This window comes from Mycetocola sp. Y791, assembly GCF_059445325.1.
This window is the reverse complement of sequence record NZ_JCAIUC010000001.1, coordinates 909,932-965,687: the sequence shown is the minus strand read 5'-3', so window position 1 is coordinate 965,687 and position 55,756 is coordinate 909,932. Positions and strand designations below refer to the sequence as shown.

At 65.9% G+C, this 55,756-nt stretch carries 55 protein-coding genes (2 of these 55 cut by a window edge); 18 read left to right on the top strand and 37 right to left on the bottom strand.

Features of this window, described 5'->3' with window-relative positions; translation table 11 throughout:
• The 4 genes from AC1C2N_RS04470 to AC1C2N_RS04455 all read right to left on the bottom strand — a co-directional run.
• Positions 1-479: the 5' end (the start) of a ribonuclease J gene (locus AC1C2N_RS04470; protein ID WP_483405809.1), read on the bottom strand. It extends 1,198 nt beyond the left edge of the window; 479 of the gene's 1,677 nt are visible here — the first part of the coding sequence; its start codon is at positions 477-479; its stop codon lies off the left edge, out of view.
• 23 nt (positions 480-502) lie between these two features.
• Positions 503-1,480 carry a 4-hydroxy-tetrahydrodipicolinate synthase gene (gene dapA / locus AC1C2N_RS04465; protein WP_483405808.1) on the bottom strand — a complete coding sequence of 326 codons (978 nt, stop codon included), beginning with the start codon at positions 1,478-1,480 and terminating at the stop codon, positions 503-505.
• A gap of 116 nt (positions 1,481-1,596) precedes the next feature.
• Complete coding sequence (locus AC1C2N_RS04460) at positions 1,597-2,145, bottom strand: dihydrofolate reductase (protein ID WP_495433018.1); 549 nt, start codon at positions 2,143-2,145, stop codon at positions 1,597-1,599.
• Positions 2,142-2,951 carry a thymidylate synthase gene (locus AC1C2N_RS04455; RefSeq protein ID WP_495433017.1) on the bottom strand — a complete coding sequence of 270 codons (810 nt, stop codon included), beginning with the start codon at positions 2,949-2,951 and terminating at the stop codon, positions 2,142-2,144. The genes AC1C2N_RS04460 and AC1C2N_RS04455 overlap by 4 nt, the downstream gene beginning before the upstream one ends.
• Before the next feature lie 187 nt (positions 2,952-3,138).
• Here AC1C2N_RS04455 and AC1C2N_RS04450 point away from each other — a divergent pair, with 187 nt between their 5' ends.
• Both AC1C2N_RS04450 and AC1C2N_RS04445 read left to right on the top strand, forming a co-directional pair.
• The gene (locus AC1C2N_RS04450) at positions 3,139-3,564 is read left to right on the top strand and encodes an OsmC family peroxiredoxin (RefSeq protein WP_483405805.1); all 426 of its coding nucleotides are present in this window, start codon (positions 3,139-3,141) and stop codon (positions 3,562-3,564) included.
• A gap of 10 nt (positions 3,565-3,574) precedes the next feature.
• Entirely contained in the window at positions 3,575-4,468 is an 894-nt protein-coding gene (locus tag AC1C2N_RS04445; RefSeq protein ID WP_495433016.1) for a TIGR01777 family oxidoreductase, read from the top strand.
• An 888-nt stretch (positions 4,469-5,356) separates the two neighbouring features.
• Here AC1C2N_RS04445 and AC1C2N_RS04440 read toward each other — a convergent pair.
• Together AC1C2N_RS04440 and dapB are read right to left on the bottom strand one after the other, a co-directional pair.
• The gene (locus AC1C2N_RS04440) at positions 5,357-5,794 is read right to left on the bottom strand and encodes a tetratricopeptide repeat protein (RefSeq protein WP_483405802.1); all 438 of its coding nucleotides are present in this window, start codon (positions 5,792-5,794) and stop codon (positions 5,357-5,359) included.
• On the bottom strand, positions 5,791-6,531 hold the full coding sequence (gene dapB, locus AC1C2N_RS04435) for a 4-hydroxy-tetrahydrodipicolinate reductase (protein WP_495433015.1): 741 nt from the start codon (positions 6,529-6,531) through the stop codon (positions 5,791-5,793). The genes AC1C2N_RS04440 and dapB overlap by 4 nt, the downstream gene beginning before the upstream one ends.
• Positions 6,532-6,613: 82 nt before the next feature.
• On the opposite strand from dapB, the gene AC1C2N_RS04430 reads away from it, so the two are divergent.
• On the top strand, positions 6,614-7,072 hold the full coding sequence (locus AC1C2N_RS04430) for a GNAT family N-acetyltransferase (RefSeq protein WP_495433014.1): 459 nt from the start codon (positions 6,614-6,616) through the stop codon (positions 7,070-7,072).
• Positions 7,073-7,125: 53 nt separating this feature from the next.
• Here the strand turns inward: AC1C2N_RS04430 and AC1C2N_RS04425 are convergent, their stop codons facing one another.
• The 8 genes from AC1C2N_RS04425 to AC1C2N_RS04390 form a co-directional block, all read right to left on the bottom strand.
• Complete coding sequence (locus AC1C2N_RS04425; RefSeq protein WP_495433013.1) at positions 7,126-7,728, bottom strand: histidine phosphatase family protein; 603 nt, start codon at positions 7,726-7,728, stop codon at positions 7,126-7,128.
• On the bottom strand, positions 7,725-9,119 hold the full coding sequence (locus tag AC1C2N_RS04420; RefSeq protein WP_495433011.1) for a M16 family metallopeptidase: 1,395 nt from the start codon (positions 9,117-9,119) through the stop codon (positions 7,725-7,727). Before AC1C2N_RS04420 ends, AC1C2N_RS04425 begins: the two co-directional genes overlap by 4 nt.
• Before the next feature lie 57 nt (positions 9,120-9,176).
• Positions 9,177-10,304, bottom strand: a complete 1,128-nt coding sequence (locus AC1C2N_RS04415) for an aldo/keto reductase (RefSeq protein ID WP_495433010.1) — start codon at positions 10,302-10,304, stop codon at positions 9,177-9,179.
• 161 nt (positions 10,305-10,465) lie between these two features.
• Positions 10,466-11,284: an HpcH/HpaI aldolase/citrate lyase family protein gene (locus AC1C2N_RS04410; protein WP_495433009.1), complete on the bottom strand. Its 819-nt coding sequence runs from the start codon at positions 11,282-11,284 to the stop codon at positions 10,466-10,468.
• A complete protein-coding gene (locus AC1C2N_RS04405; RefSeq protein WP_495433008.1) occupies positions 11,281-11,799 on the bottom strand; it encodes a MaoC family dehydratase in 519 nt (172 codons plus the stop codon). Before AC1C2N_RS04405 ends, AC1C2N_RS04410 begins: the two co-directional genes overlap by 4 nt.
• An 8-nt stretch (positions 11,800-11,807) precedes the next feature.
• Entirely contained in the window at positions 11,808-12,974 is a 1,167-nt protein-coding gene (locus tag AC1C2N_RS04400) for an acyl-CoA dehydrogenase family protein (RefSeq protein ID WP_495433007.1), read from the bottom strand.
• Positions 12,971-15,058 (bottom strand): acetyl/propionyl/methylcrotonyl-CoA carboxylase subunit alpha, encoded by a 2,088-nt coding sequence (locus AC1C2N_RS04395; protein ID WP_495433082.1) that lies wholly within the window; start codon positions 15,056-15,058, stop codon positions 12,971-12,973. Before AC1C2N_RS04395 ends, AC1C2N_RS04400 begins: the two co-directional genes overlap by 4 nt.
• A 13-nt stretch (positions 15,059-15,071) precedes the next feature.
• Entirely contained in the window at positions 15,072-16,685 is a 1,614-nt protein-coding gene (locus tag AC1C2N_RS04390) for a carboxyl transferase domain-containing protein (protein WP_495433006.1), read from the bottom strand.
• A 131-nt stretch (positions 16,686-16,816) separates the two neighbouring features.
• On the opposite strand from AC1C2N_RS04390, the gene AC1C2N_RS04385 reads away from it, so the two are divergent.
• The 3 genes from AC1C2N_RS04385 (at position 16,817) to AC1C2N_RS04375 (ending at position 18,667) form a co-directional block, all read left to right on the top strand.
• Entirely contained in the window at positions 16,817-17,443 is a 627-nt protein-coding gene (locus AC1C2N_RS04385; protein WP_483405791.1) for an SACE_7040 family transcriptional regulator, read from the top strand.
• Between the two features lie 127 nt (positions 17,444-17,570).
• Positions 17,571-18,281, top strand: a complete 711-nt coding sequence (locus AC1C2N_RS04380) for a tetratricopeptide repeat protein (RefSeq protein ID WP_495433005.1) — start codon at positions 17,571-17,573, stop codon at positions 18,279-18,281.
• A 14-nt stretch (positions 18,282-18,295) separates the two neighbouring features.
• On the top strand, positions 18,296-18,667 hold the full coding sequence (locus AC1C2N_RS04375) for a hypothetical protein (protein WP_495433004.1): 372 nt from the start codon (positions 18,296-18,298) through the stop codon (positions 18,665-18,667).
• Between the two features lie 22 nt (positions 18,668-18,689).
• Here the strand turns inward: AC1C2N_RS04375 and AC1C2N_RS04370 are convergent, their stop codons facing one another.
• The 4 genes from AC1C2N_RS04370 to pdhA form a co-directional block, all read right to left on the bottom strand.
• Positions 18,690-20,336 carry an ABC-F family ATP-binding cassette domain-containing protein gene (locus tag AC1C2N_RS04370; protein WP_495433003.1) on the bottom strand — a complete coding sequence of 549 codons (1,647 nt, stop codon included), beginning with the start codon at positions 20,334-20,336 and terminating at the stop codon, positions 18,690-18,692.
• A 201-nt stretch (positions 20,337-20,537) separates the two neighbouring features.
• Positions 20,538-22,082: a dihydrolipoamide acetyltransferase family protein gene (locus AC1C2N_RS04365; RefSeq protein WP_495433002.1), complete on the bottom strand. Its 1,545-nt coding sequence runs from the start codon at positions 22,080-22,082 to the stop codon at positions 20,538-20,540.
• On the bottom strand, positions 22,079-23,092 hold the full coding sequence (locus AC1C2N_RS04360) for an alpha-ketoacid dehydrogenase subunit beta (protein ID WP_495433001.1): 1,014 nt from the start codon (positions 23,090-23,092) through the stop codon (positions 22,079-22,081). The genes AC1C2N_RS04365 and AC1C2N_RS04360 overlap by 4 nt, the downstream gene beginning before the upstream one ends.
• The gene (gene pdhA / locus AC1C2N_RS04355) at positions 23,089-24,252 is read right to left on the bottom strand and encodes a pyruvate dehydrogenase (acetyl-transferring) E1 component subunit alpha (RefSeq protein WP_495433081.1); all 1,164 of its coding nucleotides are present in this window, start codon (positions 24,250-24,252) and stop codon (positions 23,089-23,091) included. Before pdhA ends, AC1C2N_RS04360 begins: the two co-directional genes overlap by 4 nt.
• A 206-nt stretch (positions 24,253-24,458) precedes the next feature.
• Between pdhA and AC1C2N_RS04350 the strand changes: the two genes are divergently transcribed.
• The gene (locus AC1C2N_RS04350) at positions 24,459-24,929 is read left to right on the top strand and encodes an Lrp/AsnC family transcriptional regulator (protein ID WP_483405781.1); all 471 of its coding nucleotides are present in this window, start codon (positions 24,459-24,461) and stop codon (positions 24,927-24,929) included.
• An 80-nt stretch (positions 24,930-25,009) separates the two neighbouring features.
• On the opposite strand, the gene AC1C2N_RS04345 is transcribed toward AC1C2N_RS04350, so the two are convergent.
• On the bottom strand, positions 25,010-27,313 hold the full coding sequence (locus tag AC1C2N_RS04345) for a polyribonucleotide nucleotidyltransferase (RefSeq protein ID WP_483405780.1): 2,304 nt from the start codon (positions 27,311-27,313) through the stop codon (positions 25,010-25,012).
• Between the two features lie 436 nt (positions 27,314-27,749).
• On the opposite strand from AC1C2N_RS04345, the gene AC1C2N_RS04340 reads away from it, so the two are divergent.
• On the top strand, positions 27,750-31,460 hold the full coding sequence (locus tag AC1C2N_RS04340) for a DUF3376 domain-containing protein (protein WP_495433000.1): 3,711 nt from the start codon (positions 27,750-27,752) through the stop codon (positions 31,458-31,460).
• On the opposite strand, the gene AC1C2N_RS04335 is transcribed toward AC1C2N_RS04340, so the two are convergent.
• From AC1C2N_RS04335 to AC1C2N_RS04325, 3 genes are all read right to left on the bottom strand, one after another.
• A complete protein-coding gene (locus AC1C2N_RS04335; RefSeq protein ID WP_483405778.1) occupies positions 31,457-31,645 on the bottom strand; it encodes a hypothetical protein in 189 nt (62 codons plus the stop codon). The genes AC1C2N_RS04340 and AC1C2N_RS04335 overlap by 4 nt on opposite strands.
• A gap of 68 nt (positions 31,646-31,713) precedes the next feature.
• Positions 31,714-32,340, bottom strand: coding sequence for an FMN reductase (locus tag AC1C2N_RS04330; protein WP_483405777.1), 627 nt, complete (start codon positions 32,338-32,340; stop codon positions 31,714-31,716).
• Positions 32,340-33,452, bottom strand: coding sequence for an LLM class flavin-dependent oxidoreductase (locus AC1C2N_RS04325; protein WP_483405908.1), 1,113 nt, complete (start codon positions 33,450-33,452; stop codon positions 32,340-32,342). The genes AC1C2N_RS04330 and AC1C2N_RS04325 overlap by 1 nt, the downstream gene beginning before the upstream one ends.
• Before the next feature lie 138 nt (positions 33,453-33,590).
• Between AC1C2N_RS04325 and AC1C2N_RS04320 the strand changes: the two genes are divergently transcribed.
• On the top strand, positions 33,591-34,736 hold the full coding sequence (locus AC1C2N_RS04320) for an acyltransferase family protein (RefSeq protein ID WP_483405776.1): 1,146 nt from the start codon (positions 33,591-33,593) through the stop codon (positions 34,734-34,736).
• Positions 34,737-34,797: 61 nt separating this feature from the next.
• Here the strand turns inward: AC1C2N_RS04320 and AC1C2N_RS04315 are convergent, their stop codons facing one another.
• Both AC1C2N_RS04315 and AC1C2N_RS04310 read right to left on the bottom strand, forming a co-directional pair.
• Positions 34,798-35,280: a VanZ family protein gene (locus AC1C2N_RS04315; protein ID WP_483405775.1), complete on the bottom strand. Its 483-nt coding sequence runs from the start codon at positions 35,278-35,280 to the stop codon at positions 34,798-34,800.
• Between the two features lie 84 nt (positions 35,281-35,364).
• On the bottom strand, positions 35,365-36,858 hold the full coding sequence (locus AC1C2N_RS04310) for an amino acid permease (protein WP_483405774.1): 1,494 nt from the start codon (positions 36,856-36,858) through the stop codon (positions 35,365-35,367).
• Between the two features lie 89 nt (positions 36,859-36,947).
• Here AC1C2N_RS04310 and AC1C2N_RS04305 point away from each other — a divergent pair, with 89 nt between their 5' ends.
• Positions 36,948-38,690, top strand: a complete 1,743-nt coding sequence (locus AC1C2N_RS04305) for a glycoside hydrolase family 13 protein (protein WP_495432998.1) — start codon at positions 36,948-36,950, stop codon at positions 38,688-38,690.
• A gap of 124 nt (positions 38,691-38,814) precedes the next feature.
• On the opposite strand, the gene rpsO is transcribed toward AC1C2N_RS04305, so the two are convergent.
• The gene (rpsO, locus tag AC1C2N_RS04300) at positions 38,815-39,084 is read right to left on the bottom strand and encodes a 30S ribosomal protein S15 (RefSeq protein ID WP_108390576.1); all 270 of its coding nucleotides are present in this window, start codon (positions 39,082-39,084) and stop codon (positions 38,815-38,817) included.
• Between the two features lie 195 nt (positions 39,085-39,279).
• Here rpsO and AC1C2N_RS04295 point away from each other — a divergent pair, with 195 nt between their 5' ends.
• The 3 genes from AC1C2N_RS04295 (at position 39,280) to AC1C2N_RS04285 (ending at position 41,575) form a co-directional block, all read left to right on the top strand.
• Positions 39,280-39,936 carry a pyridoxine/pyridoxamine 5'-phosphate oxidase gene (locus AC1C2N_RS04295; protein WP_495432997.1) on the top strand — a complete coding sequence of 219 codons (657 nt, stop codon included), beginning with the start codon at positions 39,280-39,282 and terminating at the stop codon, positions 39,934-39,936.
• Between the two features lie 927 nt (positions 39,937-40,863).
• Positions 40,864-41,289: a VOC family protein gene (locus AC1C2N_RS04290; protein ID WP_495432996.1), complete on the top strand. Its 426-nt coding sequence runs from the start codon at positions 40,864-40,866 to the stop codon at positions 41,287-41,289.
• An 82-nt stretch (positions 41,290-41,371) separates the two neighbouring features.
• A complete protein-coding gene (locus AC1C2N_RS04285) occupies positions 41,372-41,575 on the top strand; it encodes a DUF5302 domain-containing protein (RefSeq protein ID WP_483405769.1) in 204 nt (67 codons plus the stop codon).
• Positions 41,576-41,626: 51 nt separating this feature from the next.
• On the opposite strand, the gene AC1C2N_RS04280 is transcribed toward AC1C2N_RS04285, so the two are convergent.
• Genes AC1C2N_RS04280 through AC1C2N_RS04270 form a run of 3 tightly spaced genes read right to left on the bottom strand, consistent with a single transcriptional unit; the run spans position 41,627 to position 43,566 of the window.
• Positions 41,627-42,190, bottom strand: coding sequence for a GNAT family N-acetyltransferase (locus tag AC1C2N_RS04280; protein ID WP_495433080.1), 564 nt, complete (start codon positions 42,188-42,190; stop codon positions 41,627-41,629).
• Between the two features lie 30 nt (positions 42,191-42,220).
• Complete coding sequence (locus AC1C2N_RS04275; protein WP_495432995.1) at positions 42,221-42,679, bottom strand: PaaI family thioesterase; 459 nt, start codon at positions 42,677-42,679, stop codon at positions 42,221-42,223.
• A complete protein-coding gene (locus tag AC1C2N_RS04270) occupies positions 42,676-43,566 on the bottom strand; it encodes an LLM class flavin-dependent oxidoreductase (RefSeq protein WP_495432994.1) in 891 nt (296 codons plus the stop codon). The genes AC1C2N_RS04275 and AC1C2N_RS04270 overlap by 4 nt, the downstream gene beginning before the upstream one ends.
• A gap of 132 nt (positions 43,567-43,698) precedes the next feature.
• On the opposite strand from AC1C2N_RS04270, the gene AC1C2N_RS04265 reads away from it, so the two are divergent.
• Positions 43,699-44,784, top strand: a complete 1,086-nt coding sequence (locus AC1C2N_RS04265; RefSeq protein ID WP_495432993.1) for a M4 family metallopeptidase — start codon at positions 43,699-43,701, stop codon at positions 44,782-44,784.
• Between the two features lie 19 nt (positions 44,785-44,803).
• The gene (locus AC1C2N_RS04260) at positions 44,804-45,145 is read left to right on the top strand and encodes a protealysin inhibitor emfourin (RefSeq protein WP_483405764.1); all 342 of its coding nucleotides are present in this window, start codon (positions 44,804-44,806) and stop codon (positions 45,143-45,145) included.
• A 1-nt stretch (position 45,146) separates the two neighbouring features.
• Here AC1C2N_RS04260 and AC1C2N_RS04255 read toward each other — a convergent pair whose 3' ends face one another.
• From AC1C2N_RS04255 to AC1C2N_RS04245, 3 genes are read right to left on the bottom strand one after another with little or no spacing between them, the layout of a single operon-like run.
• Entirely contained in the window at positions 45,147-46,589 is a 1,443-nt protein-coding gene (locus tag AC1C2N_RS04255; RefSeq protein WP_495432992.1) for an MFS transporter, read from the bottom strand.
• A 49-nt stretch (positions 46,590-46,638) separates the two neighbouring features.
• On the bottom strand, positions 46,639-47,679 hold the full coding sequence (locus AC1C2N_RS04250; protein WP_495432991.1) for an LLM class flavin-dependent oxidoreductase: 1,041 nt from the start codon (positions 47,677-47,679) through the stop codon (positions 46,639-46,641).
• A gap of 52 nt (positions 47,680-47,731) precedes the next feature.
• Complete coding sequence (locus AC1C2N_RS04245) at positions 47,732-48,211, bottom strand: Lrp/AsnC family transcriptional regulator (RefSeq protein ID WP_108390564.1); 480 nt, start codon at positions 48,209-48,211, stop codon at positions 47,732-47,734.
• Between the two features lie 181 nt (positions 48,212-48,392).
• On the opposite strand from AC1C2N_RS04245, the gene AC1C2N_RS04240 reads away from it, so the two are divergent.
• Complete coding sequence (locus AC1C2N_RS04240) at positions 48,393-48,788, top strand: DUF1304 domain-containing protein (RefSeq protein ID WP_483405761.1); 396 nt, start codon at positions 48,393-48,395, stop codon at positions 48,786-48,788.
• A 14-nt stretch (positions 48,789-48,802) separates the two neighbouring features.
• On the opposite strand, the gene AC1C2N_RS04235 is transcribed toward AC1C2N_RS04240, so the two are convergent.
• From AC1C2N_RS04235 to AC1C2N_RS04225, 3 genes are all read right to left on the bottom strand, one after another.
• Positions 48,803-49,330, bottom strand: a complete 528-nt coding sequence (locus AC1C2N_RS04235; RefSeq protein ID WP_483405760.1) for an adenine phosphoribosyltransferase — start codon at positions 49,328-49,330, stop codon at positions 48,803-48,805.
• A gap of 3 nt (positions 49,331-49,333) precedes the next feature.
• Entirely contained in the window at positions 49,334-49,708 is a 375-nt protein-coding gene (locus tag AC1C2N_RS04230; RefSeq protein ID WP_108390561.1) for an FKBP-type peptidyl-prolyl cis-trans isomerase, read from the bottom strand.
• Positions 49,709-49,915: 207 nt separating this feature from the next.
• Positions 49,916-51,205, bottom strand: a complete 1,290-nt coding sequence (locus AC1C2N_RS04225) for a PrsW family intramembrane metalloprotease (RefSeq protein WP_495432990.1) — start codon at positions 51,203-51,205, stop codon at positions 49,916-49,918.
• Between the two features lie 65 nt (positions 51,206-51,270).
• Here AC1C2N_RS04225 and AC1C2N_RS04220 point away from each other — a divergent pair, with 65 nt between their 5' ends.
• Together AC1C2N_RS04220 and AC1C2N_RS04215 are read left to right on the top strand one after the other, a co-directional pair.
• The gene (locus tag AC1C2N_RS04220) at positions 51,271-52,164 is read left to right on the top strand and encodes a fumarylacetoacetate hydrolase family protein (RefSeq protein ID WP_495432989.1); all 894 of its coding nucleotides are present in this window, start codon (positions 51,271-51,273) and stop codon (positions 52,162-52,164) included.
• A gap of 72 nt (positions 52,165-52,236) precedes the next feature.
• A complete protein-coding gene (locus tag AC1C2N_RS04215; protein ID WP_495432988.1) occupies positions 52,237-52,659 on the top strand; it encodes a cytidine deaminase family protein in 423 nt (140 codons plus the stop codon).
• 58 nt (positions 52,660-52,717) lie between these two features.
• Here the strand turns inward: AC1C2N_RS04215 and AC1C2N_RS04210 are convergent, their stop codons facing one another.
• The 3 genes from AC1C2N_RS04210 to AC1C2N_RS04200 form a co-directional block, all read right to left on the bottom strand.
• Positions 52,718-54,253 (bottom strand): aspartate ammonia-lyase, encoded by a 1,536-nt coding sequence (locus AC1C2N_RS04210; protein WP_495433079.1) that lies wholly within the window; start codon positions 54,251-54,253, stop codon positions 52,718-52,720.
• Between the two features lie 183 nt (positions 54,254-54,436).
• A complete protein-coding gene (locus tag AC1C2N_RS04205; RefSeq protein WP_495432987.1) occupies positions 54,437-55,330 on the bottom strand; it encodes a phosphodiesterase in 894 nt (297 codons plus the stop codon).
• 128 nt (positions 55,331-55,458) lie between these two features.
• Positions 55,459-55,756 carry the 3' portion of an NCS2 family permease gene (locus tag AC1C2N_RS04200; RefSeq protein WP_483405755.1) on the bottom strand. Its footprint extends 1,139 nt past the window's final position, so the window shows 298 of its 1,437 coding nt (coding positions 1,140-1,437); the start codon falls outside the window, past its right edge — the gene reads right to left on this strand; its stop codon occupies positions 55,459-55,461.

Sequence of the window (55,756 nt, the reverse complement as noted above, 5' to 3'; positions counted from 1 at the left end):
GTCTTGATCGCGACGGCAAGCGCGTCGGGAATCGAGTGGTTGACGGCGACGAACTCGAGGTCGAATGGACCGAGCTGCTCTTTCTGACCCTCCGAGACGGTGAGGCTGTACGGCTTGATGCGGTGTTCCTTGAGCTTCGCCTCGACGAGCGCGAGTGTCAGCCCTGAACCGATCAGCGGGATGTCGTTGCGCAGGCGGAGGAGATACGGCACTCCGCCGATGTGGTCCTCGTGCCCGTGCGTGAGCATGACGCCGACGACGTCATCGAGACGGTCCCTGATCGGGCCGAAGTCGGGCAGGATCAGGTCGACGCCCGGCTGGTGCTCTTCAGGGAAGAGGACGCCGCAGTCGACGATGAGGATCTTGCCGTTGATCTCGAAATAGGTCATGTTGCGACCGATTTCGCCGAGTCCTCCGATGGGGATAATCCGGAGAGTTCCCTTATCGAGGGCAGGGGGATCGTAAATAGTTGTGGGCATATGCCCTCCTTGGGATATTTGCGTCAGCGCGTGGTGCCGTGCACCTGTGGCAGTGCGCCACCGGCTGCCGCGTTGCGGTCTGGTCGGAAGTTGGAGAAGTCCACTCCCGGAATGTTGGTGACGAGGTCGATTTCGTCCTCGATCTGTGCTGCTTCCCACTCTTCCGGCCCGACGAGGGGCAGGCGGACGCGGGGGCTTCCGATACGGCCGAGGCCGTGGAGGATGTATTTCGCGGCGACGGTGCCGGGAACGTGGGTCATGACGGCGCGGACGAGCGGCTCGAGTTGCATGTGAGCTGCGGTCGCTGTCGCCAGGTCGCCGGCGTTGACGGCGTCGATCATCTGGCGGTACGGCGTCGCGGCGATGTTCGCCGTAACGCCGATGAGGCCGGCCGCACCGATGGACAGGTGCGGCAGAGCGTTGGCGTCGTCGCCGGAGAAGTAGAGCAGGTCGGTCTGGTTGAGCACGCGGCTGACCTCGGAGAAGTCACCCTTGGCGTCTTTGACGGCGAGGATGTTCGGGTGCTTCGCTGCCCGGAGGATCGTCTCGTACTTGATCGGGACGCCCGTGCGGCCGGGGATGTCATACAGGATGACCGGGAGGTCAGTGGCATCCGCAATCATCCGGAAGTGGGTGAGGATGCCCGCCTGCGTTGGCTTGTTGTAGTACGGCGTGACGATCATGACGCCGTCGGCGCCGGCCTTCTCGCTCTTGCGATAGAGGTCGATGGCGTGAGCGGTCTCGTTGGAGCCGCCACCGGTGATGATCTTCGCGCGGCCGGCGGAGACATTCTTGCCGACCTCGACGAGCCGGAGCTTCTCCGGGTCGGTGAGGGTCGAGGTCTCCCCCGTTGTTCCGGTGACGACGATGCCGTCTGCCCCAGCGGTGATGACGTCGTCGATGTGCTTCTCCACACCGGGCCAGTCCACCTCGCCGTCGGCGGTGAATGGGGTGACGAGCGCTACGAGGACCTGACCGAAAGGATTCACGACGTTAGACACAGGTTCAAGGCTACCGGGTCAAAGCCCGGAGCGGTCCCACCGATCCCGGCGCGTGATGCCTCGGGCTCTGTGGTCATGCGGATGCCGGCGCGGCGTACCGGGACGGGGCACGGATGCTACGACGCGGGCGTGTACCGAATGAACCGGTAGACGACGCCCGTGCGTGACGTGCGCCAGCCTTCGAGCGGATCGCGGTCGGCAACCCGCCAGGATTCCGGAATGGCCGGGGCGAAAGCATCCCCGGGAATCTCTGTGCGAATCTCGGTCACCTCGATCCGCTCGGCCATCGTGAGGGCAGCGTTGTAGATTTCTGCGCCACCGATCACCCAGACCCAGCGCGGTTCGGCACCGTCGGCTGCCTGGTCGTCGGACTGTGAGGACGCGTCGGCGAGTTCGAGCGCCTCCTCGAGTGAGTGGGCAACCTCCACGCCGTCGGCGTGCCAATCGGCCTGGCGGGTCACGACGATGTTGCGACGCCCCTCGAGCGGGCGGAACTGCTCAGGGAGAGAGTCCCAGGTCTTCCTGCCCATGATCACCGCGCTGCCGAGCGTTGTCGCCTTGAAGTGCGCGAGGTCTTCGGGGATGTGCCAGGGCATGACGCCGTCACGGCCGATGACACCGTTCTGTGCCTGGGCCCAGATCAGTCCGATGTGTGCGCTGGTCATACGGCGACAGCTCCCCGGATCGCCGGGTGGTGCACGTAGTTCTCGACGACGAGGTCCTCGTACTCGTAGTCGAAAATGCTGTCGCGATCCGCGGTGATCCTGAGCGTCGGCAGGGGGAACGGGTCGCGGCTGAGCTGCTCGGTGACCTGGTCGATGTGGTTCTCGTAGATGTGGCAGTCCCCGCCGGTCCAGACGAAGTCGCCGACTTCGAGACCGGTCTGAGCAGCGACGAGGTGTGTCAGGAGCGCATAGCTCGCGATGTTGAACGGCACGCCGAGGAACAGGTCGGCGCTTCGCTGGTAGAGCTGGCACGACAGCTTGCCGTCTGCGACGTAGAACTGGAACAGGGCGTGGCACGGGGCGAGCGCCATATTCGGGATGTCGGCGGGATTCCACGCGGACACGATCAGCCGCCGAGAATCGGGGTTGGTGCGGATCGCCTCGATGACCTCGGAGATCTGGTCAATGGTTTCGCCACCGGGAGTGGGCCACGATCGCCACTGCACTCCGTAGACAGGACCAAGTTCGCCGTTTTCGTCAGCCCACTCGTCCCAGATTGTGACACCGTTCTCACGCAGCCAGCTGACGTTGCTCTCGCCGCGAAGGAACCAGAGCAGTTCGTACGCGATCGATTTGAAGTGCACGCGCTTGGTCGTGATGAGCGGGAAGCCCTCGGAGAGGTCGAAGCGCAACTGGCGTCCGAACACACTCCTGGTGCCCGTGCCCGTTCGATCGCCCTTGCGTGTGCCGTTCTCGAGAGTGTCGCGGAGGAGGTCCTCGTACGGGGTGGGGAGAGTCGCTGCCATGACTCAACGGTAATGCACGCTGGGCGCTGAAACGCCTTGGCCCAGCCGTGGGGCGTGCACAGATTCCCGCCGGACGGGCGCGGTACATCGAGGCAGCGGGTGACGCAACGGGGGTGACCCGAATTAGGCAAACAGTTAGGCTCGGGACAGCGGCGACGTGCGTCGCACCGATCTCCTGGAGGACACCATGACTGTGACCAGCGAAGCAACGACTGTGTGGAACGGAACGCTTTTCGAGGGCTCGGGAACCGTGTCGCTCGACACCTCGACCGCGGCAAGCCTGCCCGTCAACTGGAAGGCGCGCTCGGAGGGATCCGACACCGTGACGACACCGGAAGAGCTCCTCGGTGCAGCGCACGCATCCTGTTTCACCATGCAGTTCTCCAACATGCTCACGGAGGCAGGATCCCCGCCAGAGAGCATCCAGACAACGGCAGCCGTCACGTTCCAGCCGGGAACGGGCATCACGGGCAGCCACCTTCTCGTCAGCGCGACCGTACCCGGCATCTCGGAGGATGACTTCGAGCGCATCGCCAACGAGGCGAAGGCAACGTGCCCGGTCTCCCAGGCGCTCGCCGGCATCCCGCTGACCATCGAAGCAAGCCTCGCCTGATCCTGGCGACATGCGCATCGTTATCGCGGGGGCATCTGGCCTCGTCGGGCAGGCCCTGACGGCCGAACTGAGCAAGCGCGGTCACCGGGTCGTGCGTCTCGTCCGCCGTCCGGCGCGGTCACCCGACGAGCTCACTTGGGATCCCGCATCACGGCGTCTTGACCCGCGGGCGATCAGCGGGGCGGATGCCGTGATCAATCTGTCCGGCGCATCCATCGGTCGGTTGCCCTGGACCCGGCAATACAAGCGCACGATCCTGTCGTCGCGAATCGACGCGACGTCCACGCTCGTCACCGCGATCCGCGGCGCTGAGGTGACGCCAAGGGCGTTCCTCAGCGCCTCGGCTGCGGGGTATTACGGGTCGCGGCCCGGCGAGGTTCTCACCGAGGACAGCCCGCGCGGAACGGGGTTCCTCAGTGACGTTGCGGAGCAATGGGAGACCGCTGCCCTGCGCGTGAGTGACATCACCCGCGTGGTGACGTTGCGCAGTGGCATCGTTCTCGCCGTCGACGGTGTGCTCAAGCCGCTGTTGCGCCTCACCCGGCTCGGTGTGTCCGGGCCCCTCGGCGGCGGCACGCAGTACTGGCCGTGGGTGAGCCTCGACGACGAGGTCGCGGCTATCGTGCACCTGCTCGACTCCGACCTCGCTGGTCCCGTGAACATCACGGGCCCGACCCCCGCAACGGCGACGGCCCTCATGGAATATCTGGCCAAGCGGATGCGACGACCGTTCTGGCTGCCCGCGCCCGCTTTCGCACTTCGGATGCTGCTCAGGGATGCGGCCAAAGATCTGCTGCTGGTCGACCAGAGGACGAAGCCGGAGCGCCTGTTCAACGACGGGTTCGTCTTCCGGCACGGCATTATGGAGCAGGCCGTGGATGCGGCGCTGGAGCGCGGCCGCTGAATTACGCCGCTGACCTTCGCGCCGCTGAGTCGCTGCCCCAGTCTCGGTCGCAGACGCGGCGTGAGGCGCAGGCATCCGCCCACGCGGGCGCCTTGCGCAGCCGCAAATGGCCATTCGCACGCCGCTCAGCCAGAAATGGCTGCGCCCCGCAGGTTTCAGCAACCCTTTTCGTCGGAGCACGAGTGTGAGCAACCCTTTTCGTCCGAGCAGGGGCGGGAGCGACCCTTTTCGTCCGTGCAGGGGAGCGACCCTTCTCGACCAAGCAGGGTTGTGCGCGACCCTTTTCGTCCACGCGATCGACCTGTCCCCGCAGGGACGCGCCACGCGCACACGCATCCGTCCCACTCGCGCCGTGCTCGGCCACAAACGGTCGTTCGCGTACTGCTCGGCCAGAAACGGCTGCGCCCCGCAGGTTCCGGCAACCCTTTTCGTCCGAGCAGGGGCGGGAGCGACCCTTTTCGTCCGAGCAAGGAACCGGTTGCTGCAGGGACGCGCCGGGCGCAAGCCGCCCCACGTGGGCCGTGCTCGGCCACAAATGGTCGTTCGCACGCCGCTCAGCCAGAAACGGCTGCGCCCCGGAGGTTTCAGCGACCCTTTTCGACCGAGCAAGGGTTGGAGCACGGGTGAGCAACCCTTTTCGCCCGCGCGAGGGACCGGTTGCTGCAGGGACGCGCCAGGCGCGAGCATCCGCCCCATGCGGGCCGTGCTCGGCCACAAACGGTCGTTCACGCTTTGCCCGGCCAGAAACGGCTGCTCCCCGGGAGATTCAGCGACCCTTTTCGCCCGAGCAAGGGTTAGACCAACCCTTTCCGTCCGAGCAGCGCGGGAGCGACCCTTTTCGTCCGAGCACGGGTTAGAGCAACTTTTTTCGTCCGAGCGGGCGACCGCTCAGCTCGAGTAAAGGTGGATGGCCTCGCGGATCGCCGATCGCGCGCGACGCCGGTCGCCAGCGCCGTCGTACGCCAGACCCAGCCGGTACCACGCCTTCCAGTCGGTCGGGGCGGCCTCAACCGCAGCCTGGTACCGGGGGAACACCTCGTCGGCGGCGTCACGCTCGATCCGGCCGCTCGGCCGCACGGGCAGTTCGTCATCGGGGAGTTCGCCGTTCGACTCCAGCAGACGCCCGAGTCGCTCCGCACGCACGCCGAACAGAATCTCCCGCGTCAAAGCCCACACCCCGACCACCGGGAGCACGAGAAGCGCAACACCGATAGCGACAGCGACGGGTTCACCGGTCGCGATAAAGAGCACGGCGCGCTGGCCAACGAGCACGAGGTACAGCGCGAGCAGCGCTGCCATGACGACGACGCCGATTCGGGTGGTCACGAGCGCGTGATCCCGAGGTCCATGATGCTCTCGAGTCCGACGGTCAGTCCTTGAGCCGTTCGGGCAGCCCCGAGCGCGAGGAGGATCCCCTGCTCGTACGAGGTCGGGTCAATGGTGCTGTGCGAGATCGTGAGGGTCTCCCCCGCCCCGCCGAAGACGACTTCCTGGCGGGCGATGAGCCCGTTGAGCCGGAGGCTGTGGATCGGGATGCTCGACACCTGCTGGCCACGCGCACGCTGGTCAACGTGCGGGGCAACGACAGGACCGAGACCGATCCGGGCTTCGCCGATGAGCTCAGCGGTGCGCACGGCGGTGCCACTCGGCGAGTCGACCTTGGTGGCACGGTGGGCCTCGACGATCTCGATCGAGTCGAAGAACCGGCTGGCGATCGTCGCAAGGGTCGTTCCGAGCACGGAGCCGAGCGAGAAGTTCGGGATGACGAGGACACCCGTCTCGGTGTCGGCCAGCTGTGTGCTGAGCGCCGCGAGACGGTCGGCCGACCATCCGGATGTGCCGACGAGAACGTTGATACCCTCACGGATGGCGTGGGTGACGACGGTCGCACTCACGGCGGGGGCCGTGACATCCACCACGAGGTCGGCACCGTTCATCTCGTCGAGAGAACTGGCCGAACCGAGCTTCGCGTAGACGTCGAAGTCCTCCGATTCATCGATGAGCCGGGTGAAAAGCTGCCCCATTTTGCCGCTTGCTCCGACGACAGCCACTCTCGTTACCATGCTGCCAATCTACAAGGTCGCCGCGGGGAACCGGCACGAGAAGCCGGGCCTCACGAGGTGAATCCATCCCTAAACTGGTGCTGTGCTTACGTTTGACAGCGTCCCAGTGACCGATCCGCTCGCCACCGAACTTCTCACGGAATACTTCACAGCCCGTGAAATGGGCTTCGTCGGCGGCGACTATGTCGTCAACTTTCCGAGTCCAGAGCGTTTCGTGCCACCCGTGGGCGATTTCATTGTGGCGTTCGAGGACGGACGAGCGGTCGGATGCGGCGGCATCCGTTCGCTGACACCGTCTCGTTTCGAGGTCAAGCACCTCTATTTGCGGCCGGAGTCGCGCGGTCGGGGCTGGGGCAAACAGCTTCTCGCCGAGCTCGAGAGCCGTGCCGCGGCGCTCGGCGCGACAGAGGTCGTGCTCGACACCAACGCGTCTCTCGAGGCCGCTGGCGGCCTGTACCGTCGTTCGGGCTACGCGTCGATCCAGCCGTACAACGACAACCCGAACGCTACGGACTGGTACTTCAAGCCGCTCGCCTCCTAGCGAGCCGCTCCCCTGCCTCCGCCATTGCGGCGAGGCGGGACCCGGCGCTCCGGTCAGACCGGGAGCGGCTCCGGGAGGCCGGTGCGCAGCTCGACGGGCAGGTGGCCGAGGTCATTGTGCGTCAACAGGGTCCACGGCCGGCCCGGCTTCCGCTGGATGATCGTGAGTCCGCAGTGCGCCTGGTCGAGTGTCATCCAGCGCCAGTCCGGGGCGCCGAGTACCTCGCGCACAAACCACGCGATGACGAAGTTATGGGTGATCAGCACGTCATGACGGTCGCCCTTGCGCGGCGCAAGGAACTCGGCAATAGCATCCGACATCTGGGCGGCACCGGCTTCGATCTCCGCCTCGGTCACCGCGCCAAAGAACGGCTCGTACGCGTTGGGCATCTCGGGCAGCTTGCCGGTCGGTACGCAGTCAAAGAGCAGCGCGCTCGGTTCAGGATCGATGGACGGGAGGCGCTCGTGGATGATGCGGGCCGTCTCGGCGGCGCGCTGCAGCGGCGAGTGCAGCGTCGCCGTGATCGGGAGTCCGCCGATGCGCTCGGCGAGGTGCTCCGCCTGCCTGCGTCCGCGCGCAGACAGCGGCCCGTCGGGCATTCCGTGCTGGGCATCCTGCTGCTCGCCGTGGCGAACGAGGTAAATGTACTGGGTCATGACAGCTCCTTCACGGACTCTCCGAAACCGGCGAACACGTCATCATCGACGGCCCCAACGGCGGAGAGGGACAGCGGTTGGTTCAACAGTTCCTGTGCGAGATCCTGGACGTCGGCGGCGGTCACAAGATACAGGCGGCGCAGGCTCTCGTCGAGATCGGTGAATTCGCCGAGGGTGATTTCCGCACGCCCCAGCCTCGACATGCGAGTTTCGGACTCCTCGAGGGCGAGGGCGCTCGCTCCAGAGAGCTGGCCGTGCGCACGGCGCAGTTCGTCTTCGGTGACGCCGTTGACGGCGATGGATCGAAGCTCGTCGAGCATAAGGTCCGCGACCTGCCTGGCTTTTGCGGGCGAGCAGGCACCGTACATCCCGAACACACCGGCATCCGAGTATGACGCCGCGAACGAGTACACGGAGTAGGCAAGGCCCCTGCGCTCGCGGATCTCCTGGAACAGGCGCGACGACATCCCGCCGCCCAGGATCGAGTTGAGCACGCTCATCGTCATCCGGCGATCGTCGGATGCCATCAGTCCAGGCATCCCGACCAGCAGGTGGACCTGTTCGATCGGGCGTGACGCAACGACGAGCGCAGACTGCCGGGTGACCGAAGCGGCGGGAAGCATGCGGCGCTCGACCGGCCGTGCCGGGGTGGTGAGATCCCAGCCGGCCTCGAGGAGGGCACGGGTGACACCCGCGACCAGTTCGTCGTGGTCGACAGCGCCTGCCGCGGTGACGACGAGGTCCTGCGGCCGGTAATTGGCGCGGTAGTGCCTGAGCACTGCATCGCGGGTCGCCTCGCGGATGGCCTGGGGGGTGCCGCCGATCGGCCGACCGAGGGCGTGGTCGCCGAACACGGCGGCGAACAGGTTCTCGGTCGCGACATCTGCCGGGTCGTCCTCGGCCATGGCGAGTTCTTCGAGGATCACTCCGCGTTCGTTTTCGAACTCGGTGGGGTCGAGCAACGACGACGTAAGCATGTCGGTGAGCGTTTCCACGGCCATGCCGAGGTCGATGTCGCGCACCCTGGCATAATAGCAGGTGTGCTCCTTGGCGGTGAGTGCGTTGCTCTCTCCGCCGACCGAATCAAACGCTATGGCGATGTCGAACGCTGTGCGCTTCTCGGTTCCCTTGAACAGGAGGTGCTCGAGGAAGTGGGTCGACCCGAACCCGGACTCGCGAGCGGGGACGTCGCCATCCGCGTCGGCGCCGGGAAGTTCGTCACGGGAACCGACGGCCACCCAGTAACCCAGGGTCGCGCTTCGTGAGCCGAGCACGTTCTCCGAGAGGATCCGCACACCGCTCTGCAGGACGGTGCGCCGAACGAGCGAATCACCGGATGCGGCAAAGGACAGCTCGGCAACATCGAGCGGAAGTTCAATCGACCCGTTCATTACCCTCAACACTACGGCAGGACACGCTGTGAGCAACGCGTCGAGCCGGGAAGGCGCTCAGACGCGAGTTGCCCGTTCGAGTTCGACCACCTGTGTCCGGGTGAGCCTGATGGCCGCTGCCTGGACGAGCGCGTCGACCTGCTCTGGCCGCGACGCGCTCGCGACCGGCGCCACAACACCTGGCCGGTTGAGCAGCCAGGCCAGCGCGATCGACGCGATAGGAGCGTCCTGCTCCTTTGCGACGACATCGAGCGCGTGGAGCACCCGCAGGCCATTCCGGTTGAGGTGACGGGAGACTCGAGCGCTGCGGGCCGAATCGTCGAGGTCGGCGCGGCTGCGGTATTTGCCAGTGAGGAACCCGTTCTCGAGGCCGAAGTACGGCATGACACCGAGTCCCTGGCCACGGCTGACGAGCCCAAGGTCGCCCTCGAATGGACCGCGGTGCAGGAGGCTGTAGTGCGTCTCGAGCGCTTCGAATCGCGGGTAACCGGCAGCGCTGAGGATTCTCGCCTCGACGAGGCGCTCCGCGGTGAAGTTCGACGCGCCGAGGTAGCGCACCTTGCCGGACTCGATGAGCCACTGCGCGGTACCGAGGCTGTCTTCGAGGGGAACCGAGCGGTCGTCAAGGTGGAAGTAGAGCAGGTCGATGTGGTCGGTCTGCAGGCGCTGGAGGGATGCTTCGACGGCGCGCACCATGCTCACCGGACCGAGGCCTGGGTTGTCGGGGTGGTTGCCGACCTTCGTTGCGACGACCATGTCGTCGCGATTGCCCCGTCTGGCCATCCAGGTGCCGATGATGTGCTCGCTCCGGCCAGCCGAGTAGCTGTCTGCCGTGTCGATGAAGTTGCCACCGCAGTCGGCGTACCGGTTGAGGATGCCTGTGCTCGCGTCGGACTGTGCGGTCCACCCGAACACGCTTGTTCCGAGGGCGATCGGGAATACGTCGAGGTCAGTCTCACCGAGGGTACGGCGGATCGATGCGCCGATACTGCCGCTCGATCCGAGGATCTGAATCGGCGCGGATGGGTGCACCTCGAGCGGGGCATTGACCGCGGTACTCGACGCTACCGGCTCGGCGGCCGCGGCCACCGGGCGACCGGCTGAACCCGAAATCCGGGTCGCGTCAGCGGTCACATCGTCGACCGGGTCTGTACCCGGTTCTGCGGTCAACAGGCGAGGCGTCATCCGAGCCATCTCGCCACCCCATTCCTTCGGTCTTACAGGGAAAAAACGGAGCTCCCCAGCCCTCATCCCTGCCTCCGAGACTATGTCAGCCCACCGACGCCAACCGACCATTCGCCGGTCATTTGCATGAATACTTCATAACGATCTGACAACGGTCAAAATCACCTGTTTTTGTTGGCTAAACCGACGGTCATTCTGGCGTGCCGAAGCGCCGGTTCGTCCACCATCCGACCCCGGAATGTAAACACTCCCGGCTCGTTTTCCGCAGCCTCGAGTAGCGCCACAGCCGCTTCGAGGGCGTCTGCTCCCGGCCGGTATCCGGCGCGGATCGAGTCCACCTGGCCGGGGTGAATACAGGCGGTCGCACTGAAGCCGCTCGCAGCGGCATCCGTCGCCTCGTCGAGCAGGCCATCGAGGTCGGCAATGTCGAGATGCACCGTGTCGATCGCAGCCTTCCCGGCAGCTCCGGCGGCGAGCAGCACGCGCGACCGAGCGTGCACGGCGACGTCGCGATAGGAACCGTCGGCTCGCCGGCTCGATGTTCCACCGAGGGACGCAACGAGGTCCTCCGCTCCCCACATGAGCGCCTCGACCGAGTCGTGCCGTGCGATCTCCGGAGCCGTGAGCACGCCAGCAGCGGTCTCGCACAACGCGATCACCCGGTACCGGTCGCCGAGCGCGGCAACGTCGGCGATGCTCTCGGCCTTCGGCAACATCACCCATCGGTAATCGGTGCCGGCGAGCGCCGAGAGATCCGCCGCCAGCTCGCCGGACGATGCCGGGTTGACCCGGACAATCGAGCGTTCGGGGTCGAGCTGATGCTGCACAATCGCCGCGCGCGCCCCCTCCTTGTCCCGCGGCGCAACGGCATCCTCAAGATCGAGGATCACGGCATCCGCACGTGCGCTCGCCTTCTCGAACCGATCGGGCCGATCTGCCGGGCAGAACAGCAGGGCCGGTCCGAGCTCGAACCCGGTCACGCGGCGCCCTCCCGGCAGCGCACGAGCACGTTGCGCACCGCCGTCGCGACGATCACGCCGTCCTGATTGCGACCGGTGTGCTCGAGAGTCACGATGCCCTGGCCCTGCCGCGACTTCGACAGTCGCTTGTGGGTGACGATGGTCTCGGAGTACAGGGTGTCGCCGTGATAGAGCGGGTGTGGGAAGACAACCGAGTCGAACCCGAGGTTGGCGACGAGCGTCCCCTGGGTCAGCTGCGCGACCGAGCTGCCGACCATCGTCGCGAGGGTAAACATTGAGTTGACGAGCCGCTGCCCGAACTCCTGCGTCTCGGACCACGCACTGTCAAGGTGCAGCGCCTGGGTGTTCATCGTCATCGTCGTGAAGAACACGTTGTCAGCCTCGGTGACCGTGCGGCCGGGCCTGTGGAGGTACCTGGCCGACGTGTCGAACTCCTCGAAGAAGAGTCCCCGCTGCTCGACGGGCGTTCGCTCGTTCTCGTTCTCGTTCTCGTTCTCGTTCTCGTTCTCGTTCATCGGGTCCCCTACGCTTCGAAGCCGAGCTCACGGGCGATGATCATGAGCTGCACCTCACTGGTGCCCTCACCCACCTCGAGGATCTTCGAGTCACGGTAGTGCCTGGCGACGGCATTCTGGTTGAGGAACCCGTAGCCGCCCCAGATCTGGGTGGCGTCCCTCGCGTTCTCCATGGCCGCCTCACTGCCGAGGAGCTTCGCGATCGATGCTTCCTTCTTGAACGGCTTGCCGGCGAGGAGCTTCGACGCCGCAGCGTAGTACGCCATCCGTGCGCTCATCGCCCGTGCCTCCATCCGCGCGATCTTGAACGCGATGTACTGGTTCGAGCCGATGCTGCGCCCGAAGACGTTGCGGCTCTTTGCGTACGCGACGGCCTCGTCGACGCAGCCCTGTGCAGCACCGGTACAGAGCGCGGCGAACGCGACCCGCCCCTCGTCGAGGATGGTGAGGAAGTTGGCGTACCCGCGACCGCGTTCACCGAGCAGGTTTGCCTCCGGCACCCGGACGTTCTCGAGGGTGAGCGGGTGGGTGTCCGAGGTGTGCCAGCCGACTTTGTCGTACGCCGGCTCAACCGTGAACCCGTCGATCGGTGTCGGAACCAGGATGGTCGACAGCTCCTTCTTGATCCTGCCGTCAGCCCGGGTGCTCTCGCCGGTGACCGCCGTGATGGTGACCAGCCGGGTGATCGGGGTGCCCGAGTTGGTGATGAACTGTTTCGAGCCGTTGATCACCCACTCCCCGTTCTCGACGTGGGCGTTCGTGAGTGTTGCGCCGGCATCTGACCCCGCCTCCGCTTCCGTGAGGCCGAATCCGGCGAGCGCCTCACCGCGGGCGAGCATCGGCAGGAACGCGTCTTTCTGCGCCTCGGTGCCAAACCGGTACACCGGCATCGCGCCGAGCCCGACCCCGGCTTCCAAGGTCACCGCGATGGACTGGTCGACCCGGGCGAGCTGCTCAACGGCAAGACAGAGCGACAGGTAGTCCTTGCCCTGGCCCCCGTACTCCGTGGGAAACGGCAGCCCGAACAGCCCCATCTCGCCCATCTGCGCGATGATCTCCATCGGCAGCCGGCGCGCGGTGTCGTACTCGTACGCGGCGGGAGCGACGACGGTGGTCGCGAAGTCGCGCACCTCGTCGACGATTCGCTGGTGCTCCTCGGTGAGTTCGGTGTTCATGCGGTGTCCCCTTCGACAATCGGATGGTTCGGTTTCGCGTCGGATGGCCCGGCGTCGGATGGCGCGGCGTCGGATGGCGCGGCGTCGGGCACCAGCGGAGTCAGCGTTGCGACAACCTGGTCGAGCTTCACGAGGTCACCGGGCTGAACGGCGATCGTGACAGTCCCGGCGACGGCCGCCGTGAGCTTGTGCTCCATCTTCATGGCCTCGACAACGACGACAGTGGCCCCGGCGTCGACCGTTGAGCCGTGCGCGACGGGAACGCTGATCACCGTGCCGGGCATCGGCGAACGCACCTCGGGAGCTCGCGCCGCGTCGGGCCGCGCAATCGCAGCGAGTCGCAACGCAAGCCGCTGCCCACGCGAGAGAAGAGGCAGGTCCCAGCTGAACCCGTCGCGTCCCACCCACACGCCGGTCGCTGTGCGCGCGAGCGACAGCATCCGCACTGCTGAGTCCAGGCTCAACGCGCTCCTGCCGTCTTCCAGCGGTCGCAGCGCGGCGGTGTGCGGTTCGCCCCCGTTGATGCGAACGGATGCCGCGTCACCGGCGGCGAGGACACTCACCGTCGCCGTCGTACCCTCCTCGATGGTGAAGGTGTAGTCGATCGGCCGGGCCTCGGTCATCCGCCATCCGTCGAGCGCGCCCCACGCCGCGCCCGCGGACGGCGCTGAGCGCTCGGCGTGAACGGTGAGGGCGGCGGCAACCAGAAGGTCAGCATCGGGACGAGCGAAGCTCAGCGAGGGCAGCCTGCGGTCGATGAGCGACGTGTCGAGGTCGCCCCGTTGCACCTCCGGTTCGGCGAGGAGCAGCCGCAGATACTCGATGTTGGTGCGCACGCCGAGAATCGCCGTTTCGGCGAGCGCGCGGTCGAGTCTGGCGAGGGCTTCGGCGCGGTTGGCACCGCGAGCGATCACCTTGGCGAGCATGGGGTCGTAGAAGGAGCCGATCTCGCTGCCGACGGCGATGCCCGAATCCACGCGAACGCCCTCACCGGTCGGTTCATCGAGCGCAATGACCTGTCCCGTCGCCGGCAGAAATCCGCGCTCGGGATTCTCGGCGTAGACCCGTGCTTCGATGGCGTGCCCCGTGAGCGTCACGGCGTCCTGGCGAAGCGAAAGCCGGTGACCCGCCGCGATCCGGATCTGCTCCGCAACGAGGTCAACTCCGGTGACCTCCTCGGTGACCGGGTGTTCCACCTGCAGGCGGGTGTTCATCTCCATGAAGTAGAACTCGTCAGGCGCCTCGGCCGAGACGAGGAACTCCACGGTGCCGGCCCCGACATAGCCGACGCTCTCCGCGACCCGGCAGGCGGCCTCCCCAATGCGTCGTCGGGTGTCAGCGTCGAGCAGAGGAGACGGCGCCTCCTCGATGACCTTCTGGTGGCGGCGCTGCAGCGAGCACTCGCGCTCGCCGAGGTGGATCGTTGTGCCGTGCGTGTCAGCGAGCAACTGCACCTCGATGTGTCGCGGCTCGGGGATGAGCCGCTCGAGAAACAGCGTGTCGTCACCGAAGGCAGCGGCCGCGATACGGCGGGCCGTGGCGAGCGCGCCCGGAAGCTCGCTCGGCGTCGTGACGATCTCCATTCCTTTGCCGCCACCGCCGGCGCTCGGCTTGATCAGGAGTGGATAACCGACGCCCTGGGCAGATTCGCTGAGGTCCGCGTCGCTGAGCCCGGGACGGGAATCACCGGGGATCACGGGCACTCCGCTCGCGGCCACATGGTTCTTGGACCGGATCTTGTCGCCCATCACCTCGAGGGCGTCGACACCCGGTCCAATGAAGACAATGCCGGCCTCGGCACACGCCCTCGCGAAGTCAGCGTTCTCGGAGAGGAAGCCATAGCCCGGGTGGATTGCGTTCGCACCCGTCGCTGTCGCCGCGGCGATCACCGCTTCGATGTTGAGGTAGCTCTCCCTCGCCGGGGCCGGGCCGATACGCACCGCGGTGTCGGCATCCGTCACGTGCTTCGCCGTCCGGTCGGCGTCGCTGTAGATGGCGATGGAGCGGATGCCGAGGCTCCGGAGGGTACGGATCACCCTCGACGCGATTTCGCCCCGGTTGGCGACGAGGACTGTATCGAACAGTGCGGTCACGGCGTCACATCCGGAACAGCCCGAAGGCGGAGTCTGGCAACGGTGCGAGGGCGCACACGTCGAGGGCGAGACCAAGAACCCTGCGGGTGTCTGCGGGGTCGATGACGCCGTCGTCCCACAGGCGGGCGGTGGAGTAATAGGGGCTGCCCTGCTCCTCGAACTGGGCACGGATGGGGGCTTTGAATCGCTCCTCGTCATCGGAAGACCATTCAGTACCCGCCGCGTCATGCTGGTCGCGCTTGACCGTGGCGAGCACACCGGCGGCCTGGGCACCGCCCATCACCGAGATCCGGCTCGCCGGCCAGGTCCAGAGAAAGCGCGGCGAGTACGCGCGGCCGCACATCGAGTAGTTGCCGGCCCCGAACGAGCCGCCGATGATCACCGTGAGTTTGGGCACCCTCGTGGTCGCGACAGCCGTCACCATCTTGGCGCCGTGCTTGGCGATGCCACCCGCCTCGTAATCGCGGCCGACCATGAACCCTGAAATGTTCTGCAGAAAGATCAGCGGGATGCCGCGCTGGTCGCACAGCTCGATGAAGTGGGCGCCCTTCTGCGCGCTCTCGGAGAACAGCACACCGTTATTGGCGATGATGCCCACCGAGTGCCCGTGCAGCCGAGCGAACCCGGTGACGAGCGTCGTGCCGAACTCCTTCTTGAACTCCGCGAATTCACTGGCATCGACCAGCCGAGCGATGACCTCCCGCACGTCGTAGGGCGCCTGGACGTCGGCGGGAACGACTCCATACAGCCCCTCCATCGGGTAGAGCGGATCGAGGCTCTCTCTCGTCGGAGACCCCGAGGGCGACACGGATGCCGTTGGCAGCGTTGAGACGATATCCCGCACGATCTCGAGGGCGTGCGAATCGTCCTCGGCGAGGTGGTCGACGACGCCGGAGGTTTTCGCGTGAAGGTCTCCCCCTCCGAGCTCCTCGGCCGTGACGATCTCACCGATGGCGGCCTTCACGAGTGGTGGACCGCCGAGGAAGATGGTGCCCTGGTTCCGGACGATGACCGTCTCATCGCTCATAGCGGGCACATACGCGCCACCGGCGGTGCACGATCCGAGAACGGCGGAAATCTGCGGAATCTTCGACCCGGACAACCGGGCCTGGTTATAGAAGATCCGGCCGAAGTGATCGCGGTCGGGGAAGACCTCGTCCTGCATCGGAAGGAAGGCGCCGCCCGAGTCGACGAGGTAGACGCACGGGAGCCGGTTCTCGAGCGCGATTTCCTGTGCCCGAAGGTGCTTCTTCACGGTCATTGGATAGTAGGTGCCACCCTTCACCGTGGCGTCGTTGGAGATGACGAGCACGTGGCGGCCCTGAACCAGGCCGATGCCGGCGATGACACCGGCCCCCGGGCTCTGGTCGTCGTACATTCCCGTTGCGGCGAGCGGTGCGATCTCGAGGAACGGGCTGCCGTCGTCAAGGAGCTCGTCGATGCGTTCGCGCGGCAGTAACTTGCCCCGGCCGACGTGGCGTGCGCGGGACTTTTCGGTGCCACCAAGTGCGGCAGTGGCGAGCCTCTGCCGCAGGTCGGAAACCAGGGTTCGCTGCTCGGCGTCGTTCCGGAGGAAAGAGTCGCTCGACGGCGAGACCGCGGAAATCAGTGTCTGCATTGACAGTTCCCTTGTACCGGAGTGAATGTGTACCGGAGAGGACGCCGCCATTCGGTTAGTCCCCGTTAACTGACCCCGACGTTAGTATGGATTAACTCAAATGTCCAGCATCGCTTCCAACGGAGGGCGCAATGGCCGACGACACCATCATCGATGATCACCCAGTCACGACGGAGTCTGGATCCATCAGGCTCGGCCGCAGCGCGGCGAAGGCACAACGACGGCAGGCCCTGCTCGCCGCGGCTGCCTCCCGGTTCGCCGAACGCGGCTTCAACGGGGTATCGATCGAAGACCTGGGAGCCGCTGTCGGCATGAGCGGTCCGGCGGTCTACCGGCACTTCGAGAGCAAGCAGGCGCTTCTCGCTGCGCTCCTCATCGATGTGAGTCGTGAGCTGCTGTCCGGTGGAACGGATGTTGTGGCGAGGGCGCCGGACGGAGAACTCGCACTTCGCGCTCTCGTCGAATTCCACGTGCGTTTCGCGCTCGCCAATCCCGATGTCATCCGGGTCCAGGATCGCGATCTCGACAGCCTCTCCGAGGAGGACCGCCGCACGGTGAGAACCCTCCAGCGCCGGTACGTCGAGCTGTGGGTGGCAATCCTGCAGCGAATGCAGCCCACAACAGACGCGGCGGCCCTGAGGATCAGGGCGCACGCCGCGTTCGGGCTCATGAACTCGACCCCGTACAGCGGTGACCAGCTCCCCCAGAACGATCTCCGTGACATTCTCGAGCGGATGGCGTTCGCCGCGCTCTCCTGAGCGGTTCCGCTGCGACCCGAGTCGACGCTGCCCTCCAAACACGTCACACCCACACCCACACCCACACAACGGGATCCTCCCGAACGGGGTGACGCCGCGGCGCCCACCTCTCTGCTTTGATGGGCCCATGCCCCAGCAGCCCCCTGCCTCCAACCCCGCGCCCGGCGAGGTAACACAGAAGGTGGACCGGGCGCGCACGCTGTGGGGCGAGGGCAAACGACGCGCGGCACTCGAGCTGCTCAAGGCTGCCGTCCGGTCAGACCCGGAGGCCACCCCGCTTCGACTTGCCCTCGCCGAGTTGTACCGCGAGATGAATTCCCCGGATCAGGCGGGCCGCTGGGGCATCGCCATCGAGGGCTGGACGACCGCGGTCGAACGGGATCGGCTGGCGCGGCTGCTGGCACCGGTCGGCACCCCGCGCGACGATCTGGTCGAGTTCCTGGCGCTCACTGGGCCTGTCGAGAGTTACCCGGATCTCGAGGAAGTGGTGGACGGGCCGCTCGCCGCGCACGTGGCGCAACGCAGAGCGGCCACCGCGACCGACGAGTCACCTTGGGGCGAGCTGCTCTTCCCGCTCGCCGCGTTCTGCTGGATCACGACCGTGGTGGGCGGGATACTCGCGGTGGTGGCCGTCTTCATCGTCGCCTTCTTCGAACTGGCGGATGCCCGTACCGTCGCACGCATCAGCGCCGGATGCTTCCTCGCTCCAGCGGCGGTTTCCTCCTGGGTCTCGGCCGGGGCGTGCGCGGTCGAGAACCGCTGGCTGGGTGCCGGCGTGCTGACGATCGTCGGGACTATTGCGGCAACGCTCGCAGTGCTGACCTTCACGACGGCCTGACTTACTATGGGCCCATGGCCAGCAACGACGATGAGCCCCCACCCACGGCGCTTCCGGCGAACCCACCATCGCCCGAACCGGTCAATCCGGCCATCGAGGTTCTGGTGCCCAACCTGAACAGGGTCTCCTCTGCCACTTTTCGACGCGGGACGATCAGCCGGAGGCGAGTGAACGTCGCTCTCGGAATGCTGCTTTCAATTGCAGCACTGGCGACCGTGCTCGTGATCTTCGGTGACCTGATCTTTGCGAATCTGGGCACAGCACTGGTGTGGGCATTCGTCGCGGCTCTCGTGGTCGGGGTGGTCGGCCTCGTGCTCATTCGCCGCGATGAACAGCGGGTTCGACGGGCGGGACGAGGCGAGGCCGACGAGCTCCACGAGCACTGAAAACCGCTGTCGAATACTGACGTCACCGGGCCGCCGTGAGCGATCCATCCGCGCCGAGTTCCCAGGTCGCGTCGAGGTCGAGCCGTTCGAGGAACGCCTCATCGTGGCTCACAACGAGTACCGCACCGCGGTAACTTCGGAGCGCATCGACGAGCTGATCGATACTCTGCAGGTCTAGGTTGTTCGTGGGCTCGTCGAGTACCAGAAGCTGCGAGGGCGGATCCGCAAACAACAGTCGCGCGAGCGAGACCCGGAACCGCTCACCGCCCGAGAGCGTCCGCACCTCGCGGTGCACGCTGTCGCCCCGGAGCAGGAACCGGGCGAGCCGGTTGCGCAGGATGCCGGGAGCAACAGTCGGTGCCGCGGCCTGCACGTTGTCGAGCATGCTGGCGTTCTCGTCGAGCCCATCGAGTCGCTGCGGCAGATATCCCACCCGGTCGGTGAGTCGCCGCGCGCTGATCGCACCCGCTCCCTCCGGTTCATTCACGCCGGCGTAACCGCCTGCGCTGCCGAGGCCACGGGCAGTGCCGAGAACCAGACTGTCGAGCAGCGTGGTCTTCCCCACGCCGTTCGGACCGGTGATCGCTATTCTCTCGGGACCCTGGATGATGACCGTGCGGTTCGCGGCGCGCAGTTCGGCGATCTTCCGGGCCGCCGGCACATCCGGATCCGGGAGGTCGAGCAGGATGGGTTTGTCTTCGCGGACACGCGCCTCAGCGGCATCCAGCACCGACTGCGCGGACCTGATGTCGCGGTCCATTCCGGCACGGAGCTTTGCGGCGGAAACCTGGGCTTGTGACCGCAGGCCGTGCATGACAATCTTCGGCATCCGCTTGTTCTCGAACGCCTTCTGACCCATCTGCGCGCGTCGCGCGAGCTTCGTTTCGGCCTCGATGCGTTGTTTCTTCTCGACCTTCACCGCCTGCCCCGCTGAGCGCACCGCCTGGACGGCGGCGGACTGCTCCTGCTCGCGATGAGCGCGCCACTCGCTGTACGGCCCACCGAATACCGAGAGCTCTCCCCCGTACAGCTCTGCCGTCTCGTCCATTCCCTCGAGCAGCGACACATCGTGACTCACGACGACGAGGGCACCAGGCCACGACGCGACCAGGCCGGCCAGGCGTGTGCGGGCATCCCGATCGAGGTTGTTCGTCGGCTCGTCGAGAAGCGTGATCGCAGTCCGGCGAAGCCTGAGTCCGGTCGTCGCGACGAGCATTGCCTCACCGCCCGAGATCCGGTCCACCCTCCTGCCGAGGTCGGCGCCTGCCAGGCCAATCTCGGCGAGCGCTTCGCGCGCCCGCGCTTCGATGTCCCAGTCGTCACCGAGCAGGTCGAAGTGGTGGGCCGCCACATCACCGGACTCGATCGCTCTGAGTGCAGCGAGCTTTCCGCTAATGCCCAGAAGATCGGCGATCGTCGCCTCGACGCGGAGCGTCAGGTTCTGGGGCAGGTATCCCACCTCACCGTCGACGGCGATTCGGCCGGAGGACGGAGTGAGTTCCCCAGCCACGAGGCGGAGGAGTGTGGATTTGCCCGATCCATTGGCGCCGACGAGACCGGTGCGCCCCGATCCGAAGGTGCCTGAGATGTGGGCGAGAGCACTGTCACCGTTGGGCCAGGAGAAGCCGAGATCGGTGAGTGTGACTGTGGCGTTGCTGTGCGAAAACATGGGACTCCGGGGTAGTCAGCGGTCGCGCTGAGTACCGGAGCCTGATGTGGCGAATCGACGGTCGTCAGCGCGCGGGAAGCGGCGCGGAACCGAAGATGTCCACAGCAATTACCTATCGTGAGGGAACAGAAGTAGAAATCTTCGCACGGGATCGCTCCGATCGCAACCAATGTGCGTCAGCGTCACCGGCACTCCGGCGCCTCACACCATCGTCAGAACCATCCCCGGGTTGCTGAGGATGTTGCCGACATCGACGAGGAACCTCGAGCCCTGCTCCCCGTCCACGAGACGATGGTCGAACGACAGGCTCAACGTCATGACCTCGCGCAGCGCGATCTCGCCCCGGTATTCCCATGGCGTCCGCCGCACCGCCCCGATGGCGAGAATCGCCGCCTCACCCGGGTTGAGGATCGGCGTGCCGGCGTCGACACCGAACACGCCGACATTGGTGATGGTGATGGTTCCGCCGGCGAGGCTCTGCGGGCTGGTCGCCCCAGCCCGAGCGCTCTCGATGAGCGCGTCGAGCGCGTCACGCAGCCCGGCGAGACTCAGGGTGTCCGCGTCCTTGATGTTCGGCACGATGAGCCCACGCCCGGTGGCGGCGGCGATACCGAGATGCACAGCGCCGAGCTGCACGATCTCCTGTGCGTCTTCGTCCCACCGCGAATTCACTTCGGGAGTCCGGGCAGCCGCCAGGATCATCGCCTTTGCCGCGAGGGTGAGGATCGACAGACGTTTGCCCCGGAACTCCGGAGTGTCCGCGAGCGACCGCACGAGGTCCATACCGGCGGTCACGTCGATCGTAAGGAACTCCGTGACGTGCGGCGCCGTAAACGCGGACCGCACCATCGCCTGGGCGGTCGCCTTTCGAACGCCTCGAATCGGAACCCTGACATCCGCTCGACGCCCACGCTCCACGCTCGGCGTGAGAGCCCTCCCGTCGACTACTTCACTGACGTCCTCGCGGCCGTGTTCGATCGGCCCGGTAACGGATGCCGTCACGCGGCCGGCGGCCCGCTCGATGTCCTCCCGCGTGATCAGCCCGATCTCCCCGGTGCCCGTGACCGTTGCGAGGTCGATACCCAGATCTCGAGCGAGCTTCCGAACGGGCGGTGTCGAGCGGGGGCGCTCGGCCCCCGAAGTCGCTGGCTCCTCCGGTACGATCGTGCTGCCTGCGTCGAGCCCCTCGTCGCTGCGTACGTCGCCGGCCACGGCGCTTCCACCGGTACCGCCTTCGTCCGCTCCCCACGCGCGTGAACGCCGCCGAGGGCGGTCACCCCGGTCGACCCGCGGCCCGTACCCGACCAGCACCGGTTCCCGCTCTCCACTCCCCCGCGAACTCTCCGCCGACGCCGCATCGACGGCCGCACCAGAACCACCAGCTGCCGTCCGCACCCGCTGACTACCGGCATCCGGTTCACCCGCTCCCGTCTCGGCGTCGACGTCGACGTCATTCGGTGCTCCGTCAGTGGGCACATCAGTTGGCTCGTCGGTCCCCAGACCAACCGTGACCTCGAACGCCACGATCGGCTCACCGACGTTGACCGTCGTGCCCTCGTCGGCGAACAGCTGCGACACCGTGCCGGCGAAGGGAGACGGCAACTCGACGAGCGCCTTGGCTGTCTCGACCTCGGCGATGACCTGGTTGAGCGTCACCGTGTCACCGACGGCAACCCGCCACGCCACGATCTCACTCTCGGTGAGCCCCTCACCCAGATCGGGCAGGGCGAAGTTCACGATGCTCATGCTGTTGCCTTCCAACCCGTCAGGGAATTTCGACGGCCGAGGACGCGATCGACAGCGTCGAGAATCCGGTCGAGGTCGGGCAGGAACGCGTCCTCGAGCGAGGCCGGCGGGTATGGCGTGTCGAACCCGGTGACCCTCGCCGGCGCGGCCTCGAGCCAGTCAAAGCAGCGCTCGGTGATCGACGCGGTGATCTCAGCGCCCATCCCGCCGGATTGCGCGGCCTCGTGGGTGATCACCAGCCGGCCGGTTTTCCGAACGGATGCCTCCACCGTCGCGAAGTCCACCGGCGAGAGTGAGCGGAGATCGATGACTTCAACTGCCACACCGTCGTCTGCCGCCGCAGCAGCGGCATCCAGCGCCGTCCGCACGAGCGGGCCGTACGCCACCAGTGTGACGTCGGTTCCCGGCCGCACGACCCGAGCCTGGCCGAGCGGCGCCGCCTTTGCCCCGAGCTCGGTGTCGACGTCGCCCTTCTGCCAGTACCGGCGCTTGGGTTCGAAGAACAGCACGGGGTCGTCGCTGGCAATGGCCTGCTGGATCATCGTGTGGGCGTCCTGCGGGTTTGAGCACGACACCACCCGGAGTCCTGCCGTGTGCGCGAAGTACGCCTCGGGTGACTCCGAGTGGTGTTCGACAGCGCCGATGCCGCCACCGAAGGGCACACGGATGGTGATGGGCATTCTCACGTTGCCCCGGGTTCGGTAGTGCAGCTTGGCAACCTGGGCGACGATCTGGTCGAAGCCCGGGTAGATAAAGCCGTCGAACTGGATCTCGCAGACCGGGCGATACCCGCGGATGGCGAGGCCGACCGCCGTGCCAATGATGCCGGCCTCGGCGAGCGGGGTGTCGATCACGCGACGAGGACCGAACTCCCCCTGCAGCTTGTCCGTGATGCGGAAGACTCCGCCGAGCTTGCCGATGTCTTCTCCCAGGAGCACCACCTTGTCGTCGCGGGCGAGCGAGCGACGGAGTCCGTCGTTGAGCGCACCGGCCATCGTCATCTGGCTCATGACGCGCTCCCTTCGGCGTCGCTGTCGCCTTCGGCGTCGCTGTCGGCATCGCTGCTTCCGAACGACGCGAGGTACGCGGCGTACTGGCTCTTCTGCCGCTCAAGGCCCGAGTGCGGCTCGGCGAAGACGTGGTCGAAAACGGTGAGCGGATCTGGTTTGGGGATGGAGAGGCACGCCGCCCGCAGTTCGCTGGCCACGGCATCCGATCTTCCATCCACTCTCGACCGCAGCTCTTCCGTGAACGCGCCGCGCGCGTCGAGGAGGGCGGCGATGCGCGTGATCGGATCCTTTGCGCGCCACTCGTCGAGTTCGCCCGCCGGACGGTATCGGGTGGGGTCATCGCTCGTGGTGTGCGGACCCATCCGGTAGGTGACCGCCTCGATGAAGGTGGGTCCCCCGCCGGAGCGCGCCCGATCGAGAGCGATGCGCGTCGCGGCCATCACCGCGAGCACGTCATTGCCGTCAATACGCATGCTCGGGATGCCGAAGCCCGGTGCACGGTCCGAGATGTGGCGCTGCGACTGCAGCCCGACCGGTTCGGAGATTGCCCACTGGTTGTTCTGGCAGAAGAAGACGACCGGGGCCGAGAAACTCGCCGCGAAGACGAGAGCCTCGTTGACGTCGCCCTGGCTCGTTGCGCCGTCGCCGAAGTAGGCGATCGTGACCGAGTCGACGCCGTCGTGTTTGCAGCCGAGCGCGTACCCCGTGGCGTGGAGAGTCTGTGCGCCGATGATGACGGCCGGTGTGGCCATGCCGACCTCGTACGGATTCCAGCCGGATGCCGCGCTGCCGCGCCAGACCCGCATCAGGTCGGTGAAGTCGACGCCGCGGCAGTAGGCGACGCCGTTCTCTCGATAGCTCGAGAACACGAAGTCGTCGCTTCGCAGCGCACGGGCCGAGCCGATTTGCGCGGCTTCCTGGCCGAGCAGCGGTGGCCAGAGTCCGATCTCACCCTGCCGCTGAAGCGCTGTGGCTTCGGTGTCGATGCGCCGGACGACGACCATGTCTTCGTACAGGTCGATGAGCTGTTCTGTGGAGACGTCGTCGACCCACGGATCGAAACCCGGGTTGCTGACGCGTGTGCCGTCCGGCCGAACGAGCTGGACGACATCTTCGAGGGAACCGAGGTGCAGACCGTACTCGTCGTGCGCCTCGTGAATTCGTGTGCCTTCATGGGTGGTGGACACAGTTACACGCCACTTTCTTTCGTGTACTGAACCGCTGGATCGCAGCAATTCAGCATCCGGCGCCGTTGCCAGATGTACGTGCGACGGTACGCCGGGCCGTCAATGGGCACAACCGTCGTCGTTCCGATTGCGCATTCTGCCCGGTGAGATCGAAACAGGGGCTGCTAGTCTCTGGCACTATGCACAAGCTCGACCGCACAGACACTCGCCTTCTCCTGGCGCTCGCTGAAGATCCGCGATCGTCGATCGTTGCCCTCGCCGAGAAACTCGGGTTGTCACGCAACACCGTGCAGGCACGGCTGAGCGCCATCGACTCGACCGATGTGCTCGGTTCGTTCGAGCGGCGGATCAACCCGGCCGCGCTGGGTTACCCGTTGTCGGCGTTCATCTCGGTCCATCTGCAGCAGCAGAAGCTCGGGGCGATCGTCGAACAGCTCTCGAAGATCCCCGAGATCATCCAGGCGCACGGGCTGAGTGGTTCAAGTGACCTCCTCGTGCGGGTCGTTGCCACCGACGCCGACGACCTGTTCCGCGTGTCGAGCCTCATCCTCGCGTGCGACGGGGTCGACCGCGCCGAGACCTCGCTGGCGATGGGCGAGCTGATCCCGTTCCGGGCCGCTCCCCTGCTGGAGCGCGCGCAACGGGACTAAGCCCGACGTCACACGTTAACGAACGGATGCCCCGCCTCGATTTCTCGAGGCGGGGCATCCGTTATTCAGAAGAGAGCTGCTTAGCCTTCAGCGGGCTGCTCGGCGTGAACGCGAGGAGCCTGCGCGGTGTCGCCACCTTCAGCGGGCTCTTCGGAGTGAACACGCTCAGACTCTTCGGCGACAACCGGCTCAAGCGAGAGCTTGCCGCGGTCGTCGATCTTCGTGATCTGAACGAGGATCTTCTGTCCGACGCCGAGGACGTCTTCGACGTTCTCAACACGCTTGCCACCGGCGAGCTTGCGCACCTCAGAGATGTGCAGCAGGCCGTCCTTGCCCGGGAGCAGCGAGACGAAGGCGCCGAATGTGGCGATCTTCACGACGGTTCCGAGGAACTGCTCGCCAACCTCAGGGTTGGTCGGGTTGGCGATCGCGTTGACCTGGGCACGAGCTGCCTCAGCCGACGGTCCGTCGACAGCGCCGATGTACACGGTGCCGTCTTCTTCGATCGAGATGTCTGCGCCGGTCTCGTCCTGGATGGCGTTGATCGTCTTGCCCTTGGGGCCGATCAGCTCACCGATCTTGTCGACGGGGATGTTGACGCTGATCACGCGAGGTGCGGTCGGTGCCATTTCATCCGGAGCGTCGATCGCGGCGTTCAGGACGGAGAGGATCGTGGTGCGAGCCTCCTTGGCCTGGGTCAGCGCGGCCTTGAGCACGGAGGCGGGGATGCCGTCGAGCTTGGTGTCGAGCTGGATCGCCGTGACGAACTCAGAAGTACCGGCAACCTTGAAGTCCATGTCGCCGAGTGCGTCTTCTGCACCGAGGATGTCGGTGAGAGCCGCGTAGCGGGTCTGGCCGTCAACCTCGTCGGAGACGAGGCCCATGGCGATACCGGCAACCGGGGCGCGCAGCGGCACACCGGCGTTGAGCAGCGACAGGGTCGAGGCGCAAACGGAACCCATCGACGTCGAACCGTTGGAGCTGAGAGCCTCAGACACCTGACGGATGGCGTACGGGAATTCCTCGCGGCTCGGAAGAACCGGAACGAGTGCGCGCTCGGCGAGGAAGCCGTGCCCGATCTCGCGACGCTTCGGCGAACCGACGCGGCCGGTCTCACCGGTGGAGTACGGCGGGAAGTTGTAGTGGTGCAGGTAGCGCTTCTTCGTGATCGGGCTCAGTGAGTCGATCTGCTGCTCCATCTTGAGCATGTTCAGCGTGGTGACACCCAGGATCTGGGTCTCTCCGCGCTGGAAGATCGCCGAACCGTGAACGCGAGGAATGACCTGAACCTCGGCGTCGAGCGGACGGATGTCTGCAAGGCCGCGGCCGTCCATACGGACACCCTCGGTGAGGATGCGGCTGCGGACGATGTCCTTGGTGACGGACTTGTACGCGGCCGACACCTGGTTGTTGGCGTCTGCGGGCAGTTCGCCTGCTTCGACCTTGGCGGCGATGGCAGCCTTGACGCGGTCCTTGAGCTCGTCGTCAGCGTTCTGACGCTCCTGCTTGTCGGCGATCTGGTAGATCGAGGTGAGCTCGGTCTTGGCCAGTTCGGAGACAGCGGCGAGGGTCTCGTCGGTGTACGGGAGGAAGACCGGGTACTCGCGAACTTCCTTGGCAGCCTGTGCGGCGAGCTCGGACTGAGCCTTGACCAGCTGGAGAAGGAACGGCTTCGCGGCGTCGAGGCCCTCGGCGACGACCTCTTCGTTCGGCTTGCGGGCGCCGGCCTGGATGAGGCCCCATGCACCTTCGGTGGCTTCGGCTTCAACCATCATGATGGCGATGTCTTCGTTGCCGTTCTCGTCTGTGACGAGGCGGCCGGCGACAGTGAGGTCGAAGACGGCGTCAGCGAGCTGCGATGCCTTCGGGAATGCGACCCACTGGCCGTTGATGAGGGCGAGACGGATGCCGGCGATCGGGCCCGAGAACGGAAGTCCCGAGATCTGCGTCGACATCGATGCTGCGTTGATCGCCAGGGCGTCGTAGAACTCGTCGGGAGCGATGCTCAGGACGGTGATGACGATCTGGACTTCGTTGCGCAGGCCGGTCACGAATGACGGACGGAGCGGACGGTCGATCAGGCGGCAAACGAGGATGGCCTCGGTAGACGGACGACCTTCGCGACGGAAGAACGAGCCGGGGATCTTGCCTGCAGCGTAGCTGCGCTCTTCAACGTCCACCGTGAGGGGGAAGAAGTCGAACTGGTCTTTGGGGTGCTTTCCGGCGCTGGTGGCCGAGAGAAGCATGGTTTCTTCATCGAGGTATGCAGCAATGGCACCCTGTGCCTGCTGTGCAAGACGTCCTGCTTCGAAGCGGACTGTGCGCTTTCCGAACTTGCCGTTGTCGAGGACTGCCTCGGCGAACTTGATTTCTGGACCTTCCATAGGTCTCTCCTTACGTTTAGCGCTGCCCCGTGTGGGCGCACGCTCTGCGAGGAGCAGGAACAGGCAGTAAATTCTCAGACCGTGTGGTCTGGCTGATCTCCAGTAGAAAACCGCTCTCACTACCGCCGATACACCGAAGGGAGGAACGTCGGGAAGACCGACGTGAGAGAAATTCACCACCGAGGACCAGCTTCCTGCCGGCCTGCTCCGTTGATGTGGGCCCGATATTGCTATCGAGCCGTGTCCAGCCTAGCAGAGGGCCCCTTTTGTGCGCTGGGAAGTTGCTCATCCCGCGTGTCCATTGGGTGAACGGCCGACAGCTCGGTGGCCAGACGGCTGCCTCCACCGTCGTCCTGAGCCTCCGATCGAGCCACTACCGAGAGGCATCGACGCGAGAGTACGGTGACTCGCATCACTCTCGCGGCAAGGATGGCACATGGGTACCAGCGCGCAACCGGCGACCTTGATGGCGGTCGCGCTCGACCCCGGCGAGCGCCTCACTCCCCGCCGGATCAGCGTCAGCGAGTTCGATGCGCTCCAGCCCCGTCACTCGCGAATTCTGCGTGCCGCCCTGGCCATGCGCGGCGGAGTGAGCCTCGCGGTCTGGATCGGTGGTGCGACAGCAGAGATGGACCTGTGGCGTCGCATCCGCATCCGCACGGATGCCGGCGGGTCGACGTACGCCGTGATCGTGCCCCCGTCACTGGGGGGGATGGAGTCACTATCAAACATCACGCTGGACGCCGTGTGGCTCGACCGCGTCGTGACCTACGCACGACTCCTGCACTCGCGCGGGTTCGACGCCATCGAGTTCGACGTTCTGGCCGGTGCGAGTGCCGGTGGCCTCAACGCCGTGATGTACGCCACAGCGCAGCGCGCGGGTGCCGATGTCGATGCGCTTTTGCCGGTCTGGCGCGACATAGGAAGTGTCTGGCGGCTCCTGCGCCCGCCCGGGTTCGAGCGCGTCGATTCCATCCTGCGCGGTGACGGATACTTCTGGCCCGAACTTAAGGGCGTCCTCCACCGTCTCTATGCGGGCACCGGCAATCATCCGTTCCACCGTGCAACCCGCATGGCCGTTGATCTCTCGGCAACGCTCATCGACAACACGGATGCCGCCGCGCGGCCAACTGAGGACGCCAACGGTCATTTCCACTTCGTCGGCAGTGATGACGGTTCGGCGTCAGAGTATGGCCGCGCGATTCCCTCCGGCGACGGGCCGGTGCCGGCAGCCGACCTGGCTCGACTCGCCTACGCCGCGCGCACGACGTCATCGTTTCCGGGCGCGTTCGAGCCTGCGCTCATCTTCTCGAAGTCGACGCGCCTACCCCTCAACGGCCCGTGGGTCCCGGATGTGGAGAGCATCGATATGACCTTCGCGTTCCACGCGCACCGGGACGACTGGTCACATCCGTTTCGCGTCGTCGACGGTGGCGTGCTCGATAACGTTCCGATTGATCGGGCGTTTCGGGCGGTCCGCGGTATGGCCTCGAGGGTCAATGCCACCCGGGCGCTGCTGTACCTCGACCCGAGTCCCCCGACCGAGCCGCTCGCCTCGGTGCGACCGACCCACTACGGGCGGGCGGATGCTGGCTCGGCGCCCGCCGGACCCCACCGGTTGCTCGAGCGGCTGGCTGACAGGCAGTCCCAGTTTCTCTCCGTCATCGTCGCGGCGCTGAGACGACAGGTGATGAGGGAGTCAGGGCCGGAGGAGGAAGACGAAGTCGAGCGGTTCCGCCTCGCCCTCAAACAATCGGAGGGACGGAGCGAGTCCTTCGCCGTTTTCTCCCCAGCGGCCGTTGACGACTACGACCGGGTGGAGGCGCAACGCGCCTACATCCGGTACCGGGCGGCGGCGGATCTGCAGCGGATCACGCTTGTGCTCGCCGATCCCTCGCTGTGGCAGCTCGGCACCAACCTGCCGACGCGGTCCGACTGGCGTGCGCGATCAGCCGAGGAACGTCGCGGACTGGATCACCTTTTCAAGCGCGTCTTCGACGATCTGTCCGGCGAATCCGAGACTAGGGAGTTCTTCCGCGCTGTCGTCGTCGGACCCCAGGCGCTGCTGGATGCGACGCTGTCGCTGCTCAACTGGGTGCGGTCGCTCGAAAGCGTCGTGGCGACCAGTGATGCGGTCGCCGACATCCGGCTCAGGGTCTACGAGGTCCTCGCACGGGCAACCGACGCGCGGGACCTGTGCCTTCGCGCCGTGCTCGACGACGCCGAGCGGCTCGACGCGGCATCGTCGCCCGCCCGGCTGGCCGACACAGTTCTTGCGGCATGGATTCGCGAGAACTCCGCCGCCGTCGGTGCCGTTGCGAGGCACTGGGCCGTCCTCGATGAGTGCCTCGACGCGCTCCGCACCGCGTCGCCCGGCCATGGCGAGACCGGTACTCGCAGCAGCAACGCCGATTCAACCACCAGCACGCACACCGCCCGGGTGTGGGCACATGTGCCGTGGAGCGGGATTCCGATGCGCCGACCGGACTTCACAGCACTCGACCTTGCCCCGTTCCTCGCGGCGATGGGGATCCCCGAACCCATCTCCGCGCTGGCGTTCTGGCGGATCACCGGAGATGAACCAGCGGCCAGGCCTGGCGACTACACGGCCTTGCTCGAGCGCAAGATGCGGACAGCAACACGCACAGCACTTTCACGCCCGACCAGCGACATCGACCAGGACGTCCTCGCTCGCCTGTTCGGCACACCTCTCACGTCGCGAGACAAGCTCGCCGGCATAGCCGCCGTCAACTTCGGCGGGTTCCTCGCGAGGGGGTGGCGCGCGAATGACTGGTGGTGGGGACGACTGGATGCCGCTGCGGGCATGACCCGCTTCATCCATTCCTACCCGCCGCTCGAACAGGCGGGCAGAAGGAGAACCGAACCGCCATCGATCGACGCCGTGCAGTCCAGTGTGCTGGCGGACGCGGCGGCGAGCCCTGACCGACCTTTTCCGGCGGACCCGGGCGAAACAGCGCCACCACACCAGATCCGTTCCGCGTTCACCCGCGGCGGAAACACGCTCGGGGATCTCTCGCCTGGGTACCTTCTCGCCGTGCTGTCCCGCAGCATCCGCGTGACATCCCGGGCGATCTCGGGATCAACGTCGACGCCCGGACGCCTGTTCCTCGCGCTCCTGCGTCCACTGGTCCTCTTCGTGCCGCTCGTTGCCACACCGGTCAGGGCGGGAGCCGCTGTGCTGATTCTCGGCGCAACCATCGTTCTGTCAGCATCCTCAACCCCGGTCACCGTGAGCGCGCCCGGCGCGGGGACGGTACTGGCGGGAGCCCTCATCCTCGCGGCAATATTCGTTGCACTGGTCGCCGGACTCGGAGTCGCCGTGCACCGTTGGCGACACCTCATCGGTGCCATCGAGAAAGCGGATGGGGCCCGGAAAGCGGATGCCCCACCGAGCCCGAATACCAGAGAGGGCGCGGCTGCCAGAGAGCGGGCGCCCGCCAGCTGGCTGGCGCGTGCGCTGGCGTCGGCACACACGCTGCGCACGGCTGCCACCTGGCAGGCGGCGACGTGCGCGGCCGGGTCGTGCACAACCCTGGGGATCGCGGCGTTGCTGCTGGCCGGCAACGGCCTCGGCGCGTCGTTCTGGATCCTCGCCTACGCCGCGGTGATCCTTGCCGCACTGGCACTGCACCTCGCGCGATCGCCGAGTGACAGGGGCACGCCCGCCCTCACCTTCGGCGCCTGCGCCGTCGGTTACGCCGTCTGGATTGCTCTCGTGCTCGCGCTGCCCGGGTTCGTCGCCGACGTCAGTGCCGGCGCGAGCGGAACCGGCGGCATTTTCGGGCTCCCGGCATCCGACCTGGTGGTTGTTGCCGGTGTTGCGCTGGCCGGCTTCAGCGTCGCTCTCCTGCTGACGGTCGGGTGGCTGCCGGTCAGGGCGCGACTCCCGCGCACCTGGCTGCTCAACACGGTGACCGTGTCAGCGGTCGCGGGTGCGGCAGCCGCGGCGGTCGTCGTGGTCTCGATGCTGTTGCCCGGCACGAATGCGACGCCGCTTCACGTCGCTGCCACGGTTATCGTGATGGTCTTTGTCTGGGGTCAGCACGTGTGGTGGCTGCCCGAGATCCCGGAGGGCAGAAGCGACGCCTGGAAAGCGGCCGTCATCCCGGACGCCTTGCGCGATTAGTCGCGGGTGCGGGCCCACCAGGCGCCGACAACGATGAGCAGCACTACGGCGACGAGGGCGATCAGGGCGAACTTGATCGCGGCGGCGAGGAAGGCAAGCGCGATGTTGACGATCCACGATGCAACGACGACAGCGAGAATGACGACGACGATGCCGATCAGGAGGTTCTTTGTGCTGGTCTTCATGGCTCAAGTTGACCACACGATCGTCGTCAACAGCGAACGAGTACTCCGCACCCGTCCTCCCGCGCGGCTCAGCCGGGCTGGAACCCGCCGACCGGGCTCAGCGACGCGTCGAATCCGAACGGGTCGCGAACCTGCCGAGAGCGATCGGATGCCGCGACGAGCGGCACGAGTTCGCTGGCTGCTCTGTCGATCCGGTCCGGCAGGGTCTTCACCGTGTCCGCCCCGCTGCCCCAGTCCTCCGACGCGGCGAAGACGCTCGTCGGGACGACGACGGAATGCAGGTAGGTGAACATGGGGCGAAGCGCGTAGTCCAGGGCGAGGGAATGACGCGCGGTGCCGGCTGTGGCTCCGATGAGCACGGGCATATCGGTGAGTGACCGGTTGTCGAGCACATCGAAGAACGACTTGAACAGGCCGCTGTAGCTCGTCGTGAAGATCGGTGTGACGGCGATCAGGCCGTCGGCACCGGTCACCGCATCAATGACCGCCTCGAGCTTCGGACTGGCGAAGCCGGTCAGCATGTTGTTCATGACGTCGGTGGCGACGTCGCGCAGCTCCACCGTCGTGACCTCGACGTCGACACCCTGTTCCTGCAGTCGCGCCACTGTCGCGTCCGTGAGGCGGTCGGCGAGCATTCTCGTGGATGACGGCTGGCTGAGGCCTGCCGAAACGACGGCGAGTTTCCTGGCGGTCATTACTTCACCTCTGAATCGGTGAGAGCCTCGTTGTGAGCCGACGCGCCAGCGGCCTTGAGCGACGAGTGGGTCGGAGCGTCCGGCACATCGGCCGGACGGTTCTTCGCGAACTCCCTGCGGAGCACCGGCACCACTTCTTCACCGAGCAGGTCGAGCTGCTCGAGCACCGTCTTGAGCGGCAGGCCGGCGTGGTCCATCAGGAACAGCTGGCGCTGGTAGTCGCCGACGTAGTCCCTGAAACCGAGCGTCTTGTCGATGACTTCCTGCGGGCTGCCCACCGTGAGCGGGGTCTGGGAGGTGAAGTCCTCGAGGCTGGGGCCGTGGCCGTACACCGGGGCGTTATCGAAGTACGGACGGAATTCGCGGACGGCATCCTGCGAGTTCTTGCGCATGAAGACCTGTCCGCCGAGCCCGACGATGGCCTGGTCGGCGCGGCCGTGACCATAGTGCTCGAACCGCTGGCGGTAGAAGGCAACCATTTTCTGGGTGTGTGACGCTGGCCAGAAGATGTGGTTCGAGAAGAAGCCGTCCCCGTAGAACGCGGCCTGCTCGGCGATTTCCGGAGAGCGGATCGAGCCGTGCCAGATGAACGGAGGCACACCGTCGAGCGGTCGCGGAGTGGAGGTGAAGCCCTGGAGCGGAGTGCGGAACTGGCCCTCCCAGTCAACGACGTCCTCGCGCCAGAGCTTCCGGAGCAGGGCGTACTTCTCGAGGGCGAGCGGGATGCCCTGGCGAATGTCTTCACCGAACCACGGGTACACGGGGCCGGTGTTTCCACGGCCGAGGGTGAGATCCATCCGGCCGCCGGAGAGGTGCTGGAGCATCGCGTATTCCTCGGCGATGCGCACCGGGTCGTTCGTGGTGATGAGTGTCGTTGCGGTCGACAGGATGATGGTCGAGGTTTTGGCCGCGAGGTAGCTGTTGATCGCGACGGGGCTCGACGGGAAGAACGGGGGGTTGTGGTGCTCGCCCATGGCAAACACATCGAGGCCCACCGCTTCAGCGTGCTGAGCGATGGTCAGGACGTCATTGAGGCGCGAGGCGTCTGTGGGGGTGTGACCGGTCGTCGGGTCGGTAGTGATGTCGCCGACGCTGAAGATTCCGAACTGCATTGTGCTTTCCGCCATTGTCTTTTCCAACCAGAGAAGTCATCTATTCGTTTGAATGGATATCGAGTGTAACCGGGTTACGACCGCATTCATTCCCGGCGGGCCTCCAGGGTGACCGGCGCTGGCGCTTAGGGTGGAGGCGTGAGAGCAGTGACCGGCAGCATCCCCAAACCCCGAGTACCGTTCTGGGACAACGCCCGCTTCGCCTGCATCGTCCTCGTCGTGATGGGGCACGGCATCCAGCGACTCATTTACGATTCGGATGCCGCACTCACCGTATATTTGTTGATCTACGCCTTCCACATGCCCGCGTTCGCCATCGTCAGCGGGTACTTCACGAAGAGCAGCCCGCCTGGCGCCCGCGAGATGAAACGACTGATCACGGACATCCTTGTTCCTTACGTGATATTCGAGACCGTGTGGACCCTGGTCCAGTTCCTCGTGGAGGGCAAGCAGGAGCTGAATCCGACGCAGCCGTCGTGGACTCTCTGGTTCCTGCTGGCGCTGGGTATCTTCCGGCTGGTCCTCCCCTACCTGGCGCTGCTGCGCTGGCCGCTCGCCTGGGCACTGATCATCTCCATCGGTGTCGGCTACCTCGACAACGTCGACAGCACGTTCTCCCTCGCTCGGACGCTCGGGATCCTCCCGTTCTTTGTTCTCGGCTGGCAGCTGCACAGGTGGAAGCTCGTCGAGCGCTGGCGTGTCGTTGATCGCCAGACGTGGGTGATCCGGGGCGCGGCGATCGCGCTGTTCGCCGCCTGGATCGCAGTGCTCGTGAGTTTCATCGACCTGTGGCGGAGGATCGACCTTCGTTTCTGGTTCTTCTACGACGACTCGTACGCGGGTCTCGGTGAAGCCCAGTGGTGGGGTGGCGCTGTCCGACTCGGCCTCATCGTCCTTGCCACCCTGCTCAGCGCGGCGTTTTTCGTCCTGCTGCCGCGGCACGAGACCTGGATGACCCGGTTTGGCCGGTACACGATGTACGTCTACCTCCTGCATAGTTTCGTGCTCTATCCGCTTCGGGAGAGCGGGGTGCTCCGGCACGAATCGCTGCCGGATGTCTGGCTCGTCGCCATGCTGATCTTTGCCGTCGTTATCTCGGTGGCACTGGCGAGCGCGCCGGTACGGCGCGTTTTCCGGCCTGTGATCGAGCCGAAACCGCGGTGGATTTTTGCGGATCACCGGGATGCCCCGCCCGGACCGTCGCGCCGCGACCCGACGGGGGCCGAGCGGGACCCCGCTCCGGAGGCCAAGCGTCCGCCGACCCCTCCTCGCGAGGGCGCCTGACGCGACGCGGTGGGCGCCGACGCGACGCGGTGCGTGGACCTGCGGCGCTGCGGTGCTCCTGCTACCTGACCGAACCGGCGACCGATCGCTGTCGGACTGGCGTGGACCGCGCCGCACGCTCCTCGCGAAGCCGTCGTGCTTTTCGGGCCGTGAGGAGCAGGCCGACGATCACACCGAGGATCGCACCGACGCTGTTCGCTACCAGGTCCCTCGGGTCGGAGACCCGGCCGGGGATGAAGAGCTGGGCAGTCTCGATAACGACGGTGATGCCGCAGCCGATGGCCATCGCGAGCCACCACAGTCGTCGACCGAAAAGCAGGACGAGGAACAGCCCGATGGGGAAGAACATGGCGATGTTGGCCGCGAACTCGAGGACGTTGTAGGTGATCCAGGAGGTCGCCTCGTACCGGTCGAGTACGCCAAGCGCACGGAAAATCAGTCCGCTGTTGCTGTCGTCGAATGGCTGCGGCCCGAGAGTCACCCAGCAGACAAAGGCCAGGTACGCGCCAGTGAACAGGCCGAGGATCGGGTGACGGTGCAGCATCCGTTCAGTCTGTCCTACTTCTCTGGTGTCCGGATGGACACGAGCAGAGCACTTCCGGGGAATCCCCCGGGAGCGCCCTGCCCGTCACTCCTGGGCGAGGCGACGCTCGGCGTTCTGTTTGCCGAGGACCGAGTGGCTCCGCCCGTAGGCGAAGTAGATAACCAGACCCGCAGCGAGCCAGATGAGGAACCGAACCCAGGTGAGGGTCGTGAGGTTGAACATGAGCCACAGGCAGAGCACCGCCGAGAGGATGGGAAGGAACGGCGAGAGCGGCACGCGGAAGGCCCTCGGCAGGTCTGGCCGCTTCTTGCGGAGGACCACGACGGCGATGCTCACCAGCACAAAGGCGCTCAGGGTGCCGATGTTGATCATCTCCTCGAGGACACCGACATCCGTCAGGCCAGCGAGCAGCGCGACGAGGACGCCGGAAATGATCTGAACCCGGACGGGAGTGCGGCGCTTGTCGCTCGTGACGCTCAGCGACCGCGGCAGCAGGCCGTCGCGGCTCATCGCGAACAGGATCCTCGCCAGACCGAGCAGGAGCACCATGATGACCGTCGTGAGACCCGCGAGGATCCCGACGGAGATCACCTGGGCCGCCCAGTCGGCCCCGACCGCGACGAAGGCGGTGGCGAGCGACGGGTCCTCTGCCTCGGCGAGCGTCGTGTACGGCACCATGCCGGTGAGCACGAGGCTCACCCCGATGTACAGCACGGTAACAATGGCGAGACCACCGAGGATGCCGCGCGGCAGGTTCTTCTGCGGGTCACGCACCTCCTCAGCGCTCGTCGCCACCACGTCGAATCCGATGAAGGCAAAGAAGACCAGGCTGGCTCCGGCGAGGAGGCCGAATACCCCGTACTGTGCCGGGGCTGCTCCGGTGAGGAACGCGAAGAGCGACTGGCTCCAGACGTCACTCGATCCGCCCTCGGTCGGAACCGACTCCGGGATGAACGGTACGTAGTTCTCCGGGCGGATGAAGAACGCGCCGACCACGATGACGAAGAGAACGATGGCGACCTTGATGATTGTGAAGACCGCGCCCACACGGGCCGAGAGCTGGGTGCCGAGCACGAGGAGTGTGGTGAAAATCGCGACGATGATGAACGGGCCCCAGCTGACCTGAAGTCCCGCGAGGTTCAGGGTGTCCGGAACACTCCACCCCCACAGGTCGAAGACAAGGGAGAGGTAGATGCCCCAGTATTTGGCGATGACCGCTGCCGCCGTGAGCATCTCGAGGATCAGGTCCCAGCCGATGATCCACGCGACGAGTTCGCCGAGCGTCGCATAGGTGAACGTGTAGGCAGACCCGGCGACGGGCACCGTCGATGCGAACTCCGCGTAACACATGATCGCCAGGGCACAGGTGAGGGCGGCGAGCAGGAAGGAGAGGCTGACCGATGGTCCTGCATACTGACCCGCTGCACGGGCTCCGACCGAGAAGATTCCGGCTCCCACAGCGACGGCGACGCCCATGACCATGAGATCCCAGGTGCCGAGTGTGCGTTTCAGGCTGCGGTGCTCGAGGTGAGAGTCTGCCAGCGACTCCTCGATGCTTTTGGTCCGCCAAAGGCTCATGTTGCTCTCCCCGTCTGTGTGACCCGAACGGGGCACCTACCGAGAATGCCAGACATCGGCGGCCGCGTCGAGATGAGAGGATCGTGTCCATGACAGAGACCCACGTATCGAACGATCTTGCCGAGACCGCGGCTACCGCCGAGGCAGGGACCGCGCCCGCCACGGAGACCGAGACCACGCCAGCGCCCGCCGCCCCCTGGTGGACCCGCGCCGTCGTCTACCAGGTCTACCCGAGGAGCTTCGCGGATTCCGATGGTGACGGGGTCGGCGACCTCAACGGTATCCGTTCGAAGCTCGACTATCTGGCTGAACTCGGGGTTGACGTCGTGTGGCTCTCGCCGGTGTACCCGTCGCCGCAGCACGACAACGGCTACGACATCAGCGATTACGAAGACATCGAGCCGGTGTTCGGCTCTCTCTCCGACTTCGATGCGCTGGTCGCCGAAGCGCACGATCGCGGCATCCGCATTGTCATGGACCTTGTCGTGAACCACACCAGCGATGAGCACGCCTGGTTCCGCGAGTCGCGGTCCTCCCTCGATAACCCGAAGAGGGACTGGTACTGGTGGCGTAAACCGCAGGACGACGGTAGCGCCCCGAACGGCTGGACGAGCGCGTTCTCGGGCCCGGCGTGGACGCTCGACGAGGAGACCGGCGAGTACTACCTGCACCTGTTCGCGAAGCAGCAGCCGGATCTCAACTGGGAGAACCCCGACGTGCGGCAGGCCGTGTACGCGATGATGCGGCGGTGGCTTGACCGCGGTGTCGACGGGTTCCGGATGGACGTCATCAACCTGATCGCGAAACGGCGCGAACTGATCGACGGGCCGGACCGCGGTACTGGCAGTGGTTTCGCGATGGGACCGCAAATTCACGAGTACCTGAAGGAGATGCACCGCGAGGTCTTTGCCGGGCGCGATGAGATCTACCTCACCGTCGGCGAGATGCCGGGCGTGAGTATCGACGATGCTGCGCTGTTCACCGACCCAACGCAGGGCGAGGTCGACATGGTGTTCCAGTTCGAGCACGTCTCGCTCGACCAGGGTGAGCACAAGTTCGATCCGATCCCGCTCGACCTGGTTGCCCTCAAGACCAATCTGGCCCGCTGGCAGGTCGGCCTCGCCGAGACCGGCTGGAACAGCCTGTATCTCAACAATCACGACCAGCCCCGACTGGTGTCACGCTTCGGCAACGACACCGAGTACCGCTACGAGTCGGCGACGCTGTGGGCCCTTGTGCTGCACCTGCACCGTGGCACGCCCTACATCTACCAGGGCGAGGAGATCGGTATGACGAACGTTAAATTCGAGTCGATTGAGCACTACCGCGATATCGAGTCGCTCAACCACTACCGCGAGGCCGTCGAGGAATTCGACGTGGCACCGTCGAGCGTGTTGAGCGCCGTGCACGCGATGGGGCGCGACAACGCGCGGACTCCCATGCAGTGGGATGGCAGTGAGCAAGCCGGTTTCACGACGGGCACGCCGTGGATTTCGGTCAACCCGAACTATCCGGAGATCAACGCTGAGGCCGACCGCGCGAGCGGCACGAGCGTGTTCGCGTTCTACCAGCGGCTGATCGAGCTGCGGCACACGAATGACACTGTCGCGCTCGGCGACTTCGAACTGCTGGAGCCGTCGCATCCGACGCTGTACGCGTTCATGAGGACATCCGCTTCGGAACGTCTGCTCGTCGTCGCCAACGTGTCGGACGAGCCATTCGACGGCGCACTCCCCCTCGATGTCGCTGCAGCCGAACTCGTGCTGGGCAACTACCCGGTTGACGGTGACCTGCCGCTGCGTCCATGGGAGGCGCGGCTGTACCGGCTCTGACCCCTGGCATCCGCTGGTGCACAAAAAACGGGCCGTTCACCCGAAGGTGAACGGCCCGTTTTCAAGAAGATCGCGTTGTCATCGTCCTGATCAAATCAGGGACCGACGCGGTTCCCGGCTGAAATTAGCGACGGAGGCCGAGACGCTCGATAAGCGAGCGGTAACGGTTGATGTCGACATCAGCGAGGTAACCGAGCAGGCGGCGACGCTGACCAACCAGCAGAAGCAGGCCACGACGTGAGTGGTGGTCGTGCTTGTGCTCTTTGAGGTGTTCGGTGAGATCCTTGATCCGCTGGGTCATCACTGCGACCTGGACCTCGGGGGATCCCGTGTCACCCGGGTGGGTTGCGTACTCTTCGATGATCGCCTTCTTGGCTTCGCCTTCAAGTGCCATAGGTTGATCCCCTTTTCTCTCGTTGCGCGGTGCCCGTCACAGAATGCGTGGGCTCTCTTTATCCGCGGCCGTTTGACGGCAACCTCAAGAGTTTAGCAGGTTTCGCTCGCCGAGTCGGCGCTAGTGTGAACCCACTCGACACGGTACATCCGGGGAGGCCGGGGCCGCGTCCATACCTGCAGCGAAAGGGATGCCATGAGCCACCTTCTTCGGGAGACACTGCGTTCGATTCCGTCATTTCCCGACGAGCTTCCGGTGTTTGACTGGGAACGGGCGCCAGAGCAGCCGGCCGACCTCTTCGCGGAGTGGCTGACCGAGGCTGTGGATGCCGGCGTGCCCGCACCACACGCGATGACACTGTCGACGAGCGAGCCCGACGGCCGGGTCACGGCACGAACGCTCGTGCTCAAGGACATCGACGAGCATGGCTGGGTGTTCGCGTCGCGCGATGACAGCCCGAAGGCACGAGACCTCGGTGCGAACCCGTTCGCTGCGCTCACCTTCTTCTGGCCGCAGCTCGGCAGGCAGGTGCGGGTGACAGGTGCCGTGCGGAAGGGGACGCGGGCCGACAGCGAGGAAGACTTCCTGGCGCGGCCGGAGAGCTCGCGTGCCGCTGCCTTTGTCGGGCACCAGAGCGAGCCGCTGGACTCCCCCGAGACCTACCGCGAGGCGCTCGAGGATGCCGTTGCTGCCGTGGCCGGGAACCCCGGGCGGGTCGACCGCAACTGGAGCACGTGGGCTGTGATCGCCGACGAGGTTGAGTTCTGGCAGGCGTCCAGTGATCGCGGACACCTCCGGCTCAAGTACCGCCTGCACGGGCGGTCGTGGGAGCGCGGGCTGCTCTGGCCGTAGCCGGCCCCTCCCACCTCCTGTCGCCCCCTCTCGGGCTTCCGCCCGCGATACCGGGTTCCACACTCCCCCGTGGCGCCCCGGGTCCCGCACTCCCCGTGCCGCCGCCCCACGATGCCGCCCCGCGATGCCCCGGGAGGCAAATGCGGAAGCCCGGGCGGCAATAGCCCACCGACCCCACGTTTTTCCTCCCGAAACACACCGACGGCACACCGACCAGCCGCGTCCGACCCCACACGTCCGCCGCCGGCCGCCCGCCACCGCCCGCCACGACTCACCGGCGTCCGGGGCTGCCCGGCACGGGCAACACGAGCCGCAGCCGGCACTCGCGACACGAACGGCAGCCAACCGCCGGAACCGGCACCCGGCGCTGCTTCGGGAGGCAAATGCGGAGGCCCAGGCGGCAATAGCCCACCGACCCCACGTTTTTCCTCCCGAAACACACCGACGGCACACCGACCACCCCGCGCCCACTCCGGCGCCGCCGCCCACACCAGCGTCTGCAGCAGGCCGACACAGGTAACACGAGCCGCAGCCGGCACTCGCGACACGAACGGCAGCCAACCGCCGGAACCGGCACCCGGCGCTGCTTCGGGAGGCAAATGCGGCGGCCCAAGCGGCTATAGCCCGCCGACCCCACGTTTTTCCTCCCGAAACACCGGCTCGCAGGCACTTCCGCCACGCTGGTCCCACAACCCCAGCCACCACGCGTGGGCCGTCGCCCCGCGATGCCCCGGGAGGCAAATGCGGAGGCCCCGGCGGCTATAGCCCGCCGACCCCACGTTTTTCCTCCCGAAAGGCTTCTCGTCGGCACTTCCAGCACGCTGGTGCGGCCTCGTGGCTCGGGCGGGACGCGAACGGCTCCCTCAGGACGATCACCTAGGCCAGACGGGCCTTCCCCCTCGACCGCCGCACTGGCATCCTGACGGCATGGACCCTCGCCTCCACTTCCTCACCGTCGCCGCCGATCTCGACGCCGCCCGCCGCTTCTACGTCGACGGACTCAACTGGGAACCGCTCGTGGACGTTCCCGACGAGATCATCTTCTTCCAGGTCGGCCCCGGGCTCGTACTCGGTCTCTACGACTCCCGCGCGTTCAACCGGGATCTCCTGCTACCCGGAACCGCCGAGCCATCCGGCTTCACCCTGTCGCACAATGTCGACAGTCCAACGCTCGTCGACGAAACCATCGAAGCGCTCCTCAGCGCGGGCGGGACGCTGCTGAAAAGGCCGCAGTTCGCGGCGTTCGGCGGCTACCACGGCCACATCACCGACCCGAACGGCGTGGTGTGGGAGATCGCGCACAACCCGGCCTGGAGCATCGACGAAACGGGCGCTGTCCTCCTCGGCGAATGAACACTTCACGAAAAATCCACACTGTCAACGGATCCCGTCAGTGCATAAACTGAAACGGTTGAAATCCAGCGTGAGGACCACAATGAGTTCTGAGAATCCGACACCGGATGCCGATGAGGCCGCAGACCGCGCCGAGGAAACGAAGCGCAAGTTCCGCGAAGCGCTCGAACGCAAGAAGGCGCAGTCGCAGGGCAAGGGCACCGATCACCTCGACGGTGACTCAGCCATCCACGGCGCGCACGGGCCAGCGACGCACCAGCGCGACTTCCGGAGGAAGACCGGCTAGCGGCACCTCCCATCGAGTCAGTGCGTGAGTGCCGACTCACGCACTGTCGACTCACGCACTGTCGATGGCGAGACTATCGATGGCGAGACTATCGATGGCGAGACTGTAGATCGCAAGGTCGAGCCGTCTCTCGCCGAGCACGAGCGCCCGCTCCACAACACCCTCGAGCTCAAAACCCAGGCGCTCTGCGAGTCGGCAACTGCGCTCATTCGATGCTGCCGTGCGAATTTCGACCCGTCGCATGCCCTGCTCGGCGAGGTGTTCCACAAGCACGGAGCAGGCCAGGAACGCAACGCCCTTCCCCTCGACCTCATAATCGAGCCAGTAGCCGAGTTCTGCCTTCCGCGTCACACGGTTCAGCGCCACAGAAACTGCACCGACCATCTCATCCCCCCGGAAAATGACGGTCGGCACGATGGTTCCCCGAGAGAAACCCTCGAGCTGATATTGCGTGAAGGCCCCGAGAGTCTCGCGTGTCTGATCGGCGAGCGCCCACGGTTCCCACGCTCGCAGCCGTGAGAGGTTCTTCTCGATCAGCCGGAGCATCCCCTCATCGGTCGCCCTCGTGCGAAGACCCAGCCGATAGCCGTCGCCGAGATTGCGCTCGAAGTGCATCACGACTGTCCCTCTCCACCCGACTGCGCTCTACGCCGACCGTTCGAACACAAGCAGAGACGAGGTCGCCGTCGCGAGCACCCGGCCATCGGCATCCGTCAGCGCGGCAGAAGCGAACGCTGCCCGCCGTCCGAACGAAATGAGGTTCGCCTCCGCGCGCACAACACCGGTGTCGACGCTCATCGGCCGGTGATACGAGGTCTTGAGTTCGAGCGTGGTGTACCCCTGCGTCGGCGACAGGCGGGTGTGCACAGCGGTGCCACAGGCGGAGTCAAGCAACGCTGCGGCGAATCCGCCGTGGACAGTGCCGATCGGATTGAGGACGTGCGCTCCAGGGGTGCCCTCGAAGACGGCGGAGCCACGACCGACCTCGACGAGATCGAAGCCGAGCGTCTCGCAAATGGACGGCCGCTGCCCCGCTGCCAGCATCGCCTGCAATTGCTCAAGGCCGTTGAGACCGTCTGATTCGGGCGCGTCGAGAATATTCATCCCCTCAGCTTAGGGAACAGGGCGGCGACGTCATCCAGCACGGATTCGCTTCCGGCGTAGATCCCGTTCGCCCGCGGCCAGTGCGTCAGCACCTCGGAGAATCCCAGCTCGGCCGCTCGCCCGACGCTGTCCTCGAACCGGGCCGCACTGTCGAGCGCGTACGAGCCGCCTGAGTCGATCATGAGGTACTTCTCGACCGACAGCGGATCGGTGCCGACCGACAATGCGGCATCCTCGAATCGCTTCCCGAGCGTTGCGACAGACGCCCACCACTCGTCGCCGACCTCGCCGTCGGGACCGGTCGTGACCCAGCCTGAACCGTACTCGGCAGCAACGCGCATCCCCTTGGGGCCGTTCGCCGCGACCACGAATGGCACCCGCGGGCTCTGCGCCGGCGCTCCCACCATCCGGGCGTTCACCGCCGTGTACCAGTCGCCCTCAAAGCTCACTCCCCCGCTCTCCGGAAGCTCGAACCGCAACAGGGCATCCAGGTCAGAAACGAACTCGGCGAATCGCTCGTGCCGCTCACGCGGGGTGAGCTCACGATCGCCGAGCACAAACGCGTCGAAGCCGGTTCCGCCCGCGCCAACACCGAGCACGAACCTCCCGCCCGAGATCTCATCGACGGTCGCAATGTCCTTCGCGAACGGAACAGGATGCCGATAGTTCGGTGACGCGACGATCGTCCCGAGACGGATGCGGCTGGTAACGACGGATGCCGCTGTGAGCGTGGGGATCGTGGCCTGCCACGGCTCATCGGCGAGACTCCGCCAGGAGAGGTGGTCATAGGTCCACGCCGAATCAAAGCCGAGTTCCTCAGCTCCCTGCCACTTGCGCTTCGCTTCGAGCCAGGGGTCCTGAGGGAGGATGATGATTCCACAACGCATCCCCGCAGTCTAGAAGACGCGTCGCGGCCAGGACCTCCCCGAAGCCACGGTCCTACCCCTGGTGCACCCCGCCCTCAAGAAAACGCCACAGGGTAGTGTCCGGATGTCTGCGGCGAGTGCCACACTGTCGCCATGAGCACTCACATCGACTCCCCCCGCTGCTCCATCGTGCCGCCATATCTCCTCAACCACCTCGCGCAGCTCGACGATCCACGGCTCGCCCGTGCGGCGAGCGCGGCACAGCGCGCGCTGGCAGCCGCGTCACAGATCCGCGCGGTGCGGAGGGGCGAACCGGCTCCCCCGCGGCAGTCGATGCGGGGTGGAGACACCGACCGCCGGCAGGCATCAGCTCCCGGCCAGCCCGAGCGATACATCTCGGATGCCGAGGGCACAGAAGACCTGCCCGGTCGCCTCGTCCGCTCGGAGGGCGAGCCGCCAACACCCGACGGCAGCGTCAACGAGGCTTACGACGGTCTCGGCCAAACATACGCTCTGTTCTGGGAGGCGTACTCCCGGAACTCCATCGACGGTGAGGGTATCCCCCTCGCCGCAACCGTGCACTTCGGAGACGCGTACGACAACGCGTTCTGGGACGGAACCCAGATGGTCTTCGGCGATGGCGACGGACAGGTGTTCATCGGGTTCACCAGATCGCTCAGCGTTATCGGGCACGAACTCACCCACGGCGTCACCCAGTACACAGCGAACCTCGTCTACTCGGGGCAATCGGGTGCCCTCAATGAGTCGGTGTCCGACGTCTTCGGTGCGCTCGTCGACCAGCACTCCCGGGGCCAGAGCGCCGACGAGGCCAGCTGGCTCATCGGCGAGGGAATCTTCTCGGCTGAGGTCGAGGGCCAGGCACTTCGCTCCATGAGGGCGCCTGGCACCGCATACGACGACGACGTCCTCGGTAAGGATCCGCAACCGGCCGACATGAGCGGGTACATCGAAACCGAAGACGATTACGGCGGAGTCCACCTGAACTCCGGAATCCCCAACCGGGCGTTCTACCTCGCGGCGACCGCCATCGGCGGCAACGCGTGGGAGGCACCGGGTCAGATCTGGTACGACACCCTGACCACCGAGGTCAAGGCGAACGCCGATTTCCGGGAGTTCGCGGAGGCAACGGTTGTCGTCACATCCCGCCTCTTCGGAGAGGACTCGCGCGAAACCTCCGCCGTTCGCACCGCCTGGCAGACGGTAGGTGTCACCGCATAACCGGAGTAGCATTCCCGGCATGAAGGTGACGGTTATCCGGAGCGGCGGCTTCGCCGGGCTGAGCACGCGCTGGGAAGTCCGCGTCGACGAGCAGCCGGACGCAGATTCGTGGCTCGTCCTGCTCCGGGACCTGCCCTGGGACAACCAGCGCCCCCAACCGCCACAGCCCGACCGCTACATCTACCGGATCCGGCTGGAACCGGTGCCTGAGGCCCGCCCGGAACCCAGGGAGGCCGTCATCCCCGAGCAGTCCCTCACCGGTGGCTGGCGTGAACTCGTCGACCGGGTCCGCGCGTTCGACCCGACGCCGGAGCAGCCGAGGCACACCGATCGTACCGGCGGCACACCGAACCGCTTCTAGCTCACACCCGTTCGGCGACGGCCGGGACGAACTCCTCGAGCGCCTTGCCTCGCTTGTCTGCGAGGGCAAGCGCTGCAGCTGCCGCGATCAGGAAGAACGCGGCGAACACGCTGAACAACAGGACGCTGCCGCCGACACCGGTGAGGATCGGGACAAGCAGCGGGGCAATGATCGACGCGATCCGGCCGACCCCGGCCGCCCAGCCCGACCCTGTTGCGCGAAGCTCGGTCGGGTACAGCTCAGGCGTCACGGCGTAGAGCGCACCCCACGCGCCGAGGTTGAAGAACGACAGCAGCATGCCTGCGCCGATCACCTGCCACTCGAGTCCGGCCAGGCCGAAGAGCACGGCCGAGACCGCCGAACCGGTCAGGAAGACGGCGAGCGTCTTGCTCCTGCCCCACTTCTCGACGAGGTACGCGGCAACCAGATATCCCGGCAGCTGTGCGAGCGTGATGATGAGCGTGTACTCGAACGACTTGACGAGCGAGAACCCGGATGCCACGAGGATCGATGGCAACCAGACGAAGGCTCCGTAATAGGAGAAGTTCACGCAGAACCAGACGACCCACAGGGCGAGGGTCTGGACACGGTGCGGGAGCGCCCAGAGCGTCGCGACCTGGGCCCGCGCGGTGAGCCTCGGCTTCGTTCGTGCAGTTCCCGCGTCTTCAGCACCGGCTGCATCAGCGGGACCGGCAGTGCCAGCCCGCTGTGCAGCCGCCGCCTCGCGTTCCCCCGCCGCATCGCCAACGGCATCCGTCGCTCGTCCGGCCGAGATCTCGAACCGGCGCACCGTTGCCTCTGCCTCGGCCGTGCGACCGCGTGACTCGAGAAAGCGAACGGACTCCGGCATTGCAAACCGTACGATGACCGCGTAGATCGCCGGCACAGCTCCGATGGCGAGCGCCCAGCGCCAGCCATTGTCGCTCAGCGGCACGATGAAGTAGCCAATGAGTGCCGCAATCGTCCAGCCGATGGCCCAGAACGCTTCGAGCAGCACGATGACGCGTCCGCGAATCCGCGGCGGTGCGAACTCGGACATGTAGGTGGACGCCACAGGCAGCTCGGCGCCGAGACCGAGGCCGACGATGAACCGCAGGACGATGAGCACGCCGAGCGACCAGGACAGCGCCGCTGCCCCTGTGGCGATCCCGAAGACCAGCAGCGTGATCGCGAAGACCTGCCTGCGACCGAACCGGTCGGCGAGCAGGCCGCCGAGGCTCGCCCCGACGGCCATGCCGATGAACCCCGCCGAGGCGATCCAGCTGAGCTCTGCGCTTTCGAGCTGCCAGGTCACGGCGAGCTGGGCGAGAACGAAGGAGATCAATCCGACGTCCATGGCGTCAAGCGCCCAGCCGACCCCGGATCCAACCAGGAGCTTCCTGTGCTGTTTCGTAAACGGAAGTGCGTCAAGCCTCGCCAACCGCGAGCTCGGAGGTAACGTCATCTGCCTATTCTGGCGCGTCAGCGGCGCGACGTGCACCACCGTTTTGCGGTCAGTCTGTGAGCAGTTGTTGCGCGAGCAGCTCGAGCGTCTGAACCCGGCCCGGTGTCTCGGTCAGGCTCTCGGCGTCGTACGCCGAAGCTCCGGGAGACACCATCACCTCGTCGACGTCGAAGCGTTTCGCCAGCTCCCGCACGCGCTGTGCCGCCGCAACTGGTTCGTCGATGATCCAGGACCCGAGCGACGCGCTGATAAACTCGTCCTGCATCGGGCTCATCGTGGTTTTCGCGGCTTCCTCGACCGTCGCGAGCCTGCCGAGCGGTTCGTTGCTTCGAAGCCGTGCCATGTGCTGCAGGTTCGGCAGGGCAAGGGCATAGGCCTCGGATGCCGTCGGCGCGACGACGACGTTCGCCGTCACGAAGGTGCGCGGTGCGTCGAGAATCTCCGACGGCTGGAACTGGCCGCGGTAGATCTCGAGCGCTCGCTCGGCGCCGTGGCCCGCGAAGTGGTGGGCGAAGACGTATGGCAGGCCGAGCGACGCGGCGAGCGTCGCCGAGTAGTCACTGGAGCCGAGCAGCCACATGTCCGGAACACTCGTGGCGGCCGGCGTCGACTTGAGCTGGTACTCGGTGCCGCTGGTGAGCCGGACCGTTGCGCCGTCAGTGCCAAGCAGCGAGACGATGTCCGATACATAGTTCGGGAACTGGTTGACGTCGCTCGTTGCACCCGAACGGTTGAGAACGGCGGTGACGACCGGGTCACTTCCCGGTGCCCGCCCGAGCCCGAGGTCGATCCGGCCGGGGGCGCTTGCTTCGAGCAGCGCGAACTGTTCGGCGACAACCAGGGGCGCGTGGTTGGGCAGCATCACACCGCCCGAGCCGACCCGGATCCTGTCGGTGTGCGCGGCCAGAATCCCGATGATGACCGCCGGGTTCGTCGATGCGACCGACGGCATGTTGTGGTGTTCCGCCACCCAATAGCGGGTGTAACCGAGGGCATCCGCGGCTTTCGCCAGATCGATGGATGCGGCCAGGGCGTCAGACGACGACTGCCGCGAACGGACGGGGACAAGATCAAGAACAGAGAGTTTCACAAACACAACCTTTCGAGAAGTCCAAGCACAACGAACGCGCCGACATTCCCGATCAGGCGAGAAGCTGCTGCCAGCCGGTTCCCGCGGCGTGCTCGAAGACGAGGTTCGTCTCGGTGTGCGCGACGGCGGGGTGGCCGGTGAGGTACTGAACGACGAATTCCCTGAGATCGGCCGTGCTGCGCGCCGCGACGTGCATCAGGTAGTCGTCCCGTCCACCCATGTGGAACATCGAGAGCACCCCTGGCCACGTCGGCGCCTCGCGCCGGAACTTTTGGATGTCGGCTCTGTTGTGCTGGGCAAGCTGAACGGCGATGAGCGCCTGGAGCGGCGCACCGAGCACAGCGAGGTCGATGTCGGCGTGGTACCCGACAATGTGACCGGACTGGTGCAGTCGCCGGAGGCGGAGCGACACCGTCGACTCGGCAAGACCGAGATCCGCGGCCAACTGTGAACCCGATGCACGGGCATTGCTCGACAGGGCGCGCAGAAGTGCGCGATCTGTACTGTCAAGCGGGGGTTTCTTCGATTCCATGGGGTGATCCCTCGTGGTACGTGCACCATCTGCGACGATTTGCCGGTTCTCTCATCTTAGATGGGCCGTCTCCGGGTGGATGATCGACGAAGGTGCCTTTGAGCCGCACCCTGGCGTGGCGCGCGCGGCTCACCCGCAGGCGATACTGGCTCAGGCGAAGCTGCCGCAATAGGCTCAGCCCATGGTCATCCTCATCACGATCGCCGCAACCCTCTCCGCCGCGGTCCACTTCCTCATCTTCTACTGGGAATCAGTCGCGTGGACGCGGCCCGCCGTCTGGAAGCGGTTCGGGCTCAGAAGCGCTGAAGACGCCGAGACCACCAGAGCGCTGGCGTACAACCAGGGCTTCTACAACCTCTTCCTCGGCATCGGTGCCCTCATCGGCTCGATCATGTATGGCATTGGCCGGGCAGACGCCGGTTTTGCGCTGGGGATCTTCTGCGTCGCGAGCATGCTCGCCGCCGCCATTGTGCTCGTGACGAGCGGGAAGGGCCGACTGTCGGCCGCGGTCATTCAGGGGATCTTCCCGCTCATCACGGTTGTGCTCTACATCACCAGCTGGGTGACGGAGCACTGATCGGAAAACAGTGACTACGCCGGTTCGGCGACTATCGAGTACACGTCGTAGCCCGTGAGCCGGTCCCGGCCGCCCAGCCCATCGAGTTCGAGCACGAGTCCTACGCCGCCAACGACGTAGCCGGCCCGCTCGACCAGCCGGGCCGCAGCGACGGCACTTCCACCGGTGGCGAGGACGTCATCGACGATGAGCACCCTGCTCCCGCTGGCGATCTGTCCTGGCCGGATTTCAAATGTCGCCGTCCCGTACTCAAGGTCGTAGGTCTCCGACAGCACGTCGCCGGGAAGTTTGCCTTCCTTGCGGATCGCGACCAGGGGAACGTGCCCGGCGTACGCGAGCGCAGCGGCGAGCAGGAAACCCCTGGCCTCGAGGCCAGCGACCGCGTCGTACCCACCGGCGAATCGGGAGGCGAGGTCATCGATGATCGCGGTGAAGGCATCCGCGTCGGCGAAGACGGGCGTGAGGTCACGAAACACGATCCCCGGCTTCGGAAAGTCGGGGATCGTGTCGCTCAGCTCGAGAACGAGGTCTGAAACGCTCAAACTCTACTTCACGCCAAGCAGGTCGATGACGAAGACGAGGGTCTGGCCGGAAAGCGGGTGTCCGCTTCCTGCAGCGCCGTACGCCAGTGCGGGCGGAACCGTGAGCTTGCGGCGACCGCCGACCTTCATGCCGGGGATGCCTTCCTGCCAGCCACGGATGAGGTTGGACAGGGGGAAGTTGATGGGTTCGCCACGGCTCCAGGATGAGTCGAACTCTTCGCCGGTGTCATAGCTGACGCCGAGGTAGTGCACGTTGACTGTCGACGAGCTCTTGGCTTCGTCTCCTTCGCCGACGGTGATGTCGACGATCTCGAGTTCGGAGGGAGCCGGCCCCTCCGGTGCGTCGATTTCGGGCTTGGTGTTCTGCGATTCGGTCATAGAACAATACAACCGCGTCAGAGTGCGCGCGTCAAAGCGGGTGGGGGGCATTGAAGCTCACGTCATCGAGCGCTAATGCGGAAATAGTGCTTGCAATACAGCCATGCCGGGTGCATCCTGAACCTAAGAGAACTCATCGCCCCGTCGACTCGCCGGCAGTGCCGCAGCACGGGGCGATGGGTTTTTTCTGTGCCGGTCGTCGGGCAATTACGGCCCGAGCAGCACCTGGCGGTCGCCGGCAACAGCGACGAGGAGTTCCTGCTCTGTCTTGCGGTTGACGAGGTCATTGCGCCCGGTGATGATCCGCTGCCTGGTGAATGCCAGTCGGGTGGCATCGTTGATGAACTGCTTCATGACGACGGCCTTGTTTCCCGGCAGCGTGCGCGCCCACGACATGGCCTGCCTGCGCCCTGTCGCTGACGCGAGCATCTGCACTTCCGCCGGCACGAACCACCCGGCGGCGGCGTACTCGCTGAGCCTCGCTGCGGTGAGACGGGCCTCGTGCCTGCGCATCAGGATGGTGATCACGATGAGAATCACGAAAATCGGCACCTGGATCAGCACGTAGTACATGGCATACGACTCGAGGGAACTGACAACGAAGAGGGAACCGTTCCACAGCGCGTGAAGTGCGATGGCACCCGCGAGGCCCAGAACGAACCAGCCGATCAGCATCCTGCCTCCACGCAGAGCCGCCATGCCTATCGCCAGTCCGGTGATGGCGGTGAAGGTCACGTGGGCGAACGGCGCGAGGATCGCCCGCATGAAGAACGTGGCGCCCAGCTCGCCGAGCCCACCCTCGACGAGCGCGACGGCGAAGTACTGGATGTTCTCGGTGAACGCGAATCCCGCGGCGATGATTGCCGCGTAGACGAGGCCGTCGACGGGGCCGGTGAAATGCTTGCGCGTCGCGAAAAACAGGATGAGCACGCCGATGCCCTTGGCTGTCTCTTCGACAACCGGTGCCTGCAGGGCAGCCTGAAGGAATGTCGGGGTGCCCTGCCCTGTCGTCGCCATCGCGGCGATCTCGATGGTGAGCCCGACGATGAGGGCGATCGCGACCGAGGCAGCTGCACCCCAGAGAAAACCGAACAACAGCGCGAGCCGGGGTTCCGGTTCCCACCTGTCGACCCAGCGGATCGCCCACAGCACGACGGCAAGCGGCACGAGGGCGATCAGGAAACCAACGAGGGTGGCTGCGGGCCCGAGGAAGATTACGAAGTAGCCGAGCACAGAGAAAAGCAGCAGGGTCAGGACGGCGACGGCGATGACGCCGACCACGGCAACCGCCGGCGTGCGCGACACCGGCTGTGTCCACACGGGCTGAACCCAGGACTCAGGGGCGACGGGTTGGGCGTAGGTCGGCTGGCCGAATCCGCCCGGCGTGGAGTACGCAGAGCCGGTATAGATCTGCAGCGGGCGATGGCCCTTTGCTTCGTGACCGCGCGCGCGATTGTCTGGAGTGTGCCGGTGTCCGCCAGGAAACTCGTTCGCCATTGGATCAGATTACTGGTTCCCGCGCTTACGAAATGAACCGCGGCGGGGTCCACTACCCTGAGAATGTGAGATTTGCACACCTGATCGATGACGCCCATCCCAGTGCCCCCGGCACGCCCGCTGCTCGACTGGCTGTGATCTCCGGGGACGGTGCGCTCTTCCTCGACGAGATCCTCGACGACGCTCCCGTCGATCTACAGCATCTCCTCGAACGGGGCGATGCCGAGCTGGCGCGGGTGAAGTCTCACTCAGACGCCGCGCTCGCCCAGGGAGTAGGGCTCACACCGGTGTCTGAACTCACCCACGCGTCGGCCGTTCTGCGCCCGCCGCAGATCATCGCCATCGGTCTCAATTACTCGGCCCACTCCAGTGAACTCAACGTCAAGGCCGACGCCGCCCCGACCGTGTTCTCGCTCTGGCCCAACTCCCTCTCCGGACACGGAGCAACGACCAGCTGGCCGCGGGCACTGAGCGAGTCGATCGATTATGAGGCGGAGCTCGGCGTCATCATCGGCAGGCACGCCAAAGACGTTTCAGAGGCGGATGCCCTTGACTACGTTTTCGGTTACACGGTCGTCAACGACATCACAGCCCGCGACATCCAGTTCGCCGAGACCCAGTGGAGCCGCTGCAAGTCGTTCGACGGCTTCACGCCGACGGGACCCACCGTCGTTACCCGCGACGAGATCGCCGATCCGCAGGCCCTCCACGTCACGACGACGCTCGACGGGCACCTGATGCAGGATTCGACAACGGGCCTGATGGTGCGCAGTGTCGCCAAACTCATCGCCCACCTGTCGCGATCAGCAACCCTGTTGCCTGGCACTCTGATTTCAACGGGCAGCCCCGGCGGTGCCGGATACTCCCGGGAGCCGCAGGTCTTCCTTCGCGACTGGTCGACGGTCACCGTCGCCGTCGAGGGTGTCGGAGCCCTCACCACGCACTGCCGGATGACCTGATCGGCTGCTCCCCGGCCTCACCGGCGACAGCACTGGCCGGCTTCAGCACTGACCGGCAATAGGCTCGACGGCATGAACATGCGCGAGCTCAGCCAGGACGACATCGACCTCATCGCCGAGGCAACGGCCGTCATCGACGCCAACGCGGATGCTGAGTCCGGGGTACACACGGTCGGGGCGGCTGTGAGAGACGTCACCGGCCGCGTGCACCGTGGCGTCAACCTGTACCACTTCACCGGCGGGCCCTGCGCTGAACTCGTTGCCCTCGGGGCGGCGCGCAGTGCGGGCGCCCGTGATCTGGTGACCATCGTGGCGGTGGGCGACGCCGGGCGCGGAGTGAAGGCCCCCTGTGGGCGCGACCGGCAGGTGCTCGCGGACTATCACCCCGGCATCCGGGTTATCGTCCCGACGCCGGTGGGGGTTCGGAGCGTCGCCATCGCGGAACTCCTCCCCTTCGCCTTCGACTGGGTCGAAGAGCAGGCTGCGAGCCAGTGATGGGCGCAGCGAGCGGGTCAGGCAATCAGCGGCCCGGTCAACCAGGCGCGTAGGCGGGTCAGACCCGCTCGGTGCCCTCGACCGCCGTTGTGAGCTCTTCTCCGACCGGGTGCGGGTGAGTGGGCCCATCGATGATCGGAATCGCCATCGTGACCACCTCGAGTCCGGAGAGTCTCGCCGGCGAGAGCTGCCTGGTCACCTCTTCGCGCGTCATCAACGCCGACTCGACCACGAGATCGGCGATGTTCCTCCTCGTCAGGAGCGCGGTCTTGGCGAGGGCAGCTGCCGCTGAGTACCCGATGTACGGGGTGAGGGCAGTGATCACGCCGACCGACGAGCCGACCATCGTCTCCAGTCGCTCGAGGTTGGCCGTGATGCCGTCGATGCAGTTGACCCGGAGCGTGTGGCACGCCTGGGTCATCCAGGTGATGCTCTGCAGCAATGAGTGCGCGATCACCGGTTCGAACGCGTTGAGCTGCAGCTGCCCGGCTTCGGCGGCCATGGTCACCGTCATGTCCGCGCCAACCACCGAGAACGCGACCTGGTTGACGACCTCGGGAATGACCGGGTTCACCTTGCCTGGCATGATGCTCGATCCGGCCTGGACCGGCGGCAGGTTGATCTCGCCGAACCCGGCCTGAGGGCCGCTGGAGAGAAGCCTGAGGTCATTGCAGATCTTCGACAGCTTGATCGCCGAACGCTTGAGGGTTCCGCTGAACGACATGAATCCCCCGGCATCGCTCGTCGCCTCGATGAGGTCAGGCGCGGTCTCGAGGCTGAGTCCGGTGATCCGGTTCAGGTGCTTGACGGCAGCGGCCGCGTACCGGGGATCCGCTGTGATGCCCGTACCGATTGCTGTCGCCCCGAGGTTGATCTCGGCAAGCAGCCACCGAGTCTCGTTGAGCCGCGCGTGGTCTTCACCGAGCGTCGTCGCGAACCCGTGGAACTCCTGGCCGAGCGTCATCGGAACGGCGTCCTGCAGCTGCGTGCGTCCGACCTTGAGGACGTGGCGGAACTCCGCGGACTTCCGGGTGAACGACTCCTTGAGGTATTCGAGCTCGTCGAGCAGGGTTTGCAGCGAGAACGACAGGGCGATCTTGATCGCGGTCGGGTACACGTCGTTTGTCGACTGACTGCGGTTCGTGTGATCGATCGGCGAGAGGTAGCTGTATTCGCCCTTGGGCTTTCCGGCGATCTCGAGGGCCACGTTGGTGATGACCTCGTTGGCATTCATGTTGGTCGACGTTCCTGCGCCACCCTGGATAACCCCAACCACAAACTGGTCGTGGAACTCGCCGTCGATGATGCGCTGGCACGCCCGGTCAATGAGGGCGCCCTTCTCGGCACTCAACGCACCAAGCTCGACATTCGTGCGGGCCGCTGCCTGTTTGACACTCGCGAGGGCCTCGACGAGATCGGGATAGACGGAGATCGGCCGCTTCGAGATCGGGAAGTTCTCCAGCGCTCGCGCGGTGTGGATGCCCCAGTATGCGTCGGCGGGAATCTCCAGTGATCCGAGTGAATCCGTCTCCGTCCGCGTCTGGCCTGGTGCATTCACCGTGAACCCCTTTCCGCTTTCGTCGTCGATCGTCATTCCGCGTGTGGCGGCGTTGCTGATTCTCACTGTGTGGCTCCATCGCCTGTGTCGTGTGCTTGTGGCCGGACAGTTTCGACTGTACCCGCTTCTGGCTGCCCGGAAGCTGGCCGAACTGGCATCCGAATGCCGCACGCGCGCCGGAATGGCACGGAGCGCTCGCGGCGCCTGCGGGCCGGGTGGCTATCGCTTGCGTGAGAAGGCTTCGACGCGTTCCTCGGGCGAGAGCGCCTCCATCTCGGCAATGAACTCAGCGTTGAAGGTGTCTGCTGTCTCGAAGTCGCCGATCGGAACCACCGAGTGCGTGATTTGCTCGTCGTAGACGTGCACCAGGTTGAACGATTGTCCGCCGTTCATACCGTTGGCCTCGCGCGGCGGGCGGGAGAGGTTCATCGTGTAACACGTCGCAGCGGCAACTGACACCGGCACATCGGCGAATGTCGAGCTGAGTGAGTAGTGGAGGTGCCCGGCCAGGATGGCCCTGACGTCACGGCCGGCGAGCACCTCGGCGAACGGGCGCTGGTGCCTGAGCTCGAGCAGATCGAACAGGGGCTGCGGAGCGGGGACGGGCGGATGATGCATCCCGATCACCGTTCCGAGGCGCGCGGGAACGTCGAGCACGGCGTCGAGCCAGTCCAGCTGCGCGTCGGTCAGCTCGCCGTGGTGGAAACCGGGAACACTCGAGTCAAGGCCGATGAACCGAAGTCCGCCCAGGTCCCAGACCCGGTCCACCGGGGCGTCGCTGGGCTCCTCGTCGAGAAGTGCTGAACGCATCGCACCACGTTCATCGTGATTGCCCATCAGCCAGATCACCTCGGCCCCGAGCCGCCGCGCGGCGGGCTCAACCCGCTCGCGGAGGCGAGCATAGGCATCCGTCTCACCCTCATCGGTGAGGTCTCCGGTGAACACAAGCGCCGATGGGCTGATGCCCATCGATTCGACCTGCTCCAGGGCCCGCTCGAGGTTGGACTCGGCCGGTAGATCTCCGTGGAGTGGTGCCCCGCCGCTCAGGAAGTGCGTGTCGCTGAGGTGAACGAGCACCTGCCGTGCCTTGGGGTACTGACCGAGCTGAACCATGGGCCCAGCCTAGTTCGGGCCGCGGACACAGCTCTGAAGATGTCACCCGGATGAAACACGAGAGCGGGCCGACCGTTCGGTCGGCCCGCTCTCGCAGACGTCGGGCCCTCCGGCCCGTCAGGTCGTCATCAGGCGAACAGCATCTCGATCGGTCCGCGCGCGAAGTAGACCACGAAGCCAAGCGCAACGATCCAGAGCAGCGGGCTGATCTCGCGTGCCTTGCCGCTGAGAGCACGGAGCACGACCCAGGAGATGAACCCGGCACCGATTCCATTGGCGATCGAGAACGTGAACGGCATGACCGCCACGGTGAGGAAGACCGGGAACGTGACGGAGAATTCCGTCCAGGCGATGTCCTTGATCTGGGCCATCATCATGGCGCCGACGAGGACGAGAGCCGCGGATGCAACCTCGCTCGGGACGATG

Bases quoted from the DNA above. Each gene is read 5' to 3' on its own strand.
- AC1C2N_RS04460 (WP_495433018.1), bottom strand. From the start codon at position 2,145: ATGACCAGCGCACACATCGGACTGATCTGGGCCCAGGCACAGAACGGT.
- AC1C2N_RS04455 (WP_495433017.1), bottom strand. From the start codon at position 2,951: ATGGCAGCGACTCTCCCCACCCCGTACGAGGACCTCCTCCGCGACACT.
- AC1C2N_RS04450 (WP_483405805.1), top strand. From the start codon at position 3,139: ATGACTGTGACCAGCGAAGCAACGACTGTGTGGAACGGAACGCTTTTC.
- AC1C2N_RS04445 (WP_495433016.1), top strand. From the start codon at position 3,575: ATGCGCATCGTTATCGCGGGGGCATCTGGCCTCGTCGGGCAGGCCCTG.
- dapB (WP_495433015.1), bottom strand. From the start codon at position 6,531: ATGGTAACGAGAGTGGCTGTCGTCGGAGCAAGCGGCAAAATGGGGCAG.
- AC1C2N_RS04425 (WP_495433013.1), bottom strand. From the start codon at position 7,728: ATGACCCAGTACATTTACCTCGTTCGCCACGGCGAGCAGCAGGATGCC.
- AC1C2N_RS04420 (WP_495433011.1), bottom strand. From the start codon at position 9,119: ATGAACGGGTCGATTGAACTTCCGCTCGATGTTGCCGAGCTGTCCTTT.
- AC1C2N_RS04415 (WP_495433010.1), bottom strand. From the start codon at position 10,304: ATGACGCCTCGCCTGTTGACCGCAGAACCGGGTACAGACCCGGTCGAC.
- AC1C2N_RS04405 (WP_495433008.1), bottom strand. From the start codon at position 11,799: ATGAACGAGAACGAGAACGAGAACGAGAACGAGAACGAGAACGAGCGA.
- AC1C2N_RS04400 (WP_495433007.1), bottom strand. From the start codon at position 12,974: ATGAACACCGAACTCACCGAGGAGCACCAGCGAATCGTCGACGAGGTG.
- AC1C2N_RS04390 (WP_495433006.1), bottom strand. From the start codon at position 16,685: ATGCAGACACTGATTTCCGCGGTCTCGCCGTCGAGCGACTCTTTCCTC.
- AC1C2N_RS04385 (WP_483405791.1), top strand. From the start codon at position 16,817: ATGGCCGACGACACCATCATCGATGATCACCCAGTCACGACGGAGTCT.
- AC1C2N_RS04380 (WP_495433005.1), top strand. From the start codon at position 17,571: ATGCCCCAGCAGCCCCCTGCCTCCAACCCCGCGCCCGGCGAGGTAACA.
- AC1C2N_RS04375 (WP_495433004.1), top strand. From the start codon at position 18,296: ATGGCCAGCAACGACGATGAGCCCCCACCCACGGCGCTTCCGGCGAAC.
- AC1C2N_RS04370 (WP_495433003.1), bottom strand. From the start codon at position 20,336: ATGTTTTCGCACAGCAACGCCACAGTCACACTCACCGATCTCGGCTTC.
- AC1C2N_RS04365 (WP_495433002.1), bottom strand. From the start codon at position 22,082: ATGAGCATCGTGAACTTCGCCCTGCCCGATCTGGGTGAGGGGCTCACC.
- AC1C2N_RS04360 (WP_495433001.1), bottom strand. From the start codon at position 23,092: ATGAGCCAGATGACGATGGCCGGTGCGCTCAACGACGGACTCCGTCGC.
- AC1C2N_RS04350 (WP_483405781.1), top strand. From the start codon at position 24,459: ATGCACAAGCTCGACCGCACAGACACTCGCCTTCTCCTGGCGCTCGCT.
- AC1C2N_RS04345 (WP_483405780.1), bottom strand. From the start codon at position 27,313: ATGGAAGGTCCAGAAATCAAGTTCGCCGAGGCAGTCCTCGACAACGGC.
- AC1C2N_RS04340 (WP_495433000.1), top strand. From the start codon at position 27,750: ATGGGTACCAGCGCGCAACCGGCGACCTTGATGGCGGTCGCGCTCGAC.
- AC1C2N_RS04335 (WP_483405778.1), bottom strand. From the start codon at position 31,645: ATGAAGACCAGCACAAAGAACCTCCTGATCGGCATCGTCGTCGTCATT.
- AC1C2N_RS04330 (WP_483405777.1), bottom strand. From the start codon at position 32,340: ATGACCGCCAGGAAACTCGCCGTCGTTTCGGCAGGCCTCAGCCAGCCG.
- AC1C2N_RS04325 (WP_483405908.1), bottom strand. From the start codon at position 33,452: ATGCAGTTCGGAATCTTCAGCGTCGGCGACATCACTACCGACCCGACG.
- AC1C2N_RS04315 (WP_483405775.1), bottom strand. From the start codon at position 35,280: ATGCTGCACCGTCACCCGATCCTCGGCCTGTTCACTGGCGCGTACCTG.
- AC1C2N_RS04310 (WP_483405774.1), bottom strand. From the start codon at position 36,858: ATGAGCCTTTGGCGGACCAAAAGCATCGAGGAGTCGCTGGCAGACTCT.
- AC1C2N_RS04305 (WP_495432998.1), top strand. From the start codon at position 36,948: ATGACAGAGACCCACGTATCGAACGATCTTGCCGAGACCGCGGCTACC.
- rpsO (WP_108390576.1), bottom strand. From the start codon at position 39,084: ATGGCACTTGAAGGCGAAGCCAAGAAGGCGATCATCGAAGAGTACGCA.
- AC1C2N_RS04295 (WP_495432997.1), top strand. From the start codon at position 39,280: ATGAGCCACCTTCTTCGGGAGACACTGCGTTCGATTCCGTCATTTCCC.
- AC1C2N_RS04290 (WP_495432996.1), top strand. From the start codon at position 40,864: ATGGACCCTCGCCTCCACTTCCTCACCGTCGCCGCCGATCTCGACGCC.
- AC1C2N_RS04285 (WP_483405769.1), top strand. From the start codon at position 41,372: ATGAGTTCTGAGAATCCGACACCGGATGCCGATGAGGCCGCAGACCGC.
- AC1C2N_RS04280 (WP_495433080.1), bottom strand. From the start codon at position 42,190: ATGCACTTCGAGCGCAATCTCGGCGACGGCTATCGGCTGGGTCTTCGC.
- AC1C2N_RS04275 (WP_495432995.1), bottom strand. From the start codon at position 42,679: ATGAATATTCTCGACGCGCCCGAATCAGACGGTCTCAACGGCCTTGAG.
- AC1C2N_RS04270 (WP_495432994.1), bottom strand. From the start codon at position 43,566: ATGCGTTGTGGAATCATCATCCTCCCTCAGGACCCCTGGCTCGAAGCG.
- AC1C2N_RS04265 (WP_495432993.1), top strand. From the start codon at position 43,699: ATGAGCACTCACATCGACTCCCCCCGCTGCTCCATCGTGCCGCCATAT.
- AC1C2N_RS04260 (WP_483405764.1), top strand. From the start codon at position 44,804: ATGAAGGTGACGGTTATCCGGAGCGGCGGCTTCGCCGGGCTGAGCACG.
- AC1C2N_RS04255 (WP_495432992.1), bottom strand. From the start codon at position 46,589: ATGACGTTACCTCCGAGCTCGCGGTTGGCGAGGCTTGACGCACTTCCG.
- AC1C2N_RS04245 (WP_108390564.1), bottom strand. From the start codon at position 48,211: ATGGAATCGAAGAAACCCCCGCTTGACAGTACAGATCGCGCACTTCTG.
- AC1C2N_RS04240 (WP_483405761.1), top strand. From the start codon at position 48,393: ATGGTCATCCTCATCACGATCGCCGCAACCCTCTCCGCCGCGGTCCAC.
- AC1C2N_RS04230 (WP_108390561.1), bottom strand. From the start codon at position 49,708: ATGACCGAATCGCAGAACACCAAGCCCGAAATCGACGCACCGGAGGGG.
- AC1C2N_RS04225 (WP_495432990.1), bottom strand. From the start codon at position 51,205: ATGGCGAACGAGTTTCCTGGCGGACACCGGCACACTCCAGACAATCGC.
- AC1C2N_RS04215 (WP_495432988.1), top strand. From the start codon at position 52,237: ATGAACATGCGCGAGCTCAGCCAGGACGACATCGACCTCATCGCCGAG.
- AC1C2N_RS04210 (WP_495433079.1), bottom strand. From the start codon at position 54,253: ATGACGATCGACGACGAAAGCGGAAAGGGGTTCACGGTGAATGCACCA.
- AC1C2N_RS04205 (WP_495432987.1), bottom strand. From the start codon at position 55,330: ATGGTTCAGCTCGGTCAGTACCCCAAGGCACGGCAGGTGCTCGTTCAC.